This is a genomic window from Winogradskyella marina (assembly GCF_015645385.1).
GTDB classification, from domain to species: Bacteria; Bacteroidota; Bacteroidia; order Flavobacteriales; family Flavobacteriaceae; genus Winogradskyella; species Winogradskyella marina.
The window spans coordinates 346028-403698 of sequence record NZ_JADOET010000001.1 but is presented as its reverse complement, the minus strand read 5'-3'; the positions used below and the strand labels follow the sequence as shown (position 1 = coordinate 403698).

General features: G+C 34.5%; 41 protein-coding genes and 1 tRNA gene (2 of these 42 running past the window's edge). 27 read left to right on the top strand and 15 right to left on the bottom strand.

Features of this window, described 5'->3' with window-relative positions:
• The 14 genes from ITJ86_RS01780 to ITJ86_RS01715 all read left to right on the top strand — a co-directional run.
• On the top strand, nucleotides 1-1093 hold the end of the coding sequence (locus ITJ86_RS01780) for a SusC/RagA family TonB-linked outer membrane protein (protein WP_195869884.1). Its footprint begins 1943 nt before the window's first position; only the last 1093 of its 3036 coding nucleotides appear in the window; its start codon lies beyond the left edge, outside the window; its stop codon occupies nucleotides 1091-1093.
• Between the two features lie 15 nt (nucleotides 1094-1108).
• Entirely contained in the window at nucleotides 1109-2641 is a 1533-nt protein-coding gene (locus ITJ86_RS01775) for a RagB/SusD family nutrient uptake outer membrane protein (RefSeq protein ID WP_195869883.1), read from the top strand.
• An 18-nt stretch (nucleotides 2642-2659) separates the two neighbouring features.
• Nucleotides 2660-4399, top strand: a complete 1740-nt coding sequence (locus ITJ86_RS01770) for a LamG-like jellyroll fold domain-containing protein (RefSeq protein ID WP_195869882.1) — start codon at nucleotides 2660-2662, stop codon at nucleotides 4397-4399.
• Nucleotides 4400-4527: 128 nt separating this feature from the next.
• Complete coding sequence (locus tag ITJ86_RS01765) at nucleotides 4528-5901, top strand: glucoamylase family protein (protein WP_195869881.1); 1374 nt, start codon at nucleotides 4528-4530, stop codon at nucleotides 5899-5901.
• Nucleotides 5902-5906: 5 nt separating this feature from the next.
• Nucleotides 5907-7262 (top strand): glucoamylase family protein, encoded by a 1356-nt coding sequence (locus tag ITJ86_RS01760; protein ID WP_195869880.1) that lies wholly within the window; start codon nucleotides 5907-5909, stop codon nucleotides 7260-7262.
• A gap of 10 nt (nucleotides 7263-7272) precedes the next feature.
• Nucleotides 7273-8076, top strand: a complete 804-nt coding sequence (locus ITJ86_RS01755; protein WP_230080182.1) for a carboxylesterase family protein — start codon at nucleotides 7273-7275, stop codon at nucleotides 8074-8076.
• Between the two features lie 4 nt (nucleotides 8077-8080).
• A complete protein-coding gene (gene bglX / locus ITJ86_RS01750; RefSeq protein WP_195869878.1) occupies nucleotides 8081-10420 on the top strand; it encodes a beta-glucosidase BglX in 2340 nt (779 codons plus the stop codon).
• 4 nt (nucleotides 10421-10424) lie between these two features.
• Nucleotides 10425-12647 carry a beta-glucosidase BglX gene (gene bglX / locus ITJ86_RS01745; RefSeq protein ID WP_230080181.1) on the top strand — a complete coding sequence of 741 codons (2223 nt, stop codon included), beginning with the start codon at nucleotides 10425-10427 and terminating at the stop codon, nucleotides 12645-12647.
• A gap of 10 nt (nucleotides 12648-12657) precedes the next feature.
• A complete protein-coding gene (locus ITJ86_RS01740) occupies nucleotides 12658-15264 on the top strand; it encodes a glycoside hydrolase family 2 TIM barrel-domain containing protein (protein ID WP_195869877.1) in 2607 nt (868 codons plus the stop codon).
• Between the two features lie 4 nt (nucleotides 15265-15268).
• A complete protein-coding gene (locus tag ITJ86_RS01735; RefSeq protein WP_195869876.1) occupies nucleotides 15269-16156 on the top strand; it encodes an alpha/beta hydrolase in 888 nt (295 codons plus the stop codon).
• Nucleotides 16156-17847, top strand: coding sequence for a sulfatase family protein (locus ITJ86_RS01730; protein WP_195869875.1), 1692 nt, complete (start codon nucleotides 16156-16158; stop codon nucleotides 17845-17847). The genes ITJ86_RS01735 and ITJ86_RS01730 overlap by 1 nt, the downstream gene beginning before the upstream one ends.
• 3 nt (nucleotides 17848-17850) lie before the next feature.
• Complete coding sequence (locus ITJ86_RS01725; RefSeq protein ID WP_195869874.1) at nucleotides 17851-19698, top strand: family 43 glycosylhydrolase; 1848 nt, start codon at nucleotides 17851-17853, stop codon at nucleotides 19696-19698.
• Between the two features lie 199 nt (nucleotides 19699-19897).
• The gene (locus ITJ86_RS17310; protein WP_230080180.1) at nucleotides 19898-20119 is read left to right on the top strand and encodes a hypothetical protein; all 222 of its coding nucleotides are present in this window, start codon (nucleotides 19898-19900) and stop codon (nucleotides 20117-20119) included.
• Between the two features lie 146 nt (nucleotides 20120-20265).
• Nucleotides 20266-21642, top strand: a complete 1377-nt coding sequence (locus tag ITJ86_RS01715; protein ID WP_195869873.1) for a sugar porter family MFS transporter — start codon at nucleotides 20266-20268, stop codon at nucleotides 21640-21642.
• A gap of 93 nt (nucleotides 21643-21735) precedes the next feature.
• On the opposite strand, the gene ITJ86_RS01710 is transcribed toward ITJ86_RS01715, so the two are convergent.
• From ITJ86_RS01710 to ITJ86_RS01675, 8 genes are all read right to left on the bottom strand, one after another.
• Nucleotides 21736-22344, bottom strand: coding sequence for a hypothetical protein (locus ITJ86_RS01710; RefSeq protein ID WP_195869872.1), 609 nt, complete (start codon nucleotides 22342-22344; stop codon nucleotides 21736-21738).
• A 53-nt stretch (nucleotides 22345-22397) separates the two neighbouring features.
• A complete protein-coding gene (locus ITJ86_RS01705; protein WP_195869871.1) occupies nucleotides 22398-22922 on the bottom strand; it encodes a hypothetical protein in 525 nt (174 codons plus the stop codon).
• A gap of 25 nt (nucleotides 22923-22947) precedes the next feature.
• Complete coding sequence (locus tag ITJ86_RS01700; protein ID WP_195869870.1) at nucleotides 22948-23676, bottom strand: lipocalin-like domain-containing protein; 729 nt, start codon at nucleotides 23674-23676, stop codon at nucleotides 22948-22950.
• A 253-nt stretch (nucleotides 23677-23929) separates the two neighbouring features.
• Nucleotides 23930-24688 (bottom strand): LytR/AlgR family response regulator transcription factor, encoded by a 759-nt coding sequence (locus ITJ86_RS01695; RefSeq protein WP_195869869.1) that lies wholly within the window; start codon nucleotides 24686-24688, stop codon nucleotides 23930-23932.
• A 3-nt stretch (nucleotides 24689-24691) separates the two neighbouring features.
• Nucleotides 24692-26716 (bottom strand): histidine kinase, encoded by a 2025-nt coding sequence (locus tag ITJ86_RS01690; protein ID WP_195869868.1) that lies wholly within the window; start codon nucleotides 26714-26716, stop codon nucleotides 24692-24694.
• A 220-nt stretch (nucleotides 26717-26936) separates the two neighbouring features.
• A complete protein-coding gene (locus ITJ86_RS01685) occupies nucleotides 26937-27773 on the bottom strand; it encodes a universal stress protein (protein WP_195869867.1) in 837 nt (278 codons plus the stop codon).
• A gap of 45 nt (nucleotides 27774-27818) precedes the next feature.
• Nucleotides 27819-28649: a universal stress protein gene (locus tag ITJ86_RS01680; protein ID WP_195869866.1), complete on the bottom strand. Its 831-nt coding sequence runs from the start codon at nucleotides 28647-28649 to the stop codon at nucleotides 27819-27821.
• Between the two features lie 16 nt (nucleotides 28650-28665).
• Nucleotides 28666-29514 carry a universal stress protein gene (locus ITJ86_RS01675; RefSeq protein WP_195869865.1) on the bottom strand — a complete coding sequence of 283 codons (849 nt, stop codon included), beginning with the start codon at nucleotides 29512-29514 and terminating at the stop codon, nucleotides 28666-28668.
• Between the two features lie 331 nt (nucleotides 29515-29845).
• Between ITJ86_RS01675 and ITJ86_RS01670 the strand changes: the two genes are divergently transcribed.
• The 4 genes from ITJ86_RS01670 (at nucleotide 29846) to bglX (ITJ86_RS01655) (ending at nucleotide 35294) form a co-directional block, all read left to right on the top strand.
• Nucleotides 29846-30865 carry a glycoside hydrolase family 5 protein gene (locus tag ITJ86_RS01670; protein WP_195869864.1) on the top strand — a complete coding sequence of 340 codons (1020 nt, stop codon included), beginning with the start codon at nucleotides 29846-29848 and terminating at the stop codon, nucleotides 30863-30865.
• Nucleotides 30866-30882: 17 nt separating this feature from the next.
• Nucleotides 30883-31764, top strand: a complete 882-nt coding sequence (locus ITJ86_RS01665) for an AraC family transcriptional regulator (RefSeq protein WP_195869863.1) — start codon at nucleotides 30883-30885, stop codon at nucleotides 31762-31764.
• Between the two features lie 117 nt (nucleotides 31765-31881).
• Complete coding sequence (locus tag ITJ86_RS01660) at nucleotides 31882-32973, top strand: SGNH/GDSL hydrolase family protein (protein WP_195869862.1); 1092 nt, start codon at nucleotides 31882-31884, stop codon at nucleotides 32971-32973.
• 116 nt (nucleotides 32974-33089) lie between these two features.
• Complete coding sequence (gene bglX, locus ITJ86_RS01655) at nucleotides 33090-35294, top strand: beta-glucosidase BglX (protein WP_230080179.1); 2205 nt, start codon at nucleotides 33090-33092, stop codon at nucleotides 35292-35294.
• A gap of 40 nt (nucleotides 35295-35334) precedes the next feature.
• Here the strand turns inward: bglX (ITJ86_RS01655) and ITJ86_RS01650 are convergent, their stop codons facing one another.
• Genes ITJ86_RS01650 through ITJ86_RS01625 form a run of 6 tightly spaced genes read right to left on the bottom strand, consistent with a single transcriptional unit; the run spans nucleotide 35335 to nucleotide 43532 of the window.
• On the bottom strand, nucleotides 35335-36654 hold the full coding sequence (locus tag ITJ86_RS01650) for a glycoside hydrolase 5 family protein (RefSeq protein ID WP_195869860.1): 1320 nt from the start codon (nucleotides 36652-36654) through the stop codon (nucleotides 35335-35337).
• Between the two features lie 8 nt (nucleotides 36655-36662).
• Nucleotides 36663-38201 (bottom strand): glycosyl hydrolase, encoded by a 1539-nt coding sequence (locus ITJ86_RS01645; protein ID WP_195869859.1) that lies wholly within the window; start codon nucleotides 38199-38201, stop codon nucleotides 36663-36665.
• A 2-nt stretch (nucleotides 38202-38203) separates the two neighbouring features.
• Nucleotides 38204-39385 carry an AGE family epimerase/isomerase gene (locus tag ITJ86_RS01640; protein WP_195869858.1) on the bottom strand — a complete coding sequence of 394 codons (1182 nt, stop codon included), beginning with the start codon at nucleotides 39383-39385 and terminating at the stop codon, nucleotides 38204-38206.
• Nucleotides 39385-40551, bottom strand: a complete 1167-nt coding sequence (locus ITJ86_RS01635; protein WP_195869857.1) for a glycoside hydrolase family 130 protein — start codon at nucleotides 40549-40551, stop codon at nucleotides 39385-39387. Before ITJ86_RS01635 ends, ITJ86_RS01640 begins: the two co-directional genes overlap by 1 nt.
• Nucleotides 40552-40575: 24 nt before the next feature.
• On the bottom strand, nucleotides 40576-42411 hold the full coding sequence (locus tag ITJ86_RS01630) for a sodium:solute symporter family protein (RefSeq protein ID WP_195869856.1): 1836 nt from the start codon (nucleotides 42409-42411) through the stop codon (nucleotides 40576-40578).
• Between the two features lie 5 nt (nucleotides 42412-42416).
• Nucleotides 42417-43532, bottom strand: a complete 1116-nt coding sequence (locus ITJ86_RS01625) for a glycoside hydrolase family 26 protein (protein WP_195869855.1) — start codon at nucleotides 43530-43532, stop codon at nucleotides 42417-42419.
• Nucleotides 43533-43721: 189 nt separating this feature from the next.
• Between ITJ86_RS01625 and ITJ86_RS01620 the strand changes: the two genes are divergently transcribed.
• The 5 genes from ITJ86_RS01620 to ITJ86_RS01600 all read left to right on the top strand — a co-directional run bounded on the left by ITJ86_RS01620 (nucleotide 43722) and on the right by ITJ86_RS01600 (nucleotide 53296).
• Nucleotides 43722-44600 carry a helix-turn-helix domain-containing protein gene (locus tag ITJ86_RS01620; protein WP_195869854.1) on the top strand — a complete coding sequence of 293 codons (879 nt, stop codon included), beginning with the start codon at nucleotides 43722-43724 and terminating at the stop codon, nucleotides 44598-44600.
• A 295-nt stretch (nucleotides 44601-44895) separates the two neighbouring features.
• The gene (locus ITJ86_RS01615; protein WP_195869853.1) at nucleotides 44896-48072 is read left to right on the top strand and encodes a SusC/RagA family TonB-linked outer membrane protein; all 3177 of its coding nucleotides are present in this window, start codon (nucleotides 44896-44898) and stop codon (nucleotides 48070-48072) included.
• A gap of 13 nt (nucleotides 48073-48085) precedes the next feature.
• Nucleotides 48086-49660 (top strand): RagB/SusD family nutrient uptake outer membrane protein, encoded by a 1575-nt coding sequence (locus ITJ86_RS01610; protein ID WP_195869852.1) that lies wholly within the window; start codon nucleotides 48086-48088, stop codon nucleotides 49658-49660.
• Nucleotides 49661-49677: 17 nt separating this feature from the next.
• The gene (locus ITJ86_RS01605) at nucleotides 49678-50763 is read left to right on the top strand and encodes a hypothetical protein (RefSeq protein WP_195869851.1); all 1086 of its coding nucleotides are present in this window, start codon (nucleotides 49678-49680) and stop codon (nucleotides 50761-50763) included.
• A gap of 49 nt (nucleotides 50764-50812) precedes the next feature.
• Nucleotides 50813-53296: a glycan-binding surface protein gene (locus ITJ86_RS01600; RefSeq protein ID WP_195869850.1), complete on the top strand. Its 2484-nt coding sequence runs from the start codon at nucleotides 50813-50815 to the stop codon at nucleotides 53294-53296.
• A 275-nt stretch (nucleotides 53297-53571) separates the two neighbouring features.
• Here the strand turns inward: ITJ86_RS01600 and ITJ86_RS01595 are convergent.
• Nucleotides 53572-53644 (bottom strand) — tRNA-Phe (locus ITJ86_RS01595).
• 102 nt (nucleotides 53645-53746) lie between these two features.
• Between ITJ86_RS01595 and ITJ86_RS01590 the strand changes: the two genes are divergently transcribed.
• The 4 genes in view from ITJ86_RS01590 to lptC are tightly spaced (at most 23 nt apart) and all read left to right on the top strand, a layout consistent with a single transcriptional unit that may run on beyond the window.
• Nucleotides 53747-54475 carry a type III pantothenate kinase gene (locus ITJ86_RS01590; protein WP_195869849.1) on the top strand — a complete coding sequence of 243 codons (729 nt, stop codon included), beginning with the start codon at nucleotides 53747-53749 and terminating at the stop codon, nucleotides 54473-54475.
• The gene (locus ITJ86_RS01585) at nucleotides 54475-55794 is read left to right on the top strand and encodes a hypothetical protein (protein ID WP_195869848.1); all 1320 of its coding nucleotides are present in this window, start codon (nucleotides 54475-54477) and stop codon (nucleotides 55792-55794) included. Before ITJ86_RS01590 ends, ITJ86_RS01585 begins: the two co-directional genes overlap by 1 nt.
• Nucleotides 55795-55817: 23 nt before the next feature.
• Complete coding sequence (locus ITJ86_RS01580) at nucleotides 55818-57197, top strand: tetratricopeptide repeat protein (protein ID WP_195869847.1); 1380 nt, start codon at nucleotides 55818-55820, stop codon at nucleotides 57195-57197.
• Nucleotides 57198-57671, top strand: the 5' portion of a protein-coding gene (lptC, locus tag ITJ86_RS01575; RefSeq protein ID WP_195869846.1) for an LPS export ABC transporter periplasmic protein LptC. Its footprint extends 93 nt past the window's final position; 474 of the gene's 567 nt are visible here — the first part of the coding sequence; the start codon lies at nucleotides 57198-57200; its stop codon lies beyond the right edge, outside the window.

Genomic DNA, 57671 nt, shown 5'->3' with positions numbered 1-57671 from the left:
TACAATATCTACTGAGGTAACAAGTATTGGTGATATACCTACTAACGGTATTTTGGCTACAAGTACTTTTCAAAATATAAAAAGAGAGATTTTAGAAGAAACGAATCTTGGTATCAGTGCACGAGCTTTTGACAACAAATTAAGTTTAGAGGTCGATTATTATGTAAGAGATACTAAAGATTTGGTATTACCACGACAAGTTCCTATTATTTCGCAAACGGTTCTAGATAATGTTGGAGAAATGAGAAATCAAGGTTTAGAAGTAGCTGCAAATTGGAACCAAATTATCAATGATAACTGGAGTTTTTCAGTAGGGGGAAATATAGCAACACTAAAAAACGAAGTAACCCAAATAAATACTGAACAAGGGTATTTAGACACCGGAAGTGCTGCTTTTCGTCAAAGACTGATAGTTGGAGAGCCTGTGAATGCGTTTTTTGGGTGGGAAGTTGATGGTGTATATCAAAATGAATCGCAAGTTGCAGCAGATCCTACTGCACAAAATGAGTTATCGGTGAACCAGAATCAGCTTGTTCCTGGAGATTTTATTTATAAAGACCAAAATAACGATGGTGTTATAGATGCTGATGACAGAGTAGTTCTAGGATCTTATTTACCGTCATTTTCTTATGGGGGAAATATAAATGTGAATTATAAACAATTCGACCTATCTGTTTCTTTTTCAGGGCAAACTGGTAACAAAATACTCAACCGTAAAAGAGGAGAGGTTATTTTTACAAATGACACTAATATTGATGCCGATTTCGCAATAAATAGATGGCATGGTGAGGGCACAACCAATACTTATCCTTCATCTGAAGGTAGAAGAAAAGCATGGAACCAAAGAATGAGTAGCTTTTTTGTAGAGGATGGATCGTATTTCCGCGTACAAAATATCCAATTGGCTTATACCATTCCGCGAAATGCACTCGGAGGAAAGAATATGCCTGAAGTGAGGTTGTATTGTACTGCAGAGCGTCCAATTACCATCTTTAATTATAATGGGTTTAATCCGGAGGTTAACGATGGTGTGGATCGTGAAACGTATCCTGTTCCTGCGGTTTATACTTTTGGTGTAAATATTAAAATTTAAAAAAAAATGCTAAACATGAAAAATATTAAACAAATAACAAAACAGCTCGCTTTATTGTTAGCGTTCTGTATGGTCGTTTTTGCCTGTAACGATAAATTAGAAGAAAACGATGGTCAACTCGCAGCAGATGATTTAGATTATACTGCATCGGATGATATGGTTTTGCCATTAATTGGAGCTTATTCTGCCGTGTACTCAAGAGGTTGGGAAGATCCTATTCTAATTGGAGTAAGAGGAGATGATGTAAACGCAGGAGGTCTCGGTGATCAACAGCCATTAGCAGATACAGACCTTTTTATTTATGATAATAACTATTGGATGTATAATCAAATTTGGGAGAATTTTTATGGTGATATTGTAAGAATTTTAAGTTCTCGTGAAACCATTCAACTTTATCAAAATTTTGCAACAGAAGATGAGTATTTGGATAGAGCAGACCAATATATGGCAGAATGTAAAGTTTTAAGCGGATTTACACATTTCCAAATGTCTAGGATGTGGGGAGATATTTTTATTATTGGGTCTACAGATATTGCTTTAGAATTAGAGAATGGTGTTAAAACCAAAGGCGAAGTAATGCAATATATTTCAGACTTAATGGATGAAGCGATGCCGTTTCTTCCAGATCAAAGACCTAATGAACGTCAAGATGTATTCGGCGGCGTTACCAAATACACCGCTTTGGCAATTAAAGCCTTGGCGAATCTAGAACTTGAAAACTATCAAGGTGTTGCAGATGCAACAGGAGCGATCATTGGTTCTAATAAATTTTCGCTGTATCCAGATTTTTATGAACTATTCAAAAAACCTGGTGAACTAAGTGATGAGAGCATCTTTGAGCTACAGTTTTCTGATTATAATACAGAGGATGGTGATGCAAATAATCATTTGTTTGCACCATTTGGACCTTCAAATTGGACGCCAGTTGTAGAAAGTGCAGCAGCAGGTTGGGGTTTTTATGAACCTAGTCTAAAGTATATCAAATTCATGATTGATAGAGGTGATCAAACACGATTAATAACTAGTGTAAATTTTACGCCAAGAGGAATGGATGAATTAATGACAGATCCTGAATATGCATCGTTACCCAATTATATATCTAATACAACACCAGATGGTGATATTTTTAATGATTATCCGAGAGCTATGTTTGCGAGTGGAAAGCATTATTTACCATCGAATCAATTAACTGAAGGTAGAACCGAATATGGATCAAGTAAAAATTTGATTGTTATCCGATATGCTGAAATATTATTAATGCATGCTGAAGCGTTAACACAAGGAGCAAGTAGTTCTGCCATGACCGCTGATGCAGCCGTAAATATGGTGAGGAGTAGAGTCGGTATGCCTACGCTTTCAGGCGTTACTAACGACCAAGTTATGGACGAGAAATTTGCTGAATTAGCAATGGAATGGGGCGTGCGTTATTTCGATATGATACGATTAGACAAATATGACGAATTAAGTTACGATGGCAGAACGTTTACAGCAGATAAGGAGTTTCTACCCTATCCGCAAGCGCAATTGGATTTATTACCACTTGAATAATAATTAAAACTTTAAAAAATGAAAACAATTAATAAATATATAATAGCAATTGCAGCCATGTTAATGATGGTGTCTTGCTATGATGGTATTGATCCAATCACAGAAGTAGATCCAGGTCCAGATACTGGTGCACCTATAGTAAGTATAATAAGTCCTGTTGATGGATTGTCTATTTTTGAGCCAAATCCAATTTCAACAATAAATATTGAGATAAATGTTCAAGATGATATTGAAGTAGGTGATATTACATTAACCTTGGATGGAATGCAAATTGCATATTTTTCTGCCGGAAGCTATTTGGACTATCGTATAGTAATTAAAGAATTGACTTATGACAACATAGCTATTGGTGATCATACGCTAACGGTTACTGCAACTGATTTGGTAGGAAATGAAACTACAGCAACAACAAATTTTACGAAGGAACCACCTTATACACCGTTATATCCTGGAGAAATATTATACATGCCTTTTAATGGTGATTTTACCGATTTGGTCACTTCAACCTCTGCTACAGAAGTAGGAAATCCAGGCTTTACTTCAGATAATGGCATATCAGCTCTTGCATATCAAGGGGCTGCGGATTCTTATTTAACGTTCCCGTCGGAAGGACTTGCTCAGGGAAGTAACTTTAGTGCTACTTTTTGGCTTAAAGTAGATGGCTCAGATACGAGATCAGGGATATTAAATATTGCTCCTCTTGATCCATCATCTCCATCAGATAAGCCTAGTGGATTCGGTTTAATTCGTGAGGGTAGTGCTTCAGCACAGAAATTTATATTATTAACCGGAAATGGTGATAATGCCACTTGGCTTAATCCAGGTGATCCTGCAACTATAGACCCAACACTTGAAGAATGGGTACACTTAGGGATTTCAATTTCTGAAAGTACTGTGGCCTTGTATTTGAATGGCGAATTAGCAGGACAGAGTGATTTTGCGGGTATTGATTGGACTGATGTTGGAGATTTAACCATAATGTCAGGTGGGCCAAATTTTAGCGAATGGGGCCATAACACTGAGAAAGGTCAAATGGATGAGTTAAGATTGTATAATACCACACTTACACAAAGTGAAATTCAAACCGTGATGTTGAAAGATCAAGCGGCTTTATATATGAGTTTTAATGGTAATTATAAAGATGCTGTTAGCGGCAATGTAGCAAGTGAAGTGGGTAATCCAAGCTTTAATTTTAGCGGAGGAATATCTGGTGACGCCTACCAAGGCGCTGCGGATTCATATCTAAACCTACCGTCAGATGAATTGGCACAAGGAAGTAACTTTAGCGCTGCATTTTGGTTGAAAATGGATGGGTCTGATACAAGAGCAGGAATACTTAATATTGCTCCAGCAGAGCCAGGATCTCCGTCAGACAAACCTAGTGGGTTCGGTCTCATTAGAGAAGGAAGTGAAACAGCACAAAAGTTTATTCTATTAGCTGGTAATGGGAGTAACGCAACTTGGCTTAATCCAGGAGATCCTGCGACCATAGATCCAACTCTTGATAATTGGGTGCATGTCGGCTTTGTAATTTCGGAAGATAAGACTGCAATGTACTTGGACGGAGCATTAGTGGGAGAAAGTGATTTTCCAGGAATTGATTGGACAGGTGTGGGTGATTTAGCAATTATGTCTGGAGACCCTAACTTTAGTGGATGGGATCATAAAACTGAGAAAGGTCAAATGGATGAATTGTTTATTTTCAAAAAAGCGCTTTCTGCGGATGAAATGACTTTATTGATGAATGATGGTCTTTAAAATATTATGTCTAACTCAGGTACATAATTTATAATCAATTATAAATATTTTGAATTAGTCTTCAACCTTTTAGCTGCATTTATAAAGTCATAAGTGCAGCTAAAGTTTATCCAAAATTTGATTCTGTAATGAAACAGTCAAAGCACATAGCCTATTTTGTTTTGATAGTATTGCTTTTAGTGAGCTGTAATAATACCAACAATTCTAAAGGGAAGACAGCGCAAGTTGAGAGTTTACCTGAAGAAGTTGTGGTATTTGATAGTCCATTATTAGACACTATTCAAAAACAAACCATCAATTATTTTTGGGAAGGAGCAGAACCAAACTCAGGGTTAGCAAGGGAACGGCTTCACATGGACGATATTTACCCAACGTCACCAAAAAACACCGTCACTACTGGCGGAAGCGGTTTTGGCCTTATGGCCATTATAGTAGGTGTTGAAAGGGGATTTATTCCAAAAGAGGAAGCACTGAATAGATACCTCAAAATTGTTGATTTTCTCGACAAAGCAGATCGTTTTCACGGAGCATGGCCACATTGGTTAAATGGAGAAACTGGTAAAGTCATACCCTTTGGAAAGAAAGATAATGGTGGAGATTTGGTAGAAACAGCGTTTTTAATTCAAGGTTTATTAACAGTTGCTGAGTATTATAATGGGAATACAGATAAAGAAAAACAGTTAGTTGCTAAGATTGACAGATTATGGAGAAGTGTAGAATGGGATTGGTACACAAAAAATGGTGAAGATGTTTTGTATTGGCATTGGTCGCCTAACTATGGTTGGGATATGAATTTTCCAGTTGGTGGTTATAATGAGTGTTTAATTATGTATGTACTTGCAGCAGCGTCTCCAACACATTCTATTACTAAATCGGTTTACGAAAAAGGTTGGGCAAAAGATGGAGAGATTGTTTCTGATAAAAAATTCTATGATGAAGCGGTTGTATTAAACTATTATGAACACAATGACTATTTAACTGGACCCTTATTTTGGGCACATTATTCTTATTTAGGCTTAAACCCAAATGGCTTGTCCGATCAGTATGCAGATTATTGGAAGTTGACTCAAAATCAGGCTAAAATTCATTATAAATATGCTGTAGATAATCCAAAGAATTTTAAAGGTTATGGGGATAGTCTTTGGGGATTTACATCGAGTTATTCTGTGAAAGGTTATTATGGCCACAGTCCTGAAAATGATATTGGAGTTGTATCGCCAACAGCAGCTTTATCATCATTCCCATATACTCCAAAAGAGAGTATGCATGTATTAGAAAATATGTATAAAAATCACGATAGTTTAGTAGGGAAATATGGGCCTTATGATGCTGTTAGTTTTGAGCATAATTGGTATGCATCAAGATATTTAGCAATAGACCAAGGTCCTATTCCGGTAATGATAGAGAATTATAGAACAGGCTTATTGTGGGATTTATTCATGAAAAATAAGGATGTACAATCAGGGTTAGATAAGCTTGGTTTCAAATATAAAAAACATTAAATAGTATGAGAGTTTACGGCTTATTGGTAGTGTTGTTATTGTTTTTTAGTTGTGGTTCAGATGACGGACCTGGTTACCAAGAACCTTATGATCCGAGTGATGACGATCCCGTAATACCATTAACGGATGAGGAATTAATGGATTTAACTCAAGAAACCACGTTTAAGTATTTTTGGGATTTTGCAGATGCTAATTCAGGTGCTGCTAGAGAGCGTTACCACCCAAATGCCTCTTCAAACAGTCAAAATGTGGTTACTACAGGAGGAAGTGGTTTTGGACTCATGGCAATTCTCGTTGGAATTGAACGCGGTTATATTACAAGAGCTGAGGGTTTTAATAGATTAAGTCAAATTGTTGACTTCTTTGAAACTGCAGATCGTTTTCATGGAGCATGGTCACATTGGATTAATGGAACAAATGGTAGTACTATTCCGTTTAGTGATCAAGATAACGGAGGTGATTTAGTTGAAACTGCTTTCTTGGCACAAGGGCTTATTTGCGTAAAAGAGTATTTTAAAGACGGTTCAACTGAAGAGGTTGCGTTGGCAACTCAAGCAGATGACTTATGGAAAGGTGTTGAGTGGGATTGGTATACACAAAATCAAAATGAGTTGTATTGGCATTGGAGTCCTAACAATGGGTTTGCAATCAACCTGCAATTAAAAGGTTATAATGAGACTTTAATCGCTTTCATTATAGGTGCAGCGTCACCAGATTACACCTTAGATCCAGAAGTATATCACCAAGGATGGGCAAATAATGGAACTATAGTAACGGCTGCAAGTCAATATAGTATTCCATTAATATTAGATCATGCAGGTTCTGGCACAGGACCTTTATTTTGGGCGCATTACTCTTTCTTAGGTTTAAACCCAACGAATTTATCAGATCAGTATGCCAACTATTGGGATTTGAATGTAAACCATACTAATATTAATTACCAACATTGCGTTACCAATCCAAACGGCTATAGAGATTATGGAGAGGATTGTTGGGGCTTAACAGCGAGTTATAGTCGAAATGCAGATGGGTCTACAGGGTATTCAGCACATGATCCCGAAAATGATTTAGGGGTTATTTCTCCAACGGCAGCCATAAGTTCAATTCCATATACACCAGAAAAATCATTAGCAGCAATGCGTTATTTCTATGGTAAAAAGGACATTTTATTAGGACCTGCTGGTTTTTATGATGCGTTTAGTCCTCAGTATATTGATTGGGTAACGGAACAGTATTTAGCCATAGACCAAGGACCAGAAATTATTATGATTGAAAATCATAGAACGGGTTTATTGTGGAACCTTTTTATGCAGAATGAAGATGTTCAAAATGGTTTAAACACGCTAGGATTTACATATTAAATAAATGAAAATGAAAAATCTATTATTAATCTTAGTATTTAGTGCAACGGTTTTAAGTTCATGTGACGTAAAAGCACAGCAACAAACTGAAGCTTCAAAAGATTCATTTTCTTTTGAACATCATATTGTAAGTGAAGACACGCTTAATTACAGAATGCTTTTGCCTAAAAATTTCGATGAGACAAAGCAATACCCATTAGTATTGATGCTACATGGAGCAGGCGAACGAGGCGATGATAATAAAAAACAACTCGCTCATGGGAGTAAGTTATTTTTGAGTGAGAAAAATAGAGACTCATTACCAGCAATAGTGATTTTTCCACAATGTCCTAAGAATGATTATTGGTCTAAGTTAGAGGCAGACCGCTCAACAAAACCAATCACTTTTAATTATAAATACAATGAAGCACCAACTGCAGCAATGGCATTGGTGATAGATTTAATGGATGAGATGGTGGCTAAACCGTATGTAGAGACAGACCAGGTTTATGCCATGGGTTTATCTATGGGAGGCATGGGAACGTTTGAGATTATTTATCGTAAACCCGAACTATTTGCTGCTGCTATTCCAATCTGTGGTGGAGGTGATCCAGCATCAGTGGGCACCTATGCTAAAACTATTCCTTTATGGATATTACACGGAGCAAAAGATGATGTGGTTGATCCTAAATTATCTTTAAATATGGCCTCTGCAATCATTAGTGCAGGTGGATTTCCTAAATTAACATTATACGACTTTGCAAACCATAATAGCTGGGATCCAGCCTTTGCAGAACCAGAACTTTTAAATTGGCTTTTTTCAAAAACAAAATAATACAATGACAAAACGATTTTACTTTAAACTAATAGCATTTTTTTTAATCACTTTCACTATTTCAAGTTGTAATTCAAACTCGAATTCAACAAAGAGAACTTCTGAAAATAACAATCCTTTTGAAGCTCAGGTAGATTCTATTTTGGGTCTAATGACTTTAGACGAAAAAATAGGACAGCTTAATCTTCCTGTTTCTGGAGATATTACCACAGGTTTAGGCAAGAGCTCAGATGTAGGTAAAAAAATCCAAGACGGTTTAGTAGGTGGTATGTTTAATATCAAATCTGTTGAAAAAATTAGAGCAGTCCAAAAGATTGCGGTTGAAGAAAGCCGCTTAAAAATTCCATTACTTTTTGGAATGGATGTTATTCATGGTTACGAAACAACCTTTCCAATTCCATTAGGTTTATCATCGACTTGGGACATGGAACTTATTGAAAAAACGGCACGTATGGCTGCAAATGAAGCTAGTGCAGATGGTATTAACTGGACCTTTTCACCAATGGTAGATATTTCGCGCGATCCGCGTTGGGGACGTGTTTCTGAAGGAAATGGTGAAGATCCTTATTTAGGAAGTAGAATTGCTGAAGCCATGGTAAAAGGATATCAACAAGATGACTTGAGTGAAAATAATACATTAATGGCATGTGTTAAGCACTTTGCATTATATGGTGCGTCTGAAGCTGGTCGTGACTACAACACAGTAGATATGAGTAAAATCAGAATGTATAACGAATACCTAGAGCCGTATAAAGCAGCTGTAGATGCAGGCGTTGGTTCTGTGATGGCTTCATTTAACGAAATAGATGGCATACCTGCAACCGGAAATAAATGGTTGCTTACAGATTTATTACGAGATGATTGGGGTTTTAATGGTTTTGTAGTTACTGATTATACTGGGATTTACGAAATGATGGCGCATGGTGTTGGTAACGAGGAAGAGGTTGTTGCGCAATCTTTAAATGCAGGAATCGATATGGATATGGCAGGTGATTCTCCTTCGGCTTCTGCAGCATTTGTAAAATCTTTAAAAGGTGCTGTGGATAAAGGCATGGTGAAAATTGAAGATATAGACATTGCTGTAAAACGTATGCTGACAGCTAAATATCAGCTAGGTTTGTTTGATGATCCTTATAGATATCTAGATAGTGATAGAGCAAAAAATGAAGTTTTTACAGATGAGAACAGAGCCTTTGCAAGAAAAGTTGGAGCAGAATCTACAGTGTTGCTTAAAAATGAAGATAATCTGTTACCATTGAAAAAAGAAGGGACAATTGCCTTAATTGGACCTCTAGCAAATAATGCTGTAAATATGGCTGGTACTTGGAGTGTGGCAACACAACAAGATAAATCTAATCCTTTTTTAGCAGGTTTAAAAACTGTTGTAGGTGACAAGGCAAATGTGTTATATGCCAAAGGAAGTAATCTCGATTACGACTTAGAATTGGAGCAAAGAGCAACTATGTTTGGTAAAGATATTCCTAGAGATGGAAGAACGGACAAGCAGTTATTAGACGAAGCATTAAGCATTGCAAATAAAGCAGACGTCATTGTTGCTGCTATTGGTGAGTCAGCAGAATTTAGTGGTGAAAGTAGCAGTAGAACAGAAATAGGAATTCCTCAGGTTCAAAAGGATTTATTAAATGCTTTGCTTAAAACAGGTAAGCCAGTAGTGTTAGTTTTATTTACAGGAAGACCTTTAGATTTGGTTGAAGAACATAAAAATGTTCCAGCCATTCTTAATGTGTGGTTCCCTGGTAGTGAAGCAGGTTTAGCTATTTCAGATGTGTTATTTGGTGATGTAAATCCTTCAGGAAAGTTAACAGCTACGTTCCCGAGAAGTGTTGGTCAAATTCCAATTTTCTACAATCATAAAAACACAGGGAGACCTTTAATGAATGAAGAAGGCAACTTTGAAAAATTCAGAAGTAACTATATCGATGAACGTAATGAACCTTTATATCCTTTTGGATACGGTTTAAGCTATACCAACTTTGATTATTCAAATTTAAAACTGAATACAACCACCATCGGAATGGATGGTTCTGTTGAGGTTTCTGTAGAAGTTACTAATTCTGGTGACTACGACGGTAAAGAAGTGGTGCAATTGTACACAAGAGACGTGGTAGGTTCAGTGACCAGACCTGTTAAAGAATTAAAAGGCTTTCTGAAGGTTGAAATTGAAAAAGGAGCGACTAAAACAGTCACTTTTAAACTAACAGTTGAAGACTTAAAATTCTATAATTCAGATTTAGATTTTGTAGCAGAGCCTGGAGAATTCCAAGTATTTGTTGGTACAGACTCTACAACCAAGATGATGGCTGAATTTGAATTGACAAAATAAAAGCATGATGAAGTTAAGATTTCTATACATAATTCTATTTGGTGCTCTTAGTACTGGTTTTTCTCAAAATTATGAGGCTAAAGTCGATTCGTTAATGAATCTAATGACGCTTCAGGAAAAAATAGGGCAAACCGTGATGTATAGTGGTCATTGGGATCAAACCGGACCTGTGGTTGGGTCAGATAATGGGAAATACATCCGCGAAGGCAACATGGGAGCTATGCTCAATGCCATGTCTGTAAAAGGCACGCGAGATTTACAGACCATTGCTGTCGAAGAATCTCGTTTAGGCATTCCATTATTATTTGGGTACGATGTTATTCATGGTCACCGCACTATTTTCCCCATCAATTTAGGCTTATCGGCAAGTTGGGACTTAGCCATGGTTGAAGAAAGTTCGCGTATTGCAGCTGAAGAAGCGTCTGCAGAAGGTATTCATTGGACATTTGCACCAATGATAGATGTATCTAGAGAACCGCGTTGGGGACGAATTTCTGAAGGTGCTGGTGAAGATGTGTATCTGAATAACGAAATGGGTAAAGCTTACATTCATGGGTTTCAAGGAGACGATTTATCGCAACCAAATACCATTTTAGCATGCGCTAAACATTATGTGGCTTATGGAGCGGCACAAGCCGGACGTGATTATCATACCACAAATATGGGAGAAGGTGAATTGCGAAACGTGTATTTGCCACCTTTTAAAGCAGCAGTTGAAGCAGGAGTAGAAACTTTTATGTCAGCGTTTAACGAACTAAATGGAGTACCAACTTCTGGTAATAAATTCACCTTAAGAGACATCCTTAGAGAAGAATGGAAATTTGACGGCTTCGTTGTTTCAGATTATACCTCTATTAATGAAATGATTCAGCATGGCTTTGCTAAAGATAGTGTTGATGCTGCTAGAATAGGTATGAATGCTGGTGTAGATATGGATATGGTAGGCCATGTGTATCGTTTACATCTTAAAAAATTAGTTGAAGAAGGCAAGGTGCCTGAAGCTTATATTAATGAGGCTTGTAAACGAATTTTACTAGCTAAATTTAAATTAGGATTGTTTGATGATCCTTACCGTTATATCGATGAAGACCGTGAAGCCAATACAGCATATAAACCAGAGTTTTTAGCGAAAGCTAGAGAGATTGCTGCGGCTTCTTCAGTGTTATTGCAAAACAATAATGACGTATTACCGCTTTCAAAAAACACTAAAAAGATAGCCTTTATCGGCCCTTTGGTAAAAGATGAAGCCGATATTATTGGTAATTGGGCTGCAAAAGGAGAGCGTGGTGGAAAAGCGGTTAGTGTATTTGAAGGTGTTTCAGAATACCTAACATCGAATCAAATTTTATATGCTAAAGGCTGTGAGATTTTAAAGGATGACGAATCTGGTTTCGAAGACGCGATTTCAGTATCAAAACAAGCGGATGAAATTGTTTTGGTGATGGGTGAAGATCATCATATGAGTGGTGAAGCAGCGTCAAGAACCGATTTAAAAATTCCAGGAATTCAACCAAAATTAATTCAAAAAATAAGAGAAGCTAATCCTAATAAAAATATCACTTTAGTCTTAATGAATGGTCGTCCGCTAAACCTATCGGATGAAATTCATTTAGTAGATGCTATTTTAGAAGTGTGGTTTCCTGGTACCATGGGAGGAGCTGCAACTGCAGATTTACTATTTGGAAAGGTAAACCCTTCAGGGAAATTAACGGTTACTTTTCCTAGAAATGTAGGTCAGGTGCCTATTTATTACAATATGAAAAACACAGGGCGTCCAATTCCTGAAAGCAATCCTAAAGAAGATTATAAAAGTAATTATATCGATGTGGCCAACACGCCTTTATTCGCTTTTGGACATGGATTAAGTTATACAAAGTTTGAGTACTCAGATTTAAAATTGTCTTCGGATGAGTTAACATTTAATAATACTATTGAAGCCAGCGTTACGATTTCAAACATAGGAGATGTTGATGGACATGAAATCGCACAACTCTATATTCATGATAAAGTAGGAAGCGTGACAAGACCTGTTAAAGAATTGAAAGGCTTTCAAAAAATATTCCTTAAAAAAGGAGAATCTAAAACGGTCACGTTTACCATTTCGGTTGATGATCTAAAGTTTTATAACAGTGAAATGACTTATGGAGTGGAGACAGGTGAATTTGATATTGCTATTGCACCAAGTTCAGATGTTAAGTTTCAACATGTATTTAATCTAACTCAGTAATAATTTAAGTATGCCACATATAGCTACAAAGACTACATCCCTATACGTTTTGTTATGTGTGGTATTTTTACTGAAGGGTTTCTCGCAATCTAAAACCATCAATTCTGGGTGGCAATTCTCAGAAGATAAAACGACATGGCAAACAGTAAATATTCCACATACTTGGAATCAAGATGATGCGTTCGATGATGAGCCAGGCTACCGAAGAGGTTTAGGCTATTATCAAAAACAGGTTTATATATCTTCAGAGGCAAAAGAAAAGGTGTTTTATTTAAAGTTTAATGCCGTAAACCAAGAAGCAACAATCTTTATTAATGGACAAGAAATAGGAAACCATAAAGGCGGTTATACAGCTTTCAATTTCAATATTTCTGAATTTATAAATTATGATGCTTACAATGTAATTGAAGTCACCGTTGATAATTCGCATAATGAAGATATTCCACCGTTAGATGCCGACTTTACATTTTATGGCGGTATTTATCGCGATGTGGAATTGATTACGTTACCAAAACAGCATTTTAGTTTTGATGATTTTGCTTCAGATGGGTTTTATATCAACTATCCAAGCGTTTCCGAAGAACAGGCGCAAATTGAAGTGACGGCAATTCTAAACAATACGGCTTCAAAAAAAGAAAAAACAGAATTAAAATTTACGCTTTTTGATGCCGAAGGTCGTATTATAAATTCACATGTAGAAATGCTTAAACTTCAAGCAGAAAGGTCTGAAGAATTTAAAATAAACCTTCCCGAAGTTAAAGACCCAAAATTATGGTCGCCCAAAAATCCTTATTTATATCAGCTTAAACTCGTACTTCAAGATAAGAATGGTGAAATTTTAGATTCAAAAACGACGAATATCGGATTTCGTTGGGTGTCTGTAGATGCTGATAACGGGTTTTATTTAAACGGAAAACCGATTAAACTAATTGGTGTAAACCGTCATCAAGATTATGAAGGTTATGGAAATGCTGTACCCATGGCACTTCAGAAAAAAGATATTGAACTGATTAAAGACATGGGGTCAAACGTCATTCGTTTTGCACATTATCCGCATGCTCGCGAGTTATATGATTTATGTGATCAACTTGGTATTTTGGTGTGGACAGAAATACCAATCGTTAATAAGGTTACAAATACTGAGGCATTTTTTGAGACCTCTATAAGCATGCAAAAAGAGCATCTTAAACAGTATTATAATTTTCCTTCTGTTGTGATGTTTGGTTATATGAACGAGATTTTTATTCGTTTGGTTTTTAATAATAAACTAACAGAACAAGAAAGTCAAGATTTAAAAAAATCATCTGTAAAATTAGCGACACAACTCGAAGCTTTAACTCGAGAATTAGCACCAAATCATATGACGGTTATGGCTGGTCACCTCAATGCCATTTATAACGAAACTGGGATTGCAGATTTGCCAATGATTTTCGGATGGAACTTATACTTTGGTTGGTATGATAAGGATATTCCAGATTTGGGAATTTTTCTAGATGAGCAACACAAGCGCTATCCAAACCGTTCTATGTTGTTGTCTGAGTATGGACCAGGAGCAGACGTTAGAATATTTACAAGAACACCAAAAAAGTTTGATTTTTCCACGGACTACCAAGCTAAATTACATCAGTCATATTATAAACAAATTACCGAACGTCCTTACATGACAGGAATGACGGCTTGGAATTATGCGGATTTTGGTTCGGAATTTAGAGGAGATGCCATTCCACATGTTAATCAAAAAGGTTTGGTGCAATACAACAGAACACCAAAGGATATTTATTATTGGTACAAATCAGTTTTAGATACTGATGAACCATTTGTTCATATTGCCACCGATTTTTTAAAAGGGTTAACCTTGTATAAAGATGAATCGTATGCCATTCAAGTATTCTCGAATCAAGATAAAGGAATTGTTTATTTAAATGGCAAAAAGCAAGAAGACATACAGTTTAGAAATGGAGTTGCTACTATCCAAATGCCTTTTGACAATGGTATAAACCAAATTAAGGTTGTTTCAGAGCATATTTCAGAAGAAAAAACAGTCGAAGTTTTAAAAATAGACACATTAGATTTTAAAACTTTTAATCATTTCGGAATTAATATTGGTGCTCATTTTTATTTTAACGATGAAGAAAGAGATGTCACATTTGTACCCGATCAAGCGTATGAAAATGGCTGGTTTGGTTTTTTAGATGGCACACCCTATGGAATGACCAAAGATAAAAATCAAGGTTTGCCACATGATATTAAAAACGCGACTTCAGAACCATTGTTTCAAACCTTATTAGAAGGGTGTTCGTCCTATAAAGTGGACATTCCTGATGGAAATTATAAGGTGGACTTGTTTTTTGTTGAACCGCAAATTAAATCAATAGAGAACATTTATAATTTATCAAATAGAAAAGAGGATTCAACCCAAAAACAACGTGTTTTCGATGTGTTTCTGAATACTAATTTAATAGAAAAGCAATTCAATTTAGCATTAGAATATCCTCAAAAATATGGCGTAACTCTAACAACGGAAGTTCAAATAAATAACGATGAAGGCTTAACTATTTCGTTAAAATCTATTGAAGGGCAACCTGTTATTAGCGGAATTTTAATTGAAAAAATATAACTAAATGAAAAAAATAACAATTTTACTGGTTTTATTTATCACAGTTGGGCTTTCTGCTCAAAACATGGAAACTTATATCTATTCTATTAAGGGTCAAGACACCTTGCGGCTAGATGTGTTTACTCCGGAAAATATTAAAAAATCCGATTCGCTTCCGGTATTACTTTGGATGCATGGTGGTGGATTTTCAGGAAGTCATCGTGCCTATCCAGATGATCAGAATTTGGTAAAGTATGCTGCTAAGGAACAAAATTATATAGGTGTTTCAATTAGCTATCGTTTACTGCGAAAAAATACAGCAACAGGCTTTGGTTGTGATTGCACTAAAGACGAGAAAATGGAAACTTTTAAACAGGCTGCAATCGATTATTTAGATGCCGCAAAATTTTTAGTTGATCGTGCTAAAACGCTTCAAATTGATCCCACTAAAATTATAGCAGGAGGAAGTAGTGCAGGAGCAGAGGGCATACTAAATGCTGTCTTTATGAAAGATTATTTTGTAACCGATAAAGATGCTTATAATAATGTAAAATTTGCAGGTCTATTGTCTTGTGCTGGTGCTATGGTTGATGCGCGATATATTACTGAGGAAAATGCAATTCCTGCCGTTTTGTATCACGGAACAGAGGATCAATTAGTGCCTTTTGGTAGTGCATCACATCATTTATGTGATCCAAAGAGAGATGGATATTTTATATTGGATGGATCGGGAATTATTGCTGAAAAACTAGAGGATTTTGATACCTCATATTACTTTAATATCGTAAAAGGTGGCCGTCATGAAATTGCTCGAATTCCAATTGAGGAAATGGATACAATCTTTAACTTTTTTGAAAGAGCCGTTATTAATGATGAGGTCATTCAAACTAAAATTATAAAAACTACAGAATAATGAGGCATTTAGTAGTATTTATGTTTAGTCTTTTATTGTTTCAATCTTGTAAAGACGTTTCTAAAAAACCTGAGGAGTTAAAGCCATCAAAGCGACCGAATATCGTTTATATTATGGCAGATGACCATGCGGAACAAGCTATCAGTGCTTATGGTCATCCAATTAGTCAATTAGCACCAACTCCAAATATTGATCGTATTGCAACTGAAGGTGCTCTTTTTAAGAATAACTTTTGTACCAATTCTATTTGTGGACCAAGTCGTGCTGTAGTTCTTACGGGTAAATTCAGCCATATTAATGGTTTTAGAATGAATGGGAATAAGTTTGATGGCAGTCAGCAAACCTTTCCTAAATTACTTCAAAAAGCAGGTTATAACACGGCTGTGATTGGGAAATGGCATTTAGATGGCTTGCCAGAAGGGTTTGATTATTGGAAGATCTTAACCGATCAAGGCAATTATTACAATCCAGATTTTATTGCTCTAAATGAAACTTCTAAAGTTGTAGATACAACACGAGTACAAGGCTATGCCACAGATATAATTACGCAAGATGGTATTGCCTATCTCAATTCGGTTAAGGATAGCGACAAACCTTTTATGTTAATGTTGCAGCATAAAGCACCACATAGAAATTGGATGCCAGCATTACGACATGCTAATAAATTTGACGATGTGGATTTCCCGTTGCCAGACACTTATTTCTCGGCTCATGAAGGCTCTTTGGCTTCTCAAAAACAGCTTCAAACGATTTATAAAGATATGTATGAAGGTCATGATTTAAAATTGACAAAATCTAAGGGTGATCCTGAATTAGCATGGAATCCATGGCAGTCTGATTTTGAGCGTATGACTACAGAGCAACGCAAAGCTTGGGATAGTGCTTACCAACAAAAAAATGATGCCTTTCATGATGCAAACTTATCCGGAAAAGATTTAGCAAAATACAAAGGTCAACGGTATTTACAAGATTATTTAGCAACCATAGCCTCAATGGATGAAGGTATTGGTGAAGTTTTAGATTATTTAGAAGAAAACGGATTGGCAGACAACACGATTGTAGTGTATACAACGGATCAAGGGTTTTATTTAGGAGAAAAAGGCTGGTTTGATAAGCGTTATATGTATGAAGAATCACTGGCCATGCCTTTAGTTATTAAATATCCAGGAGTTATAAAACCCGGAACTATTATTGAAGACTTAACGCAAAATCTCGATTTTGCAGAAACCTTTCTAGATTATGCAAATGCAGAAATACCGGAAGATATGCAAGGTAAATCCCTTCGTCCGTTATTAGAGAACACCTTTGATGGCGATGATTTTAGAGATGCAGTATATTATCATTACTACGATTATCCAGCGTTTCATATGGTGAAAAAACACTACGGAATTCGTACGAAGCGCTATAAGTTAATTCATTTTTATGATGATATTGATACTTGGGAATTATACGATCTAGAAGAAGATCCTAAGGAAATTGCAAATCAAATTGAGAATCCGGATTATGACAATATTGAAGCTGAATTAAGAACACGACTTGCAGCACTTCAGGAAGAATACGAAGTTAAAGCAAAAGAGTTTGAACAGGCGCCAAAAGAAAATGTAGAACGTTCTTTCAAACAGTTTGAAAGATTACGAGGAAGAACGGGAACATCTTACAATCCACAAACTGACAAAGACACTAAATTATAAATCATGAAAAAATTACTTTTTCTCTTCACTATAGCATTTCTTTTTTCTTGTAACACGGATAAGAATCAGAAATTAGAACATCTTTCGAATGCGAAGGACAAAGCAGAAATTAAAAAAGGATATGACACTTATATTAATCCATTAGATATAGATTATACCTATATGGTTTACAATTCTAGTCAAAATAAATCCTACCGTTCTGGTGCAGATCCTGCGGTTATAGAATTTAAAGGCGAATATTATATGTTCGTAACACGTTCTTTTGGGTATTGGCATTCTACTGATTTAGTTAACTGGAATTTTATAAAGCCACAACAATGGTTTTTTGAAGGTAGTAACGCGCCAACAGCATTCAATTACAAGGATTCATTGGTGTACTTTGCGGGAAATCCCGCTGGTTATGGCAGTATACTTTATACTGATGATCCTAAAAGTGGGAAATGGACACCAAGCGCATCGATATCTACTAACATTCAGGATTCAGAATTATTTATAGATGATGATGGTGAGACCTATTTATATTGGGGCTCTTCTAATGTGCATCCTCTTCGTGTTAAAATGTTAAATAAAGATGATCGCTTTTTAGAAACAGGAGTTAAGAAAGAACTCTTTAATCTTGATGAAGACAAACATGGCTGGGAGCGTTTTGGAGAAAACAACTTTCATCCCACTTTAAAAGAAGGTTATATGGAAGGGGCTTCCATGACTAAACACAACGGAAAATACTATTTGCAATATGCAGCACCTGGCACACAGTTTAATGTGTACGCAGATGGAGTTTATATTGGTGACACACCACTTGGCCCTTTTACATATATGAAAAACAATCCTATGAGTTTTAAACCTGGTGGATTTACAAATGGCGCAGGTCATGGGATAACGGTAAAACAAACGAATGGACAATATTGGCATTTCGCCACCATGGCATTGGCCTCTAATGCACAGTGGGAGCGTCGTTTGTGTATGTTTCCTACTTATTTTGATGACGACAGTTTAATGTATTCCAATACCGCTTATGGAGATTACCCACGTTATGGAGCAAATCATCCCACCAAAGCAGGACAACACAATGGTTGGATGCTGTTGTCTTATAAAGGAAATGTTACCGTGTCTTCGTCGTTAATGCAGGTGATGAAATTTACGTCTAATGATGATGCTGTAGAAGTTACAGAATTACCTACTGAAAAAGATGCTGATGGTAACTTTATATCTATGGTACTTACAGACGAAAACCCTAAAACATTTTGGGTAGCAGAAGCTAATGACGATCAGCAATGGATAACTATTGAAATGAAAAATGCAGGAACTATTCATGCGTTGCAACTCAATTATCACGATCATGAATCAGGAATTTACACGCGTGTTGAAGGTTTAAGACATCGATTCACCATTGAAACTTCAGAAGATGGTAATACCTGGCAAACGGTTGCGGATAGAAGTGAAAGCACTATTGATGCACCAAATGCATACATCGTTTTAGATGAGCCGGTAAAAGCAAAATATGTGCGTTATAACAATATAGAGGTTCCAGGTGACAACTTCGCCATGTCAGAAATAAGAGTATTTGGTTTAGGGTTCGAAGAAAAGCCTAAAAAAGTTACAGGATTCCATATCGAACGACAAACAGATCGAAGGGATGCCTCATTTACTTGGAATGCTGTAGAGGGAGCTCAAGGTTATAATATTCGTTGGGGAATTGCAGAAGATAAGCTTTATCAGTCGTGGCAAATGTATGATACTAATGAACATGTTATGCGAAATCTAGATCGTGATACGCCTTATTATTTTACGATAGAAGCGTTTAATGAAAATGGAATTTCTGAAACGAGTGACATTATTTATGTCGAATAAATTTTTAAATATGAAGTATTCATTTCTATTGTGTTGTGCCTTTTCGAGTTTTGTATTTTGCACAAGATTTTTCAGTGATGAGCTATAATATTAGGTTAGATCATCCTAAGGAAGGAGAAACAGCTGGGCGAACAGAAAATCATTTTTTATTGACCAGATCAAGCTTTACGAACCTGATGTTTTAGGTGTTCAAGAAGCTATGCCTAATCAAATGAAAGCGATGGATAGTCTTTTGGTAGAGTATAGTTATGTTGGAGATGGACGTGATGACCAAAAAAATCTCGAGACTATTCAGCACTATTTAATAAAAACAGAATTAAATGATTCAAAAAACATAGCAAAACTTACTTTTGGCCTAGAAGGTACATTTAATGGTTTTCATATTGATAAGCCTGTAACAAGGAGAATCTATTTTTGTTAGTAAAACTATAGACGTTAATAAATATGCGTTGTTAAGTGATAAACGGAATTTACATTATCCCGCTGACCATTTACCAATTTTAATTACATTGCAATTTTAAACAATTAAATAAACTAAGACTCTAACTATAATTAAATAAATAAAAAATGAAAAAAGGTGTTTTCTTATTATTAATAGCAGCCGTTTCCGCCTTAGGAGGTTTGCTTTTTGGGTATGATACAGGCGTTATTAATGGCGCACAATTTTACCTTACAGAATATTTTGATTTAAGTGATGCCTTAAAAGGTTGGGTAGTTGGAAGTGCGCTTTTAGGCTGTTTTGTTGGTGCAATAATTGCTGGTCCACTGAGTATTAAAATTGGAAGGAAATGGTCCTTGATCATTTCGGCAATTTTCTTTACAGTATCAGCTTACGGATCGGGCTTACCAGAATTGTTTCCACAAACGGTTAGTATGTTGGTTGTTTTTAGAATTATTGGTGGTTTAGGTATTGGTGTAGCATCCATGAATGCGCCTATGTATATTGCTGAGATTGCTCCTTCAAACATTAGAGGACGAATGGTAACCTATTATCAATTGGCTATTGTAATTGGTTTTTTTGTCGTATTCCTAGCCACTTATTTTATTGGAAATGATTTAAGCGTAGCAGAGAATATAGAATTTGGTTGGCGTCGTATGTTTTGGTCAGAATTAATACCAAGTCTGTTGTTTTTAATTCTGTTATTTATTGTTCCAAAAAGTCCAAGATGGTTGGCTCTAAAAGGAAAAGAAGATGATGCTTTAGCTGTTTTAAAGCGCATAAATGGTGATGAGGCTGCAAAAAAAGAAATGCATCAGATTCAGGAATCTTTAAATGAAACTAACGATGGAGTTAAAGTAAGTTACTTTTCTAAAGCTATATTGGTCATCATTGGAATTGGAACGGTGCTTTCAGTTTTACAACAATTTACAGGCATCAATGCTGTATTATATTATGGTGCAGATATTTTTGAAAAAGCACTTGGTTTTGGTAAAGAAGATGTCCTTGCTCAACAAATTTTATTAGCATTTGTCAATTTAGTGTTTACGTTTGTAGCGATGTTTACGGTAGATAAATTTGGTAGAAAGCCATTGCTATATATTGGTTCTGTAGGGATGATTGTAGGTTTTTTACTGTTAAGCATTACGTTGCAACAAAATAGTGTCGGTGTATTATCTTTAATAGGAGTATTATTATTTATAGCCTCCTTTGCTTTGTCTATGGGACCAGTGGTGTGGGTTTTATTATCAGAAATGTTTCCAAATAAAATACGCAGTGTTGCGATGTCTGTTGCTGTTGCCGCACAATGGGCCGCCAATTATGTAGTGTCTCAGTCATTCCCTATGGTAATGGGAAGTGAGATGAACAATAGTGAACCTTGGAATGGCTCATTACCGTATTATATATTTATTGTATTTATTTTAATCATCGTATTTATTACCTATAAGTTTATACCCGAAACAAAAGGTAAATCTCTTGAAGAAATTGAAGGGTTTTGGAAATAAGTCTAAATTATTTTTAAAAGAAGAAGTCAAGGCTTGTGTGCCTTGACTTTTTTTATTTAACAATAGACTAAACTGTTATAATTGTATGTGGAATTAAAGTTCTGAAACATCCTCTGGGAAATTCAACTTAATAGTTCCACTAATTTCAACTTCTTCACCATTAACAAAATTTATAAAAGAACCGTTAAAAGTAAATTTGCAAGCTGTTAACCCAGCGTAATATATGTTTTCGCCAACAGAATCGGTAAAATCCAATTCGGATATTGAAACGGTTCCGGTTTGACTGTCAAACCTAACATTTGGCGTGTCTAGTTGAATGCTTAAGTTTGAAGCATCATCTTCAGATACAGAACCGAAGCCATTTACTCCTCCATTTTGGTAGTAAAAATCGCCGCCAATACTGATTATTTCATTTAAAATATGAAAGGCGATAACTTTTTTTCCAGGATCGAATTCGGTGTATGCTGCATAATTAGCGAGTATAAGTTCTGTGACTACCATTTCATTTGCAATTTCTCCAGAAATGGTTTCACCATCTAACTGGCCTCCTGTAACAGTGAATTCATAAGTATGCGGATTGCCAGCATTTGGAATCAGATTAGTCAATGCATCATCATCTGAATTAGAAGAACTGTCATCACTGCTACAACCTGTCATTACAATAAGTGTGGTAAATAGAAATAAGAATTTTAAATTTTTCATAGTACTATTTTTAATTTGGGTTCTGATATAAATGATCTTAATTTTTTTTAAGATTAGATGTTTTTTACAATCTGTTTAGCAAGGTTAATAGTCTTAGCTTTATTAGATGCCGCATCGGCTGTGGTTCTAGAATGGACATGTATTAACTTTCCTTTAGACAAAAATGTGATTTGAGTTTTTTTCTCGCTCCATGTTGACATTTCACCGATACCATTTTCTTTTATACCATCTTTATAAACCTTGATTGAAGCTTCGTAATTTGATTTACTTGCGTTGTTAACTAAGACAATACTTAGTTCTGCGGCATAGTCAATTGTATGACCATAACGCTCAAATGGCCAAGTGACAGACTTCCATTTGTATAAACATATTGGGTAAGTGGTGTCTTTTTCATTCATGCTTGTTTCTGCATCTGCAGGAATAGACAATGCACTTTTTATTTCAGGCTCAGTCACTAAATCACAAGGCGATAAATTGGTGTCAATGGTGTGTTCTGTTTGTTCTGATGCTGTTTTTTCAGAATTTCCACAAGCGATTGTACATGTAAAAATTAGAAGTAAGATTAAAAGTTTTTTCATTGCTTCGAATTTAAATTACACGTATTTATCCTTTTATTAATGTAGAAGGAGGGAAGAATCCAATGCCAGAAATAACCAATTCCGTATCGCTAACGGATACAATTTCAGTAGTAGATGTTTCATTGTCGCTTACATTAGTAAATTCGATTGTGGTTTCTGAAATCAATTCATATGTAAATTCACTAACTATTAGTGGGTTACATCCGCCATCAGGACTATCAGCATAGAGAATTGTAAAAGCGGTGCCAACACTAGAAAATTCTAAATATGATGTTTTTTCGCAATCACTAAGAGGTTCTCTTTCTTCGATCGATTCAAAATACCATTGACCTATTAAAGCTTCTGAGCTATAGTCAACTTGTGTTGTGAATGAGAAAATTTCACTTTCCGTTTCTCCACCATTGTCGTCTTTAGCTACAACTTTCCAATAGTATGTAGTGTCTAACTCTAGGTTGCTTTCAGTAGTAAAACTTGTTTCAGTAATATTATTTGCAATCTTTGTAGATGGAGAATTATTGGTGTCTAAATATAAATCGTAGTGCACAACGTCACCGTCTAAATCTGTAGCATCAGTCCAAGAAAATATTGGCATTAAAGTAACGTCTGTTGCAGCATTTGGCACTTCAATTAAATTAAAGCTTTCTGGTGGTTGGTTGGTAATTTCATCTCCGTCGTCACTACTACAATTGATAGAAATAAAGGAGGTTATTAGTAATAATACTAAGATTTTAGGGCTAATTTGTAATATTTTCATTATTTGTTTTTTTAATTAAAATTAATAATAGCTAACACAAAAATAACTGATGTCTTTTCCTACACAAGTGCAAATCAGTATACAGGGTGAATTACGAAGTATTCGTTGTGTTTGAATTAGAATTTGGTAATGTAAATATTTAATATAATGCCTTTTTTACTTTACGATAGAAAAGTATATAATGGCTAATGTTTTTTTGCAGTCATCAAACCTGAGTTTATAGCTTTAAGAATGTTAATTGAGATTTTCAGAATTACTTAAATCGAAGCATCGTTTTTAGTATTTCATTTATTTGTTTCGATTTTTGCCTAGATACAGGGATTTCTTCATCATCAGACATTATAAGGCTGCCTCCATCTTGTTTTAAAATCCCTTTAACGAAATTTGGATTTATTAAATGCGATTGATGAACCCTCAAAAAATGATTGTCTTTTAAAAGCTCTTCAATTTCTTTTAACGTTCGGCTGATTAAAATTTTGTTACCATCTTTACACAAAATATTAGTGTAATTACTATCAGATTGGCATCTTATAATGTTATTAATTTCTACAATTTGATAGCCTATTCCTGTAGGAAGTGCAATTTTAGTACAACTTTCGCTTGGTTTATTTAAATGATTTTGAAGTAATTGCCATTGCTCATTACTCATTTTTTTTCTTCGCTTTTCCCATGTGGAAATTGCTCTTACAATATTTTTTTCGGTGATTGGTTTTAGTAAGTAATTTATGGCACTATAGGTAAATGCTTTAATAGCGTATTGGTTATAAGCTGTGGTAAAAATAACATCGAAATTAATTGGTAATAATTGATCTAATAAAGCAAAGCCGTTTAGTATTGGCATTTCTATATCTAGGAATAGTAAGTCTGGAGGGTTTTTTTTTATAAACTCTAAACCTTCAACAGGTTTTGTAAACACACCAATAATAGTATAGTTGGAATGAAGTTTCTGAATGAAGTTTTCCAAGACATCTGTGCAATGGCTTTCATCGTCTATAATTATAATTTTTGTCATGGTTTAATATTCATAAGTTAATGTAATTTTTGTGCCTAGAGAGTTTCCATGTACTTCAAGATCAGTTATTTTATAAATAATATTATGATCATTTACGTGGTTATATAGTGTTAAGCGGTCTTGTACGATAGTAGAACCCATAGAATCATTTAATTTTTTCTTTTTAGAGCTTTCTTTTCTTCCAATTCCATTATCTTCAATAATAATTTTTAGATCTTCAGTTGTATCGAAGATAATAGTTAGTTTTTTGTTTGGTTTTAAGCTTGGATGTAAACCGTGCCAAATCGCATTTTCTACTATTGGTTGCAAGAGTAAGGGTGGAATCTGATATTGCGATAACGCTTCTTTAGAAGTGACTTCAATATTGAAGTTAAACCCAGATTTAATTCGGCTTTTTTCTAAAGAAAGATATAATTCTAAAATTTCTAATTCCTCTTCTACTGTGATCTTTTTACGATTACTATTTTGTAATATTTCTCGGAGTAAAGTTGAAAAGTTATCTAAATAGTTGATGGCATCATCGTTTCTAGAGGTCATGATTAAATTTTTAATGGCATTCATACTATTAAAAATAAAATGAGGATTCATTTGTGATCTCAAGGCAACTATTTCAGTTTCTCTTATACGTTTTGTGAAATTGTCTTTTGTTTGTTGTTCTTTCTTTTCTTCAATTTCTGAATAAAGCTGAAGAAGCTCAAAAGTTTTTTCATTCACTTTTCCGTCCAATTCACGGTTCATAGTTTCTTGGATCTCACGATTTTTTTCTAACTGTTCGATGAATTTAGTAGTCGCTTTTTCCTTTTCTTCTTGAAGCACAAATACATTTTTGCCTAAAGCTAATGAGAAGCAATAGACTTCAATCAGTAGACCAATTTGGAAAATAATATTTGGTGATTCTTTAAAATTTAAAAAGTGTCCTGGAATTAGGTTCATGCCTGAGTAGGCTACATATGAACTAACAATGGCTCCTATAAAAAAGAAAGACTGACCAATTACAAAATAGGGTAGCAAAGGGTGTTTTACTTTGTAGATAATCCAAAAAAGTAAAATTATATTAATAGGAAGAATAACCGCACGAATGATTAAAAAAAGAGTGTCTGTAAATTTTGCTTCAATAATAAAGTGACTGAAACTAAACCTTGTTAATGCAAATACTAAGCAGAAAAGTCCTAAGTAAATTAAGATTTTAGCTAGTAACTTATCATATTCTTTAACTTTTAAGAGTAGTAGAACAAAAAAGATATAAAATGCTATAAAAATAAATTGAATAGGTTCTATTAAATCGAAGGCAAGTTTTGGAATTTGATCAAAGAATCTTCCTAACGGGGCTAGAGTGTTTCGTAATGTCAAAAACCCATAAATAAGTTGAAAAAACAAGTACCCAAAATAATAGAAATAGAGCCGTTCTTTCATTCGTAACAAAAAGACGAGTGAAAAGATTAGGATAGTAATTAACGAAATAATATAGAAGTAGATAAAACCAATCGGTTTTGTTTGGATTTTAAATTCGCTTTTTAAACTTTTTAAATAACTAATTTCTGAATAGAGTTTTGGTATAATCGGTCGAGCTAATGTTTTGTTAACACTCAGCTTTATATAGACTTGTGATTCTTGAAAAGGTAAAAATATGAGTTTGGTATTGAACGATTCAGATTGATTACGCTCAGTTGTAGGTACGTAAAAACCATTTTTAATTTTTTTATAACCATTATTATTGGAAATGTAAATGGTGGTATAATGTGCTCTGCTAAAGAGATGATTAATAACAGTGTCTTTAGATCGATTTTGAATTTTAAACTTCAGCCATACAGAGTTTTCTGAAGAAGGAATGTAAGAAGAGTTATATGGTTTCCAATTGGTTTGAGTTTTGATATCTTCAATCGAAGATTCTAAACTTGAGTTGATAGCAGTTACATTTTTATGATCAATTAAAACAACCTGATCCTGAATGGAATCAACCATAATCTGCCCAAAAAGGTGTGTAACACCGAATGAGAAATAGCAGATTATTAGTGTAAGGGTTTTCATCAAAAGCTAAAATAACAATCTAATTTTGAAATTCTTGCTTAGGATTAGAATTCAGAGAGTTTGATTTAGTATTTGGAAGTCTTTTTAATAGGTGATTACGAGAAAGGCTAAGGTTGTTTATGACGTTTTGTAGTGATGCTTTAAAATTATAAAACCGATTCATACGAATCGGTTTTACTATATATTAAGAAAGTTAAACAATTTTATCAGCTATTACAATCTACTGAAATTCTGGAATTACTAAAAATGGAATTATAGTATGAAATCCGATCTTCTTAATTACAGGTTCATTTAGAAAATTTTCAATAAAACTGTGCTTATAGTTAATCATTGCAAGCATATTAATATCAAACTCTTTAATAAAGTCTAAGATCGTTTGTTCTTTACTTTCAAAATTAGGCCTCCAATCTATAGAACTAGTGTAATCTTCAAGATTGGCTTTTAACATGGCTAAATTATAATTTTGGTTTTCAGTTAAATTGTCTTTTTGGTTAATATGTAGAACTCTTATTTTAGAATTATATAACTTAGTTAGTTGCAGCAATGGCTGTAACTCATCACCATAGAATCGATTAAAATCAGTAGGAAATGCAATTTGTTTTGGTTCTACATATTCATAGGATTCTGGTACAACCAATATTGCACTGTTTTTTATTTTGTTAATGATATCTACTGTGTTACTGCCAAAAATGTATTCTTTGGCTCCAGTGGCCCCTTTAGTGCCCATAACAACAAGGTTTATGTTAAGCTCGTCAATCGCATTCTCAATCGTATTTAACAAGGGTGCTGTGGTATAAACAGTTTCAAATTTATGCTCAGGGTTTGTGTTTTTAGCCTCTATTTCATTTTTTAAGTCAATAAGCTTAATTCTTGCTTCCTCTTTTTTTGTTTCTATAAAGGTTGAAGTGATATATGTTCTAGATGTTTGGTTTGTAAAAGCCCATGTATGTAAAAAGTAAAATGTACAAGGCTCGTTAGCATACAGTTTTAAAGTGTATTCAATAGCAGCAAGTGCATTATCTGAAAAATCTGTAGGTAGTAATATGTGTTGTCTCATGCTATATATGTGGTAAATTTTATCTGTGTATTTTTTTAATTTAAATTAGTTGTGTGGTAATACTAAAAAAGGAATGGTTGGATGAAACCCTATTCTTTTAATTATCGGTTCTTTTATGATGTCTTCTATAAAACCGTGTTTATATTTAATCATCACTAAAATATTAATATCAAGTTCTATTGTAAAATCTTGAATGGCTCTTGCTACTCTATCATAGTTTGTCATCCAATGAAAACTGTGGTCGAAATTTTTTAAAGCTATTTTTAGTAATGCTAAATTATGTTTTTGAGCTTCTGAAATTTCATCTTCACCATTAATGTGAACAACTCTAACGGAAGCGTTAGTAACCTTTATTAATTGTTTTAGTGGCAATAATTCGTCTCCATAAGCACGATTAAAACCTGTAGGAAATGCAATTTGTTCTGGCTTAACATATTCATACGAATTTGGAATTACCATAACAGGACATTGATTTACATGTTTAATAACATTTACGGTGTTACTTCCAAAAAGCATTTCTTTAGCATTAGACTCCCCTTTAGTACCTATAATAATTAGGTCTATTTTTGTTTTTTCTAATAAGACTTCAATTGAAGCTTGTAAGTCGTTAGTAGTTAAAATAACTTCGAACGAATGGTTTTTATTAGCATAGTCGGTTTCGATTTTCTCTTTTAATTTAGCTAAATCCTGTCTTGCTTTTTCAGCCATTACATGTGTTAACTTATTAGACATGTTAGACATTCTAGAAGCTTTTAATCTCGAAGCATGTAAAAAGTGAAATGTGCAAGGTTCTTTTTCGTATAACGTCACAGCGTAAATAGCAGCACGCAATGCATTCTCTGAAAAATCTGTTGGTAAAAGAATATTTTTTGACATGGTTACTTTTTATAATTTAGTTTCTAAGTGTGTTCTGAAACGCTAATAACGGAATATTTAAGCCAATACTAACCTTGTCTATCGTAGAAGGAAACAACATGTCTTCTAAAAAGGAATGTTGCGTATTTATCATCGTAATCATGTCTATTGAATTCTTTTTGATGTAGTTGGTTATGGCATCTGCTATCTTTTTATTGTCTTCAATAATAAAATTCACCTTGTTTGGCGATAATGTATCCTTTATAAATGATTGATTATCTTCTTGTCTAATAGATAATTTTGGACTTGTACTAATGTAAACCACATCAATTTCACTTCGGTAAGATTTTGCTAAAACAGACAGCAATTTTAATTCGCGTCGTTTATAAGGAATGAGATAATTAGTTGGGAACAAAATTTTCTGTGGTTGCGTATTGTTATAGTTCTCTGGAATAGCCAAAACAGGACATTTAACATACTTTAAAACTTGAAACGTCTGACTTCCAAACACAATGTTTCTCGCATTAGATTTTCCTTTTGTACCCATAACTATTAAATCTATGTTATGTGCATCTGCAATTGTATTTGCCTCTTCAACAAGCGTATTATAAGCAGAAATGCTATGGTGCGTATATCTTGGGTTTGGTGCAATTTGCTTTAAATCAGCTACTAATTTATCGAGATTGTCTTGAGATTCTGTTTTTACTTTATTCAATACACTTTCAAAAACCTCGCGAGATACTAATTCATCATGGTCATAAAATTCATTTCTGTAGGCATGCATAACATAAAAATTAACCTTTTGATATTTAAAAAATTCTAAGGCATACTTTATTGCATTTTTTGAATTTTCTGAAAAATCGGTTGGTAATAGTATGGATAACATGACTTTAGGTTTTGTTTTGAAGTGTAAAATTATAGATTATATATATATTAAACTATGATATAAATCAGTCGAAGTCTCAACGGTAGTTAAAAAACGAGTCAGATAAATGCATCAATACACTAGTGTAGTAATTAAATTTTAAAGCTTTTCTAGAAACTGTTCATCGTCATAGTTGCTAAGAATTAAATAAAAAATACGTTAAAAAAGTACAGAAAACCACATAATCTATACTAAATTACCATTTTAGTGAACTATTTTACCAATCACAAGCTAAGATTTCTTAATTTACTAATTATCTAATAAATTTAAAAGGCTATATAAAACTCACAAAATGCGTTTGTTAAAAACAAAACTTATAATTCCATTTTTCATATTAATATCAATAGGATGTTATGCCAATGAAATAAAAGAATTAGATCGACTCACGGTAAAAGGCAATAGTTTTGTGAATAGCGAAAATGAAACCTTCGTATTCAGAGGGTTAAATGCAAGTGATCCTAATCATTTAGAAAATTTAGGGCATTGGAATAAATCTTATTTCGAAGAAATTAAAAAATGGGGAGCCAATATTGTTAGACTACCTGTTCATCCTGCAGATTGGAACGAAAGAGGAAAAGAAGCCTATTTAAAACTTTTAAATGATGGCATACAATGGGCAACAACATTAGGGCTTTATGTTATAATCGATTGGCATAGTATCGGCAATTTGCAAACCGAAATGTTTCAATCCGATAGGTATGACACCACATTGAAGGAGACCTATGATTTTTGGAGAACCATAGCTTCAGAGTATGGTAACAATACAACTGTCGCTTTTTATGAAATTTTTAATGAGCCAACAACTTATGGTGGCACACTGGGAAGTGCAAATTGGGACACATGGAAAACTATAAATGAAGAAGTTATTGGAATTATAAGAGCTAATGGAGGCGAAGGCATTCCACTGGTTGCTGGTTTTAATTGGGCTTACGATTTAACACCTGTGCTAAATGAGCCATTAGATGCTGAAGGGATTGGTTATGTAAGTCATCCTTATCCTCAAAAAAGAAAGCAGCCTTGGGATGCGCAATGGACAAAAGATTGGGGTTTTGTAAAAGATAAATATCCCTTAATCCTTACGGAGGTTGGTTTTTGTGGTCCAGATGACCTTGGAGCACATTTACCAGTAATCAGTGACGAATCTTATGGAGAGGCCATAACAAAATACTGTGATGACAACGAAATTTCTTATGTAGTTTGGGTGTTCGATGCGCAATGGGCACCACGATTATTTGAAGATTGGGACAGTTATAAACCGTCTCGTCAAGGTGAATACTTTAAGAAAAAACTGCAAAGTTATAATTATGATTAATTTAAAATAGAGCTGCGATGAGTGAAAATATTAATCGAGAAATCACACAATTAAAATCAGATGATGTGTTTTTAATTATTGATAGAGTGAAACAAAAGTTTGACTTTCCTATTCATTTTCATCCAGAATATGAACTGAATTTTATTCTAAACGGAAAAGGTATACGGCGTGTTGTGGGAACCTCTATGGAAGAAATTGATGATATAGAATTGGTTTTAGTCGGACCCAATTTAGAGCATGGTTGGGAAACGCACAAATGTGAAAGTAAAAGTATTTATGAAATAACCATTCAGTTTCACGAAGATTTGTTTAATAGCAAATTACTCTCTTTAAAAAACTTTAAGCCTATTCAAGATTTATTTACGAAGTCTAAACACGGTGTTCTTTTTGATGGTGATACGGCCATGAAGCTAATGCCTAAAATAAAAGAATTAACTGCAACTGATGGTGTTACAGATTTTATTAAACTTTTAAAATTGCTTGAAGAACTTGCGGATTCTAAAAGCCAAAGATTGTTGTCATCAAATGTTGTTAGAGATAGCGAATACGATAACAGCGATAGAATTAAAAAAGTTCAAGAATTTATAAAACACAACTATTCACGTAAAATTTCATTAAAGGAAATTTCGTCATTAGTAAACATGAGTCAAAGCTCATTTAATAGATTTATTAAAAAACGAACAGGAAAAACATTCATAGAATACATGAATGATAAAAGAATAGGTCACGCTATAAAATTGCTGATAGAAACTGATATGTCTGTAGGTGAAATTGCTTATAAATGCGGATTTAATAGTATCGCAAATTTTAATAGATTCTTCAAAAAATCAAAAAATGTTACACCGAGTAAGTTTAAATCAGAATTTAAATCCGTTCAAAGGTTTAACAGAATCTCATAATTTTAGTTAGCAGTTTTAAATAGTAAATAGTATTAAGATTTGAAAAATTACGCTTAGAAAAAAAAAGATGTTTGCACTAACTTTACATGTGTTAACAATTTTGTTTTAATGCTAAAATTGAAATTACTATTTGTTTTTACTTTGATGCTTTTTTCATGCGAAGAAGCAAAACAAAAGCTGTCTAATTTTCAGTCTTCTAATGAGTTGTGTCATTATCATGGAAGGAGTACTGTTTTAGAAAATGAAGCTGTAGCACTTATAGGCTCAGCTGCTTCAGTTGAATTTAATGTAAAAGGCGACGCGGTAAATTTATACCTTCAAACGGAATCCCTTAATCGAAATTACTATGTGATATCGGTAAATGATAAATATAAAAAGCGTTATAAAATTGAAGGGGATTCCATTCAAAAAATCGCATTAAAATTACCGAATTCACAACAGAATAAAATAGGAATTTATAAAGCCACAGAAGCCTATAATGATAGACTAGTTTTTTATGGAGTAGATGCAGAAGCGTTGCTGCCCATGGAATCTAAACCTTTAGAGATTGAATTTATTGGAGATTCAATAACCTGTGGTGCGCTGTCTGATAATTCTGATTTGCCTTGTAATGAAGGCGATTACCAAGATCAACATAATGCTTATTTAGCTTATGGACCACAATTAGCAAAACGCTTACAAGCAGATTTTGTGGTTAGTGCTGTTTCAGGAATAGGCATGTATCGCAATTGGAATACTGAAAATGAAAATGATGCCACAATGCCAGAGGTCTATGATCGTTTGTATTTAAGCGCAGATAATTCTACGCCTTTTCAATCAACTTCAAAACCAGATATTGTCAGTGTTTGTTTAGGAACTAATGACTTGTCTGATGGTGATGGTGTAAAAGAGCGTTTACCATTTAGTAAGGAAAAATTCACCACAAACTATATTCAATTTGTTCAAGGTATTTATAAACGATATCCAGCGACTAAAATAGTTTTATTAAATAGTCCAATGTTATCAGGTGAAAAACAGTACACATTAGTGTCTTGTTTAAAACAGGTTCAGGAGTATTTTAAAACCGAACAAAATAAAGACATAGCGTTATTTGAATTTGAAAACACATATTTAAGCGGTTGTAATTCTCACCCAAGTACTGAAGACCATAACACAATAGTTACTGTTTTAGAACCCTATTTTAAAACGCTTTTAAATATTGAAAAATAGTTGCATCGAGCTTTGCAACTAAAAAAAGTATAACAATGAACACTACAAAAAACACTATAATTTTTGCTTTATCTCTAATTGTATTTACAAATTGTAAAGCCCAAAACACTACAATAATGAATAAAAATATAACCATAGACCAAAAAGTAGATTCTCTTCTAGCCCTAATGACAATTGAAGAAAAAGTAGGACAAATGAATCAATATAATGGCTTTTGGGATGTTACAGGTCCAGCACCAGAAGGCGGTAGTGCCGAACAGAAATATGAACATTTACGTAAAGGTTTAGTTGGGTCTATGCTATCTGTAAGAGGAGTAAAAGAAGTTAGAGCAGTTCAGAAGATTGCCGTAGAAGAAACACGATTGGGAATTCCTTTAATCATAGGTTTCGATGTTATTCATGGATATAAAACGCTTAGCCCTATTCCTCTAGCGGAAGCTGCGAGTTGGGATTTAGAAGCCATAAAAACATCAGCAAGTGTTGCTGCAGCAGAAGCTTCGGCATCTGGAATTAATTGGACGTTTGCTCCAATGGTAGATATCGGTAGAGATCCACGTTGGGGACGCGTTATGGAAGGAGCAGGAGAAGACCCGTTTTTGGGAAGTAAAATTGCGGTTGCTAGAGTGCAAGGGTTTCAAGGTGATGATTTAGCAGCTCCAAATACAATTGCTGCTTGTGCAAAGCACTTTGCAGCGTACGGATTTGCAGAAGCTGGTAAGGAATATAACACGGTTGATATTGGAACATCAACATTGCATAATATCGTTTTACCTCCTTTTAAAGCTGCTGTAGATACAGGAGTGCGTACCTTAATGAATTCGTTTAATGAATTAAATGGAGTGCCAGTGACAGGAAGTTCATACTTACAACGCGATATTTTAAAAGGCAAATGGAATTTTAAAGGTTTTGTGTTATCAGATTGGGCTTCAATTTTTGAAATGATAAGTTGGGGACACGCAAAAGACAAAAGAGAAGCTGCTAAAATTGCAGCAACTGCGGGTTCAGATATGGATATGGAAGGTAATGTGTATGTTCAGGAATTAGCTCAGCTTGTTAAAGATGGAGTCGTTGAGGAAGCTATAATAGATGACGCTGTTAAACGCATATTACGTGTAAAATTTGAATTAGGTTTATTTGAAGATCCATTTAGATATTGTGATGAGGAAAGAGAAAAAGAAACTATTGGGAATCCTGCACATCATGAAGCCGTTTTAGATATGGCAAAAAAATCTATTGTATTGTTAAAGAACGAAAATCAACTTTTACCATTAAAAAAAGAAGGGCAAAAAATTGCTTTAATGGGTGATTTAGCTGATGATAAATCGAGTCCTTTAGGAAGTTGGAGAATCGCTTCAGACGACGAAACAGGTGTATCTGTATTAGAAGGCATGCAAGCATATAAAGGTAACACCTTAACGTATGTTAGAGGTGCTGAGGTCGCTACAGAACAAACAACATTTCTTAAAGAAGTTCCCTTAAATACAACAGATACTAGTGGTTTTGCTGAAGCTGTACGAGTGGCAAAAACAGTTGATGTAGTGGTGATGGTTTTAGGTGAATATGGATTTCAAAGTGGTGAAGGGAGAAGTAGAACCGATTTACAATTGCCAGGTGTTCAGCAAGAATTATTAGAAGCGGTTTATAAAGCCAATCCAAATATCGTTTTAGTGTTAAATAATGGTCGTCCATTGGCGATTACTTGGGCAGACGAAAATATTCCTTCAATTGTTGAAGCGTGGCAACTAGGAACACAAACCGGAAACGCAGTAGCACAAGTTTTGTATGGTGATTATAATCCTAGTGGAAAATTGCCAATGACTTTTCCTCGAAATGTTGGTCAAGTGCCAATTTATTACAACTATAAAAATACAGGACGTCCAATAGATAAGGATGATAATGTATTTTGGTCACATTATTCTGATGTGGAAAACACACCTTTATATCCATTCGGACATGGTTTAAGTTATACCAACTTTAGCTATTCAGATTTAGAAATAAACGGCAATACGTTTGCTTTAGAGGATGACGTAAACGTTAGTGTTAATGTTACGAATACGGGAACTATAGATGGGAAAGAAGTCGTACAATTATACATTAGAGATTTGGTTGGCAGTATTACGCGGCCTGTAAAAGAACTCAAAGGATTTGAACTGGTAGAAATAAAAGCAGGAGAAACAAAAACAATAAACTTCACTTTAAATAAAGAGACGTTAGGGTTTTACAATAATAATGGTGATTTTATTATTGAGCCAGGTGACTTTAAAGTCTTTGTTGGCGGAAGCTCAATAACCGCATTAGAAACCGATTTTGTACTGGAATAAATAAAGTAATTCTTTATAAAGTTTTTTAGGTATTGATTAATTATTCAGTTAACAATAAATTAAATCGCTTAATTAACTCTAATGTTGAAACATCTGATGCGAAAACAGAATTTAATCCTTGTGGCTCTTGTGGTGGATCTCCTGTGAAATCATCACCATGTTTCCACTTTCCATTGTTAGGGTCTGTTATAGCATAGCCAGCAAATCCCCAAAAATTTAAACCAGCAACAGCATTTTGATCGGTTTTACTTTTTTGGATGGTTTCAAAAATAGCTTTGTAAAATGTATTTCTGTTTTCTATAGATGCGTCGAGTGATAGGCTTTCTTTTTCTCTTGGAAAACCAAATTCAGACATCACAATAGGTTTGTTCAATTTTTCAGCAATTTTTTCATGTTCATTCATGTAGTTTGTTGCATTTAAAATGGAAACGTGGGTAGATTCTTTTTCGTTATCAATATCATACCAACCCCAATTTTTTGGCCACATATGCATGGTTAAATAATCGATATTTTGGTTGCTATGTAGTCTTTCATACATCTTTATATCTTGTAAAAAACCATGTTTTCCTTCAGTACCCGTTGAGATTAATTGATGAGGAGCGAGTTCTTTTATAATGCTTACAGTTTTATTTAACCATTCGGCAAAAGCATCTTCATGATGAGGTGTCATTAACACGCGAGGTTCATTTGCCACCTGCCAAGACATAATGGTAGGATCGTCTGTATATTTAATTTTAGTGTAAGAATTTGTGCGACCAATAATGTATTTTATATGTGTGTAGAAAGCATTTTTACAAGGCTCGCAACTGTGAAATTGTTTGGTGTAGTTCATGTAATCATCCCAAGAGTACGTTTTTAAAAACGGATTAGGAACGTCACCATAGCCATTCCATTTTAAATATTCAGACATACCTCCAGACCAAATCCAATTGTTATTAAGATATAAAACAGCATACATGTCTCGCTGTCGCATTTCGGCTAATAAAAAATCTAAACCATCCAATAAATCGTCATTATAGACACCTTGTTCGGGTTGTAAAGCTGGATGAACTCTAGAGTCTCCTCCATCACCTTCTGCACCGACTAAAATGCGTAAATTATCTATACCAACAGATTTCATTAGGTCGAGTTCTTTGATAAGACGTTCGCGATCGCCACTTTTTTTAGCTCCTAGTAATGGACCATACCAATAATTGGCTCCAATAAAATAATAGGGTTCATCTCCTTTTTGAAATTGCATACCATTAACCGTTATAAAATCAGATGGCGATGGTGTTTCATTAAATACGTACTTTTTACTTTTACAAGAAAATAATACAGTAATGCAAAGACTTGTTACTATGAGCTTGAAGTTTTTCATTATAAGGGTTATTGAGGTAATGTGTACATCGTAGGTAATTCGTTTTGTAAGATTGATCTCGGTTTGTCTACAAATTCTAAAAAGTCTGCTGTACTTGGTTGTCCTGGTGGTGGTGTGCAGTACGTGTTTGTAGTATTTGACCAAAACATCATATAACCTATTTCTACATTGTTATTCGATAAGGCGTTATACATATGATTAGCATAAAACCCTGAAATTGGATTGTTTTCACCCGGTGTAACGATATAAGCAGATTCTGTTAATGCCGCAATTTTAACGCGGTCTTTGGCGAGCTCTGTAATAATTTGAAGTTTCTCGTTGGCACTTTCTAAAGCTGCTTGTCCTTGGTTATTAAAGTCTGTGTAATTATCCATGCCAAGAATGTCAACGTAAGCATCGCCTGGATATCTGTTGAGATATTCGGCAGCTGAGAAAAAACTGCTATCTGGAGAAAAGGCAAACAAGATATTGTTAACCTGTAATGTGTCTCTTAAATACGTGACTGTAAATTGCCATAATTCCTTGAATTGTTGTGGTGAACAATACGCTTTTCCCCACCAAAACCAGTCACCATCAAACTCATGAAAAGGTCTAAAAATAAAAGGCACTAAATTGCCATCATTACCAACCATGCTATTGGCGACTTCGGCTATTTTTTGAAGTTTTTGTTTGTAGTAATCGTGATTTGCTCCATCTGGCAAAATGCTAACGAGTGCATTGTTTCTTTGGAATTCTGTCATTTCACTAGCGTAAAAATAATCACCTTCATAAGGTTCTCTCATATGCCAACAAAAGGTGTTAATCATACCTTTATTGTAAGCTTCTATTGCATTAGATGTTATAATTTGTTCTTGTTGCTGGTACCAGTTTGATGTAGTGCCATCATTATTGTCGTCGGTGATAAACATAAAATCTGAACCTAGTAATCCTGGATCGCTCCCTGTTGTTTTCATCATATCAGATTCACCTTCATTATCGTTATAAAAACTATGAAAAGCATCGTGCTGACCCACTACAAAATTGGTCTTAGAAAGCGCTTTTAAATTATAAAACAGCGCAATTGTTTCTGGTGTTGCATTCGGGTTTACCATATATAAATACGCGTCTTCTGGTGATAATATAAAATCTTCAGGTAGTTCAGAAATAGTAACAGTAGCAGAATTTGAGCTGCCTATAGTTGTATTCGGATTACTGGTTGTGTTTAAAGTTATAATTACTGTTTCGTCACCTTCCTGAATGGTGTCATCGATTACGGTTATAGCTATAGTGTTACTAATGCTATTTGCGGGAACGGTAATAGTGTTTGTTATAGTTTGATAATCTACTCCATTAGTTGCGGTTCCGCTAACAGTATAATCAATTGTGGTGTCTGTGCGAGATGGTTCGGATAACGAAATGGTGAATTCGCCATGATTATCTGGTTCCGAAGCAAAACCAATACTTGCAGAAATACTAACAATTATATCAGTTTCAAATTCAGGGTCATCTTTGGAACACCCAAAAATGAAGACCCCTATAAAAGCACTGATTAGTAGTCGTTTTTTCATTTTTAATCTTCATTTAAAATGATAAATGCGCGTGTCGTATGATAAGGTGCTTTCCACATACTTACTTTATCTTCTTTAGTGTATGGTTTTCCATTTTTATCAACTCTAAAATGCCATTCTCCATGGTTATGGTCGATAATATGTTTTTTTGTAAACTCCCATATTTTTATAGCGTTATCATTGTATTTTTCGTCTTCATTAATGCTGTAAGCATACTTTAAGCCAACTAAGGCTTCAACTTGTGGCCACCAATGTCTATCAGTATCTGTATGATTTGTACTGAGGTTTTTTTCGTTTATAACTCCACCCTCAGCATCAATTGCTTCATTTAAAAATGTATTAGCAACTTTAAGAGCAGTGGTTTTTACTTCGTTTAACAACTCATCATTATTAAGTGCTTTTGTTGCTTCTATAACTAACCAAGCGGTTTCAATATCATGACCGTAAGAAATGGTATTGCTTAGTAAGTTCCAGTTTTTATCGAAAAATAAATCGTAATGATTATTGCTGTTTAGAAACTTGTTTTGAAAGATGTTTACTAATGATTTTAAGGATGCCTTCAAATTTTCATTGTCATATATTTTGAGTAAGGATGTATACGCTTCCATTATGTGAAGATGCGTATTCATTGTTTTTTCAGCATTCATATCCTTTTCACTTAGTCGCATATCTTCAATTGGTGTCCAATCGTCATTAAAAGCATCTAAGTAGCCTGTTTGTTCACATTTGGCATGTTTTTCTATGAGGTCGAAGAGTTCAATAGCCCAATTTTTTGCGGCTTCATCTTTAGAAAACGTATAGTATTCTGATAAGGCATAAATAGCAAAAGCTTGCGCATAAACCTGTTTGCGTTTGTTGATAGGGTTACCTAAATAATCTAATTCCCAATACACACCTTTTGATGTAAGGTCGTTAAAAAATGCTTTGAGATAATGGTAAGCTCTATCGCAAATAGCTTTGTAGACTTGTGTGTTAAAATGATTTGATGCTGCCGAAAAACTCCAAAGAATTCGTGTGTTTAAAATAATCCCTTTGTTTGCTTTTGGAACCGGTACATTAAAATGATCAATCTGACCTAAAAATCCACCATGATCAGCGTCTACTGTGTTTTTGGACCAATAGCTTACGATGTCGATTAATTCATTTTGACATTCTGTTTTAAGTTGTGGATAGCTTTCAGACATTAGTATAATCCTTGATTGTTATCAATTAATTTAATAATTGTATTTACAGAACTTGCTGAAGTGTATCCATCTTTTGGTGAGTTTGTAACATAATCCACCAATTTTTCTTTTGTTGAAACTGCCACGTGCATTCTCGTATCCGAAGACGCGTAATAGATGTAAATGGTGCCGTCGTTATCTTCAATCCATCCATTTGTGAATAAAACATTTGAGACATCACCAATGCGTTCTTTGTGTTGTGGTGCCATAAAATGACCTGCTGGTTGATGTGTAACTTTTGAAATGTCGTTAAGATCGGTCATAAACATGTACAAAGTATAGCGTAAACCTGCAGCTGTGTTTCTCACTCCATGCGCTAAGTGTAGCCATCCTTGTTCTGTTTTTATTGGTGCTGGACCAAGTCCGTTTTTGAGTTCAAATACAGTATGATACACTTTGTTGTTGATTATTTTTTCATTTTGAACCTCAGGATTCATCATGTTATCAATGAAGCCTAAACCAATTCCGCCACCATTACCTACACTAATAAATCCATCTTGTGGACGTGTGTAAACAGCATATTTTCCATCAACAAATTCAGGATGTAATACCACATTGCGTTGTTGCCCTGTTGTTGAAATTAAATCAGGAAGGCGTTCCCAATTTATAAGGTCTTTAGATCTTACAATGCCTGCATTAGCAATAGCAGAACTAGTGTCTTCGGCAGCAGCATTCGGATCTTTGCGTTCTGTGCAAAAGATGCCGTAAATCCAGCCGTCTTCATGTTGTGTTAATCTCATATCATACACATTGGTGTCTGGTTCCTCAGTTTGTGGAATAATACATGGTTTGTCCCAAAATTCAAATCCATCAATGCCATTAGTACTTTCAGCAATGGCAAAAAATGATTTTCGGTCGTTACCTTCTACACGAACGCAAATAATGTATTTGCCCTTCCATTTTAAAGCACCTGCATTAAATGTGGCGTTAAACCCAATACGTTCTAAGGCATTAGGATTGGTTTCAGGGTTTAAGTCATACCGCCAATGCACTGGTATGTGGCTTGTTGTAATGATTGGGTGTTTATATCTCGTATAAATTCCATTAGAAAGTGATAGCGGTTTGTTTTTTCTATTCACTGTTTTTGTATAATGCTTTTTTGCTTTATCTATAGTATTGCTACTCATAATTATATTTTGAATATTATCAGGTTAGTCTAGTTTTTGGTTCAAATTATTCCACCAGAATTTCTTCAACAGAATACTGCATATAACTAAAACGACTAACGAAATGTAGATTGGTGTTTCTTGTCTAAAAATAAGATACATTGGTAAAATTACTAATGCGGTTTGGGCGATGATTCCTATGGCAACATTAAACATGTCTTTTCCGAAATCTGTATTCTTTTTGAAATTTGGGTTTTCAGCTGCAAGTTGATCATGAATCGGTTTCCAAAATCCCCAAGGCCGTACGTTTTTATAAAAATCTTTCAATACTTTAGCTTCGGTTGGTGGTGCAGAATACGTTCCGATAACACTTCCAATTAATGAAACAATAAGCAATACTGGAAATAAGTATAAAGCATTCACATCTGGAAATAAATGTGGTACAATAGCTGCTGCCACTAGTCCTGCGACCATGCCCCAGAAAAACCCTTCACCATTAAATCTCCACCAATGCCATTTTAAAATGTTGGCGCCAACATAACTTCCGTATAGAACTGAAACGATTATATTTAATATCGCATTTACGTTTTCGGCAAAAAAGCCAAGTACAATACTGATAACGACCACAGTAATTCCTGTGATATAATTCATGTTTTTAACTTGATTTTGAGACGCATTTGGTTTGGTGTATTTTAAATAAATATCGTTAACCAAATATGCTTGCGCAGCGTTTAATGTGCCAGCAAATGTGGACATAAAAGCGGCAATTAATCCGGCTAGTAATAAGCCTAATAAACCTACCGGAACAAATTCTTTAATTGCTGTTGGTAGAATGAGTTCAAAATCTATATGACCTGCAGCATTTAATAAATCTAATTGGTCATAATAAATTAATGCTAATGCAGCAAAACCAGCAATCATTAAATAGCGAATTGGCATTAAAATCACAGAAACAAATCCACTCATTTTTGAAGCTTCTGCAGGGGTTTTGGTGGATAGGATTTTCTGCATATCGTATGTTGGTGCAGGTCCTGCCACACTAACGAGAACCCCTTTAAAAAGCATCATAAATAGGAAGTAGGTGAATACGCCATAACCATCGCTTTTAATTTTATCAGTGACTTCTGGTATGATGTTGCTCCAGTCTAAATTTAATCCACCTGTAAATGGATTCATCCAATCTTTAGGAACGTTAACTCCAAATTCACCAACGGCTTGCCAGCCTAAATAGCCTATAACTATGGCAGAAATGGTCATAATTGCAAACTGTACAACATCTGCCCAAACAATACCAGACATACCACCTAATAACGAATAGAATACGGCAAACAATGTGAAAATGGTACCATAAAAATGAGGTACATATTCTGGAGGAATAGCAAATGGAATGTAGTTACTGGCAAATTCCCATGGGATAAAAATTTCTACGAACTTTCCTAAGCCAATAAAACCATAGGCTAAATAACCTAAACATACCACTAATGCAAAAACAACAACAATGATGTGCGATAATTTGGCTCCATTACCAAAACCGAAACGTGTACCAATCCATTCGGCGCCAGTTGTAGCATTAGATCGTCGTAACCATTTAGACAAATAAACCATTAAAAATATCTGGTTGAAAACAGGCCATAGCCAAGGCACCCAAGCACTTTTTATACCGTAAACAAACATGAGTGTAACGAGCCAAATAGTACCAGAAATATCAAACATACCAGAGGCATTAGAAAGGCCTAATAAATACCAAGGAATTCTTTTTCCACCCAATAAATAATCATCTTTACTTTGTTGTGCTTTTTTTCGAAGCACTAAACCAATAACAATGATTGTGACTAAGTATAAAGCGATTATTAAAATATCGACTGTATGTAGTAGCTCCATGTAAATTAAGGATTAATCTGGTTAATGTCTTTTAAGAACAATGTTTCTGGTAGTGCTTTAAAATCCTTGAAATCAGGCTCGTTAACATGGCCTTTAAAGGGCATATAATGGTGTGTTTCGTCATGGTTTCTCCAGAATAAAATCCAACTAATTCCCGAATCTTTTATATTAGGATAAAGCACTTCAGTAAACCAGTTTTTAGTCGGAATTTTCTCTAATCCAGTTTCTGTAAAGGCAAATAGTTTGTCTTTTTTTGTAGCAATAGATTTTACAATAGCTAAATCGTTTACAACCGAAGTAATATATTCTTCAGCATCGTTGAAATCGTAAATGTCAGACCCTAAAATATCTACATAATCGTCACCAGGATAATACGTCATATAATTATCATCAGGATTTAATTTGTTTGGTGAGTAGGTGTATAATAAGTTGTTAACCTTATGTTTGTCTCGTAGTAGATGAACAGTCTGATGCCACAACTTTTTATAATCTGTAACATTACAATTATCTTTTCCCCACCAAAACCAAGAGCCATTCATTTCATGAAAAGGTCTAAATATTACAGGAATCTGTGTGTTGTTGTGCTCTAATGATTTAAAAAAACTAGCAACCCTTCCGACCCATAGCTCGTATTTTTCTCTGTGCGAACCACCTTCTAAAATATTAGCAACAGAAGGTGTTGTATCCCAAGAGTCGCCTCCAGATGTTGGGTTGTCCAGGTGCCAACTAACCGTAATGATTCCGCCTTTTTTATGAGCTTCTATTATAAGATTTCGCATTAAATCAAAAGGAACACCATCGAGATTTACATCAGAGCCATGTTCTATCCAACCAATATCAAAGCCGTAAACCGAAGGCTGGTCTTCAATCATATCAAAAACATCGCTTTTTTCAACATCAATATAATCCGATTTGTTCCAACCCATGCCATAAGACGTACAATCTTGATGACCAATTGCAAAGCCTTCTTGGGAAATAAGAAATAACTTTTTCCTCAGTAATTTAGAACTTTTTGATATGTTTTTGTCAACTAAATCAGGTTTTTTATAGTCACTTGTATAAATTGATTTACAAGAAAACATCGTAAACACTAATAGTACAGGTATAATCCGCTTGAGCATAAAATTTGTGTATTTGAAGTATTCTTAAAAAAGAATATCTGTATTTTAAATTAATTAATATTTTTACGTCTTCAATTATCAAATCTTTAAGATTTGTGTTTTAATTTTAGATATTTCAAATTTAAGGAACACAATTTTACATTGTTGATATTATTTTATCAATTTATTACACTATTATAAATCATTATTATGAATATTCTTAAAAACACACATAGAGAAATCACTCCGTTATCTCCAGAGGATAGTTTTTTAGTCTTTGATAGGGTGAAAGAAGATTTTGATTTTCCGATTCATTTTCACCCTGAATTTGAATTAAATTTTATTCATAATGGAAAAGGTGTAAAACGAATAGTTGGTGATAATATGGAAGAGATTGATGACATTGAATTGGTTTTGGTCGGTCCAAATTTGCATCATGGTTGGATAACTCATAACTGTAAAAGCAAATCAATTCATGAAATCACCATTCAATTTGATGAAAATTTATTTACGCAAGATTTTTTAAGAAGACGAATCATGAAACCTATAAGAGATATGTTTAAAAGATCTGTTCATGGTATTTTGTTTTCTAAAAAAACCGCTTCAATGTTATATGATAGAATTGCGCAAGTATCTCGTTTGGATGGCATGGATTATTTTTTAGAATTAATTTCCATCCTTCATGATTTGGCTAATTCAAGAAATCAACGTTTACTTTCAACATACACAGTTAATAGAGAGAACTTTGAAAATAGCGATAATATAAAAACAGTTTATGAGTATGTGCAGCGTAACTTCAGTGAAAAAATAACACTATCCGAAGTTTCTGAAATTGTGAATATGAGCAACGTGTCGTTTAATAGGTTTATGAAAAAAAGAACCGGAAAAACTTTTGTAGACTACGTTAATGATGTTAGGATTGGTTATGCGTCTATGTGGTTGTTAGAAAAAGACAATACTATTTCTGAAATTGCATTTAATTGTGGGTTTAATAATATTGCAAATTTCAATAGAGTGTTTAAAAAGCTAAAAAAGTGCACACCAACGCAATACAAAAATGAATTTTCAGGTATAAAACGTATCTTATAAACATCACTTCTTAGGTGTTTAAAATAGAGTTGTTATTTTCTAAGTAGGTCACTGAGATTTTATTTAAAAGTTTGAGTGGGTTGTAGTTGTTGTCTATACAATTTTATAAAAATCATGTATTATTTTGTCTAGTCGAATATATTTTATTAGTAAATGACAAAATAATATTAACAGTAAGTTAACAATTCCGTTAATTTTGAAATCGTCAATAAATGTCCTATAAAATTATTTATATAATAATTGTAGGGTGAAATAATTAAGAATTAACAATCAACTTCTACTAACATCTCTTAATATGCAAAAATCCGATTTTAAAAATATTTGTTGCAGCACTAAATATTGTTATTCATTCTTACTCCTTTTTTTAGTAGGACAATTTGCTGTTGCGCAAAACCAAGTAAAAGGAACCGTATCTGACTCTAATGGAGTAACGCTACTTGGAGTTTCTGTAATAGAAAAAGGAACTACAAATGGAGTTGTATCTGACTTTGATGGTAATTATGTTATTAATGTGAGTGAGAGTGCAACGCTGGTGTTTAGTTATGTAGGATTTGCAACTAAAGAAATTGAGGTAAACAATAAAGAACTCATTAATGTAACCTTAGTAGAAAGTGTTGAAGGTTTGAGTGAGGTTGTTGTTATTGGTTATGGCTCACAAAGAAAAGAGCAGCTAAGTGGATCGGTTTCTAGTGTAGATACCGAAGCCTTAGAAACAATACCTCAGGTTGGAATTGATCAAATGATGCAAGGTAGAGCAGCAGGTGTGAGTATTACTCAGAATTCTGGTCAGCCAGGTAGTGCTGTTTCTGTAAGAATTAGAGGTGTAAATACTATTACAGGATCTAGTGAACCTTTATATATTATAGATGGTGTGCCAGTGTCTGGAGATTCTAATAATACTGGTACTAGTGGAAGATCTATTGCAGATAACGGATTAGGTGAGAGCTCTGGGTCAACAGGTGTTAGTCCATTGTCAGCGCTAAACCCTAACGATGTTGAGTCTATTGATATCTTAAAAGATGCTTCTGCGACCGCAATATATGGATCAAGAGGGTCAAATGGTGTTGTAATTATTACAACCAAAAAAGGTAAAAATACTAAAGGAACACTCGCTTATAATACGTTTTTGGCCGTTCAGCGACCTACAAATTTAATTGAAGTTTTAGATTTACCTGGTTATGCAAGATTACAGAATGAAATAGGTGAAATATATGGTTTAAATCCTCGTATATCGTTTTTAAATCCTAGTTTATTAGGGCCAGGAACTAATTGGCAAAAAGAAATTTTTAGTGATGCAATTATGCAAAACCATCAAGTGTCTTTTTCTGGTGGTAACGATGGAATAAATTATTTCTTATCCTCAGGATATGTGGACCAGGAAGGAACAGTGATTGGTTCTTCTTTTGATAGAATTTCCTTAAGAGCTAATGTGAATGCTAAATTAAATAAGTCCATTAATGTTGGGGCCAGTTTTACAATGAGTAGAACAAATGAAAGCCTAACCTTAAATAACTCAACAAATGGTCTTATTGGGCTTTCACTGCGTAATAATCCTGCAACTGCTGTTTATAATCCAGACGGTTCGTTTGCTGGTCCTGTTACCAATGACGAAATTGCTTTTGGTATAAGAAACCCTATCGCTGAAGCGTTAAGCATTAGAAACAACTTAACAAGAAACAGGGTTTTAGGAAACATTTTTAGTGAGTTTAAATTATCAGAAAACTTTACATATAGATTAGAAGTAGGTGGTGATTTTGGAAATAATATTAGCAATAGATTTCAGCCGACATTTAGTTATGGTGCTATTGAAAGAGGAACTAATAGTTTAAACATTAGAAATGAAAACACCGATTTTTGGATCGTAAAGAACTTATTAACCTTTAATAAATCCTTTAACGATATTCACAACTTCACGGTATTGTTAGGGCACGAGGTACAAGAGTCTAGTTGGGAAGGTACAATCGCTCAAGATGGTGATTTTGTAAGTAATGATGTGCCAATTTTAGGTACAGGAGATGCTAATGATTTTACAGATCAATATAAAGGTAGTGCAGCCTTAGAGTCGTACTTTGGAAGATTAATTTACTCATTAGATAATAAGTATAACGTTACAGCTTCCCTTAGGGCTGATGGCTCTTCAAAATTTGCAGAAGGCAATAAATGGGGTTATTTTCCTTCTGTTTCGGCAGCATGGAGATTGTCTAATGAGAGTTTTATGGAAGGCTTCACTGCTATAGAAAATATAAAACTATACGGAGGTTATGGTGAAGTAGGAAATCAAAACATTCCCAACTTTGCGTATGGAGCACGATTAAATACTATTTCAACAGGAAATGGAACAGGATTCGAATATGCAAATTTTGCAAACGAAGACTTAACTTGGGAATCATCTACACAAACCAATTTAGGGCTAAACTTCACATTATTTAATTCAAGATTAAATACAACCGTTGAGGTTTACAAAAAAGTTTCAAAAGACTTCTTATACCAACTGGCAGTAACTGATTTTATTACGGGTGGAAATTCTCCAGGAGCAATTACTCCGCCTTGGGTTAACTTAGGGGAAATGCAAAATACAGGTATAGATGTTACGTTAAGCTATAAAACAGATGCAAAAGATTTTAATTGGAGTTCTTCTTTAACGGTTTCGCATTACAAAAACAAAGTAAATGCGCTTTTAGGAGATTTAACAATAAATGGAGATCTTACTTTAGATAATTCTAATCAGAATATAACACTAACCCAAGTTGGGCAACCAATAGGATTGTTTTATGGCTATCAAGTTGAAGGGCTTTTTAGAACCTTAGATGATATTAATGGAGCTCCAATACAATTTGGAAGACCGTTTGAAGATGCGCTTTTTGGTTCAACATGGTTGGGAGATGTAAAATATAAAGATGTAAGTGGTCCTAATGGCGTGCCAGATGGTGTTATTGATGGAGATGATAGAACGGTAATAGGAGATCCGCATCCAGATTTCACCTTTGGTTTTCAAAATTCATTCTCTTACAAAAGTTTTGACTTGTCTGTGTTTATGCAAGGATCCTACGGAAATGATATTTTTAATGCCATTGGTCGTTCTTTAACCGCTGGAAATAGAACTTTCACCAACCAATTGCCTTCAGTGTTAGATTATTGGTCTATTGATAATCCTAACGCAGGTTCTCCTAGGCTTGCTAGGAATGATACACCAAATATTAATATATCAGATAGGTATATAGAAGATGGTTCTTATTTAAGAATACAAAATGTAACTTTAGGTTATACGTTACCTAGTCGGTTTTCAAATGATATTGGCTTGAGTAAGCTAAAAGTATATGGTAGTATTCAAAACCTACACACATTTACCAACTACTCAGGTTATGATCCAGAAGTAGGTGCTTATAACCAAAATGCACTTTTATTAGGTGTGGATAATGGACGTTACCCATCACCGAGAACATTTACGTTAGGAATCAATGTTGAATTTTAAAAACCAAGATAAAATGAATAATTTATTACGAACTAAGTTTTTACTGACTTTGGCAGTGTTGTTTCTTCTGCCATCATGTACTACGGAATTTTTGGATAGACCACCAGAAGATTCGTATAACGTAGTAGACTTTTATCAAACGGAAGAACAGGTTAATTCAGGAACAAATCACTTATATTCTAAACCTTGGTTTAATTTCATCTCTAATGTGTCTTGGTGTATTGGTGAGTTAAGTTCTGGTAATGGACGTACTTGGGATCCTAGAAATGCTGATTTTACAAATTTTGCTATAACCGGAGAACACGGAACATTAACACAGGCTTGGGAATCTTTATATGCTGTAGTGGCGCAAGCAAACTCAGTTATTAATACGTTGCCAGAATTTGTGAGTCCAGATGTTTCTCAAGATGTCGTTAATAATGCCATTGGAGAAGCGCGTTTTATTCGTGGAACAGCCTATTTTTATCTTGTACGTATTTTTGGCTCTATTCCTATTATTGCAGATAATGACGAATATATATTAGAACCGGTTGTTCCTAGAAACCCAGAATCTGATGTCTATGAATTTATTAAAAGAGATTATCAATTTGCAATAGATCACTGTTATCAAAAAATTAGAGGTGGTAGTTACGATTTAAATGCAAAAGTATCTAGCGGTTCAGCAAAGGCAATGTTAGCTAAGATTCATTTGTATGAACAAAATTATACAGAAGCATTTCAATTATCTCAAGAAGTAATTAATTCAGGGGAGTTTAAACTGTATGGAGGCGATGCAGGAGATGGTGATCCTTCAGGTAGTTATTACGATTTGTTTTTAACTGCTAATGATAACAATCCAGAATCAATTTTTGCTCTGCAATGGTCAACATCTGGTCAATATGCAGAAGGTAATGGTATACAATCTCTTTTTGCACCAGCTGGTGTTACTGGGTTTTCAGACGGATGGTCTGCTGTAGGACCGTCGTTAGATTTGCAAGATGCTTATGAAGATACAGAGCAAGACGTTCGGTATTATGCCACAATTATGGATCCTGGTTCGTATTACGGAGACTTAAACGGAGGTTATGCCGTTTCTGAGAACATAAATCATCAAGGCACAAATGCTGGAATAAAAAAATATGTAGTAGGAAATGCGGCCACTAATGGCGGTGGAGCTCAACAGAGCTATCCAAATAACACGTATATTCTTAGGTATGGTGAATTGTTATTAATAAATGCAGAAGCAGCACTTATGGGTGGAGGCTCAAGTTCTTTTGGAGCAGAATCTCTTAATAAAGTTCGAAGACGTGCCGGTTTAGAAAATATTGATAATCCTACGGTTGATGACGTTTTTCAAGAAAGACGAATTGAGTTGGCTTTTGAATTTGAGTTTTGGTACGATGTTGTAAGACGAGGACCTTCTTTTGCTATGAGCTATTTAAGCACTACAGAACGAGGAACGTTTAACAATGATACAACTCCTCCTACTGTGAACTCTGAGATGTATAGTCCTACAATGGATGATATGCTTTTCCCATATCCTACAAACGAAATTCAAAATAACCCAGCACTTCAACAACCACCAGTGCCTTATAATTTTGGAGAATAAAAATAAAAAAGAAGATTATGAAAAAAAATAGTGTCACATTGAACAACATATCTGCTTTCTTTTTAATGCTGTTAGCCTTAATTCAGTTAACGTCTTGCGAAAATGAATTCCACAAGGATTCAATTCCAGAAGCAACAGCACCGCCGGTTATTCATAGTGTAAGTGAGGCGAGGGAAGATGTGCCTGTAACACAGGGAGTATTGGAAGGAACGTACATTATAAGAGGTGAGAATTTAGCGTCATTAATATCAATTGACTTTAATGGTTTTCCTGCAGGCTTTAATCCGGCACTTTTAACGGATAATATAGCGTTTGTGGAAGTGCCAGAAGATGCGCCATATATCGATCAAGAAAATATTCTACGATTAGAAAATTTGAAAGGTGCAACCGAGTATGATTTTTCTCTACTATCAATTGATGGATTTACTGAAGAAACGGTAGATGGAGTAAAAACAGTTACTCTTCAAGGAGGTGATTTTACAGATACAGCTTCGGTTACTTTCGTTTCAGGATCTGAAGAAAACGGTAATCTAGTAGAGGCACCTGCAACAATTTTATCTATTTCTCAAACAGAAGTTGTTGTAGAAGTACCATCAGGAGTAGAACAAGCGTTTATTTATTTAGCGACGAGTAGAGGTGCTGTGGCACAATCGGATTCTTATGGATTTAGTTATTCTATTTTTATTGATGCTTTACATGCTGATTGGTCAACCAGTGAATGGGGTGGAACTCATGATTTGGCTTCTACCGAAGTTGCATTAGGTGAATTTTCAATAAAAAGTGTCAGAGAAGCATGGTCTGGCCTTACGTTCTTAGCACCAAATATTCCTTTTGATGAATATGATGCCTTAACGGTTTCTGTTTATGGAACAGGTTCAGCGGGAGATAAAGTACAAATTGCTTTAAATGATTTTGATGGAGCCCAAACAGTACAACCTATAGATCTAATACCTGGAGAATGGAATAAAGTGGTTATTCCGTTGTCAGATTTTTACCCTAATGGTGGTGCGCCAGATACAATATTTAGAATGGATTTTCAAGAATCTTCGAATACAGGATTAGCACAATACATTTTCTATATAGATGATTTTGGTTTCCTATAATAGAAGTCGACCAGAAGAAATTTTAAACTAATTATCTAAAATATTTATAATGAAAGTATCTAAAATTTTATATATCACTTTGCTTTTTGGCTTTACATGCTTTTTTTCGTGTAAGGATGATGATGATATGTTTCAATCATCAAGCAGCCCAAAAAACATAACCGAAATTATATCGGAGAGTCCTAATTTATCTTTACTTTCTGATGCTTTGGCAGATGTGCGCTTAGACTCTACGTTAAGCAGTACAACAACCTATACGGTTTTTGCGCCAAATAATTCGGCATTTGGTAATTCAGACATAAGCTCATTAACAGGAGAGGCATTAGAAAATGTTTTATTAAACCATGTATTAAGTACGGTTACTGCTGATTTTACAGGAGCCATGGAAACAGGTTATTTAAAGACCTTGGCAACTGGTCCAGATGGGAATAATATTAGTTTTTATACAAATACGGAAGATGAAATAGTATTTAATGGTATGGCTTCATTGGTCGATAATTCTTTTGATATAGGAGCAACAAATGGCATTCTTCATACCGTAGATGCTGTTTTAACGCCTCCAACTGTATTAGACCATGTTGTCGCAAATCCGGATTATTCTAGTTTTGCCAGTGCAATTGAGTTAGCTGGATTAGGGGAAATGTTATCTATATCAAACACAGCAAACGAAAATTATCCTTATACGTTGTTTGCACCAAACAATGCTGCATTTGAAGCGTTAATGGCTCAGGTAAATGGAGCGTTTGGTTGGACAAGCTTATCTGATGTTCCGGAGGAGGTTTTACAACAAATCTTACAGTATCATGTGGTAACAGGTGCAAATACACTTGCTGCAGATGCTGATGGCTCAACACAGACGTCAATGCAAGGCGATTCATTTGCTATTAGTGGAACTGTTATAGATGATACGTCTTATAATAATGCAAATATTGTTTTAACGGATATTCAGGGGATTAATGGTGTTGTGCATGGTGTAGATAAAGTATTATTACCAGAAGACGTTTTTCAAAGTATTTTAAGTGCAACCCTTAACATTGTTGAAAGATGTAATGATAGAGGATTTACAACATTTTTAGACGCTGTAGAAAAGGTGAGTTTAACAAATAGCTTATCAACGGATGAGTTAACTGCTTTTGTGCCAAACAACGACGCATTTATTGGGCTTTTTGCAGCTATAAATAATTTTGAAACTTTAGATGATTTTGATACACCTGAAGAATTAGCTGTATTAACCGATTTAATAAATTATCACCTTCATACAGGAAGTTTAATGGCTAGCCAGTTAACATATGGAGGTGCGATATCAACACTATATGGTGACGATATTACTGCAGACTTATCAGGAGACGATGCGCGATTATTACCTTCTTTTGGTGACGCCATACCATCTACTATTACCACAGGAAATATAGGTGCCAATAACGGAGTTATTCATGAAATTAACCGCGTTTTAATCCCAGAAGGATTATTAAGTGCTCTTGGAATTGAAACAGGCGCTGGAGGATTATGTCCTGTAGGAGATCCTTCAATGGTATTCTTCGATTGGGATGCCAATGGGTCTTGGTGGGGAAATGTTACCGCAGAAAATACGGCAGCCTTAAGTATTGATGGTAGTTCATATGGTAGAGCAAATTTCCAAACTGGAGGTGTAGGTTGGCAAGATTTATTTTGGAGAAATGATGCGGGAACGTTTAATGGTGCTTCAGCTGTGGGTAGTAACTTGAGTAATTTCTCATTAAAATTCGATATAAATGTCATTGAACCATTAACTGATGGTGCTTTTAGAATTAGATTCAATGATGCAGATGGAGTAGATGCGTTTTACGATTGGGCACCTTGGAATGATACCGGAGAACCTTTTACGACTGATGGATGGGAAACTGTTGAAATTCCGTTATCTGTTTTAGGAGTTCCAGATTTTAGTTTAGTTGATGCGGAGTTCGGAATGGCATTCGAAGGAGCAGATGTGCTCTTAAACTTTGCAATAGATAATGTACGATTTGATACACCAGGATGTGGAGGGCCAGATCCTATAGATGATACTTCATTAGTGTTCTTTGATTGGGATGCGAATGGGCCATGGTGGGGAAATGCTGTGGCGGAAAACGATGTTTCACTAAGTTTAGATGGTAGTGCTTATGGTAGAGCAAACTTCCAAACAGGAGGTGAAGGATGGCAAGATTTATTCTGGAGAAATGATGCCAGTACTTTTCATGGAGCATCTACGGTTGGGTCAAATTTATCTGGTTATGTATTAAAATTTGATATTAATACCATAGAACCACTAACGGCAGGCATGTTTAGAGTTAGATTTAATGATTCAGATGGTGTCGATGCCTTTTATGATTGGGCACCATGGAATGATACAGGTGAAGCCTTTGATTCTGAAGGCTGGACCACCGTATCTATACCGTGTTCCGTATTAGGAGTTCCAGATTTTAGTCTCGTGGACGCAGAATTTGGGATGGCATTTGAAGGAGCAGATGTATTATTAAATTTTGCAATAGATAATGTGCGTTTTGAAGCTTTATAACAATTGATTTGTAGCGAGTCGAAATCCCTGTAATTATATTTTTTACAGGGATTTCCCTTTTCTATCAACTTCAAAATAATTAAAATTGATTATAATCTTCTATATTTTTCCTAAACGTTGATGTGAAAAAAAGTAAATTCGTTGAAGGATGTGTAATTACACATGATGTTAGAATATGCTGTGAATGCTAGTGAACTAGCGTTAATTAACGCCGTAAATAAAAAGCTGTAAATTAAAAAACCCTCGAAAACATAGAGTTAACGAGGGTTTTAAGGTGGTGCCTCCAGGAATCGAACCAGGGACACAAGGATTTTCAGTCCTTTGCTCTACCAACTGAGCTAAGGCACCAGTTGCTTAATTAAGCGGGTGCAAATATAGAAGCATTTTTATTATTCACAAAAAGAATTTGCTAAAATTTGATTTTATAAATTTGTAACTTATAATTTACTTATGAATCTTATTGTAGATGTGGGAAATACGTATGTTAAGTTTGCTGTTTTTAATAAGGCAGATTTAATTTATAAATTGAGTTTTAAGCTAAACGAGTTTAAAATTCAATATAAAACTTTGAAAAAAAGCTTTCCAAAGTTGGAAAAAGCAATTATTTCTTCGGTTGGTCACTTATCTGATGAGCACGTAGAATTAATAAAAAATGATTTAATTGTTATTGAATTAAGTTCAAACGTAAACTTCCCGTTTAAAAATGATTATCAAACACCAAAAACATTAGGTGTAGATCGTATAGCTTTGGTTTGTGCGTCAGTAAACCAGTTTCCTAATAATAATGTCTTAATTATAGATGCTGGTACCTGTATAACTTACGATTTTGTGACTCATGAGAATCACTATTTGGGAGGTGCTATTTCGCCTGGAATACGATTGCGATATATAACATTGAATAATTTAACCGCAAATCTTCCGTTATTAGAGACAAAACAGCCTAATAATATTGTTGGAGACTCTACGGAGGCCTCTATTCATTCGGGTGTAGTTTATGGTGCAATTAAGGAAATAGATGGAGTAATTGACCAATATCGAGAAGATTATTCAGATTTAACAGTTATTTTAACAGGTGGAGATAGCAATTTTTTGTCAAACCAATTAAAAAATACCATATTTGCGAAATCAAATTTTCTTTTGGACGGTTTGAATTTCATTCTAGAATATAATTCAAAATAATGATAAAACGATTCATTGTAATATGTATTACAATTATAGGTTCTGCAGCTTTTGCACAACAAGGTACTAGTTCTCCATATTCTTTTTATGGTATTGGAAGTCTTAAGTTTAAAGGTACTGTAGAGAACCAGAGTATGGGAGGAATTGGTGTGTACTTAGATAGTATACATTTTAATTTAAAAAATCCAGCATCTTACGCAGGAAACCCATTAAAAGGGCCTTATTTTAATGGAGAAAGTAGACCTGTAAAGTTTACGGTTGCCGGTACAATGACCAATACAACATTAAAAAGTAACTCTGGAGATGCAAAAACTAATAATGCTATTTTCGATTATTTGGCTGTATCTGTGCCAATGGGAAAATTTGGAGTTGGCTTTGGTTTACTGCCTTTTACATCAGTAGGTTATAAGCTCGATCTTATTAATGACGACAATGTCTTAGAAAATCGTTTCAACGGTGAAGGAGGTTTAAATAGAGTGTTTGCTGGTGTTGGCTATCAGATTACAGAAAAACTGAGCGTTGGTATGGATATTAATTATAACTTCGGAAACATTCAAAATAATGCACTAGAAGTAGAGTATTCTAATGGTCAAGTAGTGCAATACCAAACGGTTGAATTTAATAGGTCTGATTTGAGTGGTTTAAATTTAAACTTTGGTCTAAGCTACAAAACCATGATTACTGATAAGCTAGAGTTGTCAACTACAGCCACATTTGCTCCAGGAAGCAAACTTAATTCAGATAACGTTAGGTCGTTTTCTACAGTTACTTTAGATGCGACTACTCTCGAAACATCATCGACATCAAATACTATTGATGTAGATCTTGAGGCTCAAAATCTTAAAAACACAAAATTAACCTTGCCGTCAACGTTATCCTTAGGAGTAGGTGTTGGTGATCCAAAATCTTGGTTTGTTGGTACAGAATATACCTATCAGACTGCAAGTGATTTTTCTAATCCGGTATTTCCAAACTTGCCTTCTAACTATGAAAATTCTTCAAAAATAGCGGTTGGTGGTTTTTATATTCCAGATTATAATGCTTTCTCAGGATACTTTAAAAGAGCGGTTTATAGAGCAGGATTTAATTTTTCAAATACAGGTTTAGTTATAAAAGATGAGTCAATAAAAGAGTTTGGCATGTCTTTTGGACTAGGTTTACCAGTTGGAAACCGAAACTTATTCTCTAATGCCAATTTAGGCTTAGAATTCGGAAAACGAGGAACAACTAATAAAAACTTAATTCAAGAGAATTTTATAAGCTTTAATGTGAGTTTATCATTGAACTCTAGATGGTTTGAACAAAGAAAGTATAACTAACAAATATTAATTATTAATTAAAGATGAAGACGAGAATTACTATTTTATTTTTTGCACTCCTTATGAGTGTTAACTTAGGATTTGCTCAAGAGGACAATCAAGAACTTTGTATGAACAACCTATCAATGTTTGATAGTTATGTAAAGAGTAAAAAATATGATGACGCTTATGGCCCGTGGAAAATTGTAAGAGAAAAGTGTCCTAAATTCAATAGAGCTATTTATGTTCATGGTGAGAAAATCTTAAAGCATAAGATAGAAACGTCTACTGGTGCAGAGCAAGTAGCACATATCGAAGACTTAATGTTGTTGCACGATCAGAGTAGAGAGCATTTTGAATCTAGATATTCGCTTGGTGAAGTATTAGTTGATAAAGCTAATTTAGCATACAAATATAGAAAAGTGCTAAATAAATCTGACCAAGAGATTTATAACATGTTTGATGAAGCCTATAAAAAAGATCCTAAAAATTTTAAAAGTGCAGTTGGTCTTTATACTTACTTTTCTTTAGCAGTAGATTTATATGATGCAGGTGCGCAAACTTCAGATGATGCTCAAAAAATGTTTAATAAGTATGATGATGTAAACGAAATTATTGAAAAGCGAATTGCTTCAATGACTACGGAATTGATTAAATATGCTGAAAAAGAAGAAGCTGGAGGAACACTTACTAAAACGGAAGGACGTTATAAGTCAAGTTATGAGTCTAATATAGAGGCTTTTGAAAATCAGATTTTAGGAAGTATGGACAAAAAGCTTGGTGATAGAGCTAACTGTGACGTTTTAGTTCCTCTTTATGAAAGAGATTTTGAAGAAAACAAAACAAATAGCGAGTGGTTACAGCGTGCAATGAATAGAATGTATGCTAAAGAGTGTAAAGAAGATCCGTTATTCTTAAAGTTAGTTCAACAAAAGAATACTATCGAGCCAAGTGCAGATACTGCATATTACCTTTACATACTTACAGGTGAGCAAAAATACATAGACCAAACAATAGAGTTGTCAACAGACCCTTTAAAAAAGGCGAAGTTATATAAAGGTTTAGCTAATGAGCTTAAGTCTAAAAGAAGCTACGGAAAAGCAAGACAATATTATATGGAAGCTTTAAAACTTAATCCTGCAGATGGTTCACCACATTTAGCAATTGCAAATATGTATGCGGCTAGTGCAAACAGTTGTGGAGACACTAACTTTAACAAAAGAGCAGTATTTTGGTTAGCTGCAATTGAGGCAGAAAAGGCAGGTAGAGTTGATGGTCGTTTAAAAAAGACAGCAGCGCAAACAGCCGCTAGTTATAGAGCTAAAGCGCCTAACAAAACAGAAATATTTAACTGTACTTGTGCAGGAGAAGTAATTAAAATTGGTTGCTGGATAGGACGTTCTGTAACTGTACCTAAAGGTTAATTGAAAACAAAAAATTCACATATCATTAAAAACCTAGTCACAGCAATTGTTGTGACTTTGTTTTTTTCATGTAACAATGACTTTAACGAGGTTCAAAAAGTGGGTGTGTTGCAGAATCAACCTATTGGTGAAGCTGAACATATAGACTTAAAATATACCGAGTTAAAAGAAGATACAGTGAGGTTAGTTGCCAATCTGTTAAGTCCAAAAATGTTAGATTATTCTAATCGGAATTTTCCCTTTAATGAGTTTCCGATAGGTATAGAGCTTAAAATATATGACGAAAACAATAATAAGACGACGATAACGTCTAACTACGCTATTGTTTATAAAGAAACTGATATTATTGATTTACGAGACGATGTTAGAATTATTACATCCGAAAACGATACGTTATTTACCGAGCAATTGTATTACAATCAAAAACTAGAATGGTTGTTTACAAATGAATCCTTTTTGTTTAAGCGTTCTATT

Bases quoted from the DNA above. Each gene is read 5' to 3' on its own strand.
- ITJ86_RS01665 (WP_195869863.1), top strand. From the start codon at position 30,883: ATGAGTGAAAATATTAATCGAGAAATCACACAATTAAAATCAGATGAT.
- ITJ86_RS01715 (WP_195869873.1), top strand. From the start codon at position 20,266: ATGAAAAAAGGTGTTTTCTTATTATTAATAGCAGCCGTTTCCGCCTTA.
- ITJ86_RS01590 (WP_195869849.1), top strand. From the start codon at position 53,747: ATGAATCTTATTGTAGATGTGGGAAATACGTATGTTAAGTTTGCTGTT.
- ITJ86_RS01685 (WP_195869867.1), bottom strand. From the start codon at position 27,773: ATGAGACAACACATATTACTACCTACAGATTTTTCAGATAATGCACTT.
- ITJ86_RS01640 (WP_195869858.1), bottom strand. From the start codon at position 39,385: ATGTCTGAAAGCTATCCACAACTTAAAACAGAATGTCAAAATGAATTA.
- bglX (WP_230080179.1), top strand. From the start codon at position 33,090: ATGAATAAAAATATAACCATAGACCAAAAAGTAGATTCTCTTCTAGCC.
- ITJ86_RS01710 (WP_195869872.1), bottom strand. From the start codon at position 22,344: ATGAAAAATTTAAAATTCTTATTTCTATTTACCACACTTATTGTAATG.
- ITJ86_RS01675 (WP_195869865.1), bottom strand. From the start codon at position 29,514: ATGTTATCCATACTATTACCAACCGATTTTTCAGAAAATTCAAAAAAT.
- ITJ86_RS01580 (WP_195869847.1), top strand. From the start codon at position 55,818: ATGAAGACGAGAATTACTATTTTATTTTTTGCACTCCTTATGAGTGTT.
- ITJ86_RS01605 (WP_195869851.1), top strand. From the start codon at position 49,678: ATGAAAAAAAATAGTGTCACATTGAACAACATATCTGCTTTCTTTTTA.
- ITJ86_RS01695 (WP_195869869.1), bottom strand. From the start codon at position 24,688: ATGACAAAAATTATAATTATAGACGATGAAAGCCATTGCACAGATGTC.
- ITJ86_RS01775 (WP_195869883.1), top strand. From the start codon at position 1,109: ATGAAAAATATTAAACAAATAACAAAACAGCTCGCTTTATTGTTAGCG.
- ITJ86_RS01680 (WP_195869866.1), bottom strand. From the start codon at position 28,649: ATGTCAAAAAATATTCTTTTACCAACAGATTTTTCAGAGAATGCATTG.
- ITJ86_RS01705 (WP_195869871.1), bottom strand. From the start codon at position 22,922: ATGAAAAAACTTTTAATCTTACTTCTAATTTTTACATGTACAATCGCT.
- ITJ86_RS01770 (WP_195869882.1), top strand. From the start codon at position 2,660: ATGAAAACAATTAATAAATATATAATAGCAATTGCAGCCATGTTAATG.
- ITJ86_RS01650 (WP_195869860.1), bottom strand. From the start codon at position 36,654: ATGAAAAACTTCAAGCTCATAGTAACAAGTCTTTGCATTACTGTATTA.
- ITJ86_RS17310 (WP_230080180.1), top strand. From the start codon at position 19,898: ATGCCTAATCAAATGAAAGCGATGGATAGTCTTTTGGTAGAGTATAGT.
- ITJ86_RS01700 (WP_195869870.1), bottom strand. From the start codon at position 23,676: ATGAAAATATTACAAATTAGCCCTAAAATCTTAGTATTATTACTAATA.
- ITJ86_RS01600 (WP_195869850.1), top strand. From the start codon at position 50,813: ATGAAAGTATCTAAAATTTTATATATCACTTTGCTTTTTGGCTTTACA.
- bglX (WP_230080181.1), top strand. From the start codon at position 10,425: ATGATGAAGTTAAGATTTCTATACATAATTCTATTTGGTGCTCTTAGT.
- ITJ86_RS01635 (WP_195869857.1), bottom strand. From the start codon at position 40,551: ATGAGTAGCAATACTATAGATAAAGCAAAAAAGCATTATACAAAAACA.
- ITJ86_RS01620 (WP_195869854.1), top strand. From the start codon at position 43,722: ATGAATATTCTTAAAAACACACATAGAGAAATCACTCCGTTATCTCCA.
- ITJ86_RS01615 (WP_195869853.1), top strand. From the start codon at position 44,896: ATGCAAAAATCCGATTTTAAAAATATTTGTTGCAGCACTAAATATTGT.
- ITJ86_RS01760 (WP_195869880.1), top strand. From the start codon at position 5,907: ATGAGAGTTTACGGCTTATTGGTAGTGTTGTTATTGTTTTTTAGTTGT.
- ITJ86_RS01730 (WP_195869875.1), top strand. From the start codon at position 16,156: ATGAGGCATTTAGTAGTATTTATGTTTAGTCTTTTATTGTTTCAATCT.
- ITJ86_RS01740 (WP_195869877.1), top strand. From the start codon at position 12,658: ATGCCACATATAGCTACAAAGACTACATCCCTATACGTTTTGTTATGT.
- ITJ86_RS01755 (WP_230080182.1), top strand. From the start codon at position 7,273: ATGAAAAATCTATTATTAATCTTAGTATTTAGTGCAACGGTTTTAAGT.
- ITJ86_RS01670 (WP_195869864.1), top strand. From the start codon at position 29,846: ATGCGTTTGTTAAAAACAAAACTTATAATTCCATTTTTCATATTAATA.
- ITJ86_RS01690 (WP_195869868.1), bottom strand. From the start codon at position 26,716: ATGAAAACCCTTACACTAATAATCTGCTATTTCTCATTCGGTGTTACA.
- bglX (WP_195869878.1), top strand. From the start codon at position 8,081: ATGACAAAACGATTTTACTTTAAACTAATAGCATTTTTTTTAATCACT.
- ITJ86_RS01765 (WP_195869881.1), top strand. From the start codon at position 4,528: ATGAAACAGTCAAAGCACATAGCCTATTTTGTTTTGATAGTATTGCTT.
- ITJ86_RS01610 (WP_195869852.1), top strand. From the start codon at position 48,086: ATGAATAATTTATTACGAACTAAGTTTTTACTGACTTTGGCAGTGTTG.
- ITJ86_RS01645 (WP_195869859.1), bottom strand. From the start codon at position 38,201: ATGAAAAAACGACTACTAATCAGTGCTTTTATAGGGGTCTTCATTTTT.
- ITJ86_RS01630 (WP_195869856.1), bottom strand. From the start codon at position 42,411: ATGGAGCTACTACATACAGTCGATATTTTAATAATCGCTTTATACTTA.
- ITJ86_RS01725 (WP_195869874.1), top strand. From the start codon at position 17,851: ATGAAAAAATTACTTTTTCTCTTCACTATAGCATTTCTTTTTTCTTGT.
- ITJ86_RS01735 (WP_195869876.1), top strand. From the start codon at position 15,269: ATGAAAAAAATAACAATTTTACTGGTTTTATTTATCACAGTTGGGCTT.
- ITJ86_RS01585 (WP_195869848.1), top strand. From the start codon at position 54,475: ATGATAAAACGATTCATTGTAATATGTATTACAATTATAGGTTCTGCA.
- ITJ86_RS01625 (WP_195869855.1), bottom strand. From the start codon at position 43,532: ATGCTCAAGCGGATTATACCTGTACTATTAGTGTTTACGATGTTTTCT.